This window comes from Kitasatospora sp. NPDC048715, from assembly GCF_043198905.1.
Lineage (GTDB): Bacteria > Actinomycetota > Actinomycetes > Streptomycetales > Streptomycetaceae > Kitasatospora > Kitasatospora lactacystinica.
Genome location: NZ_JBICVH010000011.1, coordinates 227,103 through 284,119, shown reverse-complemented (window position 1 = coordinate 284,119; position 57,017 = coordinate 227,103). Strand labels below are relative to the sequence as shown.

General features: G+C 73.2%; 49 protein-coding genes, 1 tRNA gene and 2 riboswitches (3 of these 52 running past the window's edge). Of the genes, 23 read left to right on the top strand and 27 right to left on the bottom strand.

From position 1 onward, the window contains the following. A protein-coding gene (locus ACGFSC_RS22380) for an ABC transporter ATP-binding protein (RefSeq protein WP_359901573.1) crosses the window boundary here: on the bottom strand, positions 1-1,172 show its 5' portion. Its footprint begins 601 nt before the window's first position; 1,172 of the gene's 1,773 nt are visible here — the first part of the coding sequence; it begins with the start codon at positions 1,170-1,172; its stop codon lies beyond the left edge, outside the window. 43 nt (positions 1,173-1,215) lie between these two features. Further along, positions 1,216-2,991, bottom strand: coding sequence for an ABC transporter ATP-binding protein (locus tag ACGFSC_RS22375; RefSeq protein ID WP_359901576.1), 1,776 nt, complete (start codon positions 2,989-2,991; stop codon positions 1,216-1,218). 557 nt (positions 2,992-3,548) lie between these two features. Here ACGFSC_RS22375 and ACGFSC_RS22370 point away from each other — a divergent pair. Then, the gene (locus ACGFSC_RS22370; RefSeq protein WP_359901578.1) at positions 3,549-4,415 is read left to right on the top strand and encodes an aldo/keto reductase; all 867 of its coding nucleotides are present in this window, start codon (positions 3,549-3,551) and stop codon (positions 4,413-4,415) included. Between the two features lie 181 nt (positions 4,416-4,596). On the opposite strand, the gene ACGFSC_RS22365 is transcribed toward ACGFSC_RS22370, so the two are convergent. Continuing rightward, the gene (locus ACGFSC_RS22365) at positions 4,597-5,397 is read right to left on the bottom strand and encodes a MarR family winged helix-turn-helix transcriptional regulator (protein ID WP_380348804.1); all 801 of its coding nucleotides are present in this window, start codon (positions 5,395-5,397) and stop codon (positions 4,597-4,599) included. Positions 5,398-5,866: 469 nt separating this feature from the next. On the opposite strand from ACGFSC_RS22365, the gene fabG reads away from it, so the two are divergent. Both fabG and ACGFSC_RS22355 read left to right on the top strand, forming a co-directional pair. Then, a complete protein-coding gene (gene fabG / locus ACGFSC_RS22360; RefSeq protein WP_359901584.1) occupies positions 5,867-6,634 on the top strand; it encodes a 3-oxoacyl-ACP reductase FabG in 768 nt (255 codons plus the stop codon). A 378-nt stretch (positions 6,635-7,012) separates the two neighbouring features. Continuing rightward, positions 7,013-7,675, top strand: a complete 663-nt coding sequence (locus ACGFSC_RS22355) for a phosphatase PAP2 family protein (protein ID WP_359901587.1) — start codon at positions 7,013-7,015, stop codon at positions 7,673-7,675. Between the two features lie 144 nt (positions 7,676-7,819). Here ACGFSC_RS22355 and ACGFSC_RS22350 read toward each other — a convergent pair whose 3' ends face one another. Then, positions 7,820-8,071, bottom strand: coding sequence for an I78 family peptidase inhibitor (locus tag ACGFSC_RS22350; RefSeq protein ID WP_359901590.1), 252 nt, complete (start codon positions 8,069-8,071; stop codon positions 7,820-7,822). A 75-nt stretch (positions 8,072-8,146) separates the two neighbouring features. Here ACGFSC_RS22350 and ACGFSC_RS22345 point away from each other — a divergent pair, with 75 nt between their 5' ends. Beyond that, entirely contained in the window at positions 8,147-8,419 is a 273-nt protein-coding gene (locus ACGFSC_RS22345) for a DUF6343 family protein (protein ID WP_359901593.1), read from the top strand. Between the two features lie 127 nt (positions 8,420-8,546). Here ACGFSC_RS22345 and ACGFSC_RS22340 read toward each other — a convergent pair whose 3' ends face one another. The 15 genes from ACGFSC_RS22340 to ACGFSC_RS22270 all read right to left on the bottom strand — a co-directional run bounded on the left by ACGFSC_RS22340 (position 8,547) and on the right by ACGFSC_RS22270 (position 26,331). Next, on the bottom strand, positions 8,547-9,944 hold the full coding sequence (locus ACGFSC_RS22340; RefSeq protein WP_359901596.1) for an aspartate aminotransferase family protein: 1,398 nt from the start codon (positions 9,942-9,944) through the stop codon (positions 8,547-8,549). Further along, complete coding sequence (gene dxs, locus ACGFSC_RS22335) at positions 9,934-11,844, bottom strand: 1-deoxy-D-xylulose-5-phosphate synthase (protein WP_359901599.1); 1,911 nt, start codon at positions 11,842-11,844, stop codon at positions 9,934-9,936. Before dxs ends, ACGFSC_RS22340 begins: the two co-directional genes overlap by 11 nt. Before the next feature lie 193 nt (positions 11,845-12,037). Then, positions 12,038-13,066: an adenosyl-hopene transferase HpnH gene (gene hpnH / locus ACGFSC_RS22330; protein WP_359901601.1), complete on the bottom strand. Its 1,029-nt coding sequence runs from the start codon at positions 13,064-13,066 to the stop codon at positions 12,038-12,040. Between the two features lie 2 nt (positions 13,067-13,068). Next, positions 13,069-13,749, bottom strand: a complete 681-nt coding sequence (locus ACGFSC_RS22325) for a 1-hydroxy-2-methyl-2-butenyl 4-diphosphate reductase (protein ID WP_359901604.1) — start codon at positions 13,747-13,749, stop codon at positions 13,069-13,071. Continuing rightward, on the bottom strand, positions 13,746-15,683 hold the full coding sequence (shc, locus tag ACGFSC_RS22320) for a squalene--hopene cyclase (protein WP_359901739.1): 1,938 nt from the start codon (positions 15,681-15,683) through the stop codon (positions 13,746-13,748). The genes ACGFSC_RS22325 and shc overlap by 4 nt, the downstream gene beginning before the upstream one ends. Positions 15,684-15,834: 151 nt before the next feature. Continuing rightward, on the bottom strand, positions 15,835-16,923 hold the full coding sequence (locus tag ACGFSC_RS22315) for a polyprenyl synthetase family protein (RefSeq protein ID WP_380348844.1): 1,089 nt from the start codon (positions 16,921-16,923) through the stop codon (positions 15,835-15,837). A 257-nt stretch (positions 16,924-17,180) separates the two neighbouring features. Beyond that, positions 17,181-18,614, bottom strand: coding sequence for a hydroxysqualene dehydroxylase HpnE (gene hpnE, locus ACGFSC_RS22310; RefSeq protein ID WP_359901607.1), 1,434 nt, complete (start codon positions 18,612-18,614; stop codon positions 17,181-17,183). A gap of 127 nt (positions 18,615-18,741) precedes the next feature. Further along, entirely contained in the window at positions 18,742-19,599 is an 858-nt protein-coding gene (gene hpnD / locus ACGFSC_RS22305; RefSeq protein WP_359901745.1) for a presqualene diphosphate synthase HpnD, read from the bottom strand. Between the two features lie 41 nt (positions 19,600-19,640). Further along, the gene (gene hpnC / locus ACGFSC_RS22300) at positions 19,641-20,603 is read right to left on the bottom strand and encodes a squalene synthase HpnC (protein ID WP_359901610.1); all 963 of its coding nucleotides are present in this window, start codon (positions 20,601-20,603) and stop codon (positions 19,641-19,643) included. A gap of 305 nt (positions 20,604-20,908) precedes the next feature. Next, the gene (locus ACGFSC_RS22295) at positions 20,909-21,718 is read right to left on the bottom strand and encodes an ABC transporter ATP-binding protein (protein WP_359901613.1); all 810 of its coding nucleotides are present in this window, start codon (positions 21,716-21,718) and stop codon (positions 20,909-20,911) included. Further along, complete coding sequence (locus tag ACGFSC_RS22290; RefSeq protein WP_380348796.1) at positions 21,711-22,652, bottom strand: ABC transporter permease; 942 nt, start codon at positions 22,650-22,652, stop codon at positions 21,711-21,713. Before ACGFSC_RS22290 ends, ACGFSC_RS22295 begins: the two co-directional genes overlap by 8 nt. Before the next feature lie 152 nt (positions 22,653-22,804). Then, the gene (locus ACGFSC_RS22285; protein WP_359901618.1) at positions 22,805-23,701 is read right to left on the bottom strand and encodes a glycosyltransferase; all 897 of its coding nucleotides are present in this window, start codon (positions 23,699-23,701) and stop codon (positions 22,805-22,807) included. Continuing rightward, positions 23,698-24,435, bottom strand: a complete 738-nt coding sequence (locus tag ACGFSC_RS22280) for a CDP-alcohol phosphatidyltransferase family protein (RefSeq protein ID WP_359901747.1) — start codon at positions 24,433-24,435, stop codon at positions 23,698-23,700. The genes ACGFSC_RS22285 and ACGFSC_RS22280 overlap by 4 nt, the downstream gene beginning before the upstream one ends. A gap of 91 nt (positions 24,436-24,526) precedes the next feature. Continuing rightward, the gene (locus tag ACGFSC_RS22275) at positions 24,527-25,588 is read right to left on the bottom strand and encodes an iron-containing alcohol dehydrogenase family protein (RefSeq protein WP_359901620.1); all 1,062 of its coding nucleotides are present in this window, start codon (positions 25,586-25,588) and stop codon (positions 24,527-24,529) included. Further along, positions 25,576-26,331, bottom strand: a complete 756-nt coding sequence (locus ACGFSC_RS22270; RefSeq protein ID WP_359901623.1) for a phosphocholine cytidylyltransferase family protein — start codon at positions 26,329-26,331, stop codon at positions 25,576-25,578. The genes ACGFSC_RS22275 and ACGFSC_RS22270 overlap by 13 nt, the downstream gene beginning before the upstream one ends. Positions 26,332-26,981: 650 nt before the next feature. Between ACGFSC_RS22270 and idi the strand changes: the two genes are divergently transcribed. Then, positions 26,982-27,635, top strand: a complete 654-nt coding sequence (gene idi / locus ACGFSC_RS22265) for an isopentenyl-diphosphate Delta-isomerase (protein ID WP_359901625.1) — start codon at positions 26,982-26,984, stop codon at positions 27,633-27,635. A gap of 87 nt (positions 27,636-27,722) precedes the next feature. Here the strand turns inward: idi and ACGFSC_RS22260 are convergent, their stop codons facing one another. Beyond that, complete coding sequence (locus tag ACGFSC_RS22260) at positions 27,723-28,190, bottom strand: ATP-binding protein (protein ID WP_359901750.1); 468 nt, start codon at positions 28,188-28,190, stop codon at positions 27,723-27,725. Between the two features lie 522 nt (positions 28,191-28,712). Between ACGFSC_RS22260 and ACGFSC_RS22255 the strand changes: the two genes are divergently transcribed. The 4 genes from ACGFSC_RS22255 (at position 28,713) to ACGFSC_RS22240 (ending at position 33,147) form a co-directional block, all read left to right on the top strand. Then, positions 28,713-28,797, top strand: a tRNA-Leu gene (locus ACGFSC_RS22255). 314 nt (positions 28,798-29,111) lie between these two features. Further along, entirely contained in the window at positions 29,112-30,761 is a 1,650-nt protein-coding gene (locus ACGFSC_RS22250; RefSeq protein WP_359901628.1) for an APC family permease, read from the top strand. Between the two features lie 369 nt (positions 30,762-31,130). Then, a complete protein-coding gene (locus ACGFSC_RS22245; protein WP_359901753.1) occupies positions 31,131-31,595 on the top strand; it encodes a DUF6624 domain-containing protein in 465 nt (154 codons plus the stop codon). Positions 31,596-31,710: 115 nt separating this feature from the next. After that, positions 31,711-33,147, top strand: coding sequence for an aldehyde dehydrogenase family protein (locus ACGFSC_RS22240; protein ID WP_359901631.1), 1,437 nt, complete (start codon positions 31,711-31,713; stop codon positions 33,145-33,147). Positions 33,148-33,308: 161 nt separating this feature from the next. Here the strand turns inward: ACGFSC_RS22240 and ACGFSC_RS22235 are convergent, their stop codons facing one another. Beyond that, positions 33,309-34,766 carry a glycine hydroxymethyltransferase gene (locus ACGFSC_RS22235; RefSeq protein ID WP_359901634.1) on the bottom strand — a complete coding sequence of 486 codons (1,458 nt, stop codon included), beginning with the start codon at positions 34,764-34,766 and terminating at the stop codon, positions 33,309-33,311. Positions 34,767-34,785: 19 nt separating this feature from the next. After that, a riboswitch (ZMP/ZTP riboswitch) is annotated at positions 34,786-34,882 on the bottom strand. 305 nt (positions 34,883-35,187) lie between these two features. On the opposite strand from ACGFSC_RS22235, the gene ACGFSC_RS22230 reads away from it, so the two are divergent. The 5 genes from ACGFSC_RS22230 (at position 35,188) to ACGFSC_RS22210 (ending at position 41,645) form a co-directional block, all read left to right on the top strand. Then, positions 35,188-36,168, top strand: a complete 981-nt coding sequence (locus tag ACGFSC_RS22230) for an ABC transporter permease (RefSeq protein ID WP_359901637.1) — start codon at positions 35,188-35,190, stop codon at positions 36,166-36,168. Between the two features lie 73 nt (positions 36,169-36,241). Continuing rightward, on the top strand, positions 36,242-38,002 hold the full coding sequence (locus ACGFSC_RS22225; protein WP_359901639.1) for an ABC transporter substrate-binding protein: 1,761 nt from the start codon (positions 36,242-36,244) through the stop codon (positions 38,000-38,002). Between the two features lie 158 nt (positions 38,003-38,160). Next, positions 38,161-39,153, top strand: coding sequence for an ABC transporter permease (locus ACGFSC_RS22220; RefSeq protein ID WP_359901642.1), 993 nt, complete (start codon positions 38,161-38,163; stop codon positions 39,151-39,153). After that, positions 39,153-40,883, top strand: coding sequence for a dipeptide ABC transporter ATP-binding protein (locus tag ACGFSC_RS22215; RefSeq protein ID WP_392863785.1), 1,731 nt, complete (start codon positions 39,153-39,155; stop codon positions 40,881-40,883). The genes ACGFSC_RS22220 and ACGFSC_RS22215 overlap by 1 nt, the downstream gene beginning before the upstream one ends. A gap of 198 nt (positions 40,884-41,081) precedes the next feature. After that, positions 41,082-41,645, top strand: a complete 564-nt coding sequence (locus tag ACGFSC_RS22210) for an EF-hand domain-containing protein (protein ID WP_359901645.1) — start codon at positions 41,082-41,084, stop codon at positions 41,643-41,645. A gap of 180 nt (positions 41,646-41,825) precedes the next feature. On the opposite strand, the gene ACGFSC_RS22205 is transcribed toward ACGFSC_RS22210, so the two are convergent. Continuing rightward, the gene (locus ACGFSC_RS22205) at positions 41,826-42,893 is read right to left on the bottom strand and encodes an EamA family transporter (RefSeq protein WP_359901648.1); all 1,068 of its coding nucleotides are present in this window, start codon (positions 42,891-42,893) and stop codon (positions 41,826-41,828) included. Positions 42,894-43,082: 189 nt separating this feature from the next. On the opposite strand from ACGFSC_RS22205, the gene ACGFSC_RS22200 reads away from it, so the two are divergent. The 6 genes from ACGFSC_RS22200 (at position 43,083) to ACGFSC_RS22175 (ending at position 47,566) form a co-directional block, all read left to right on the top strand. Beyond that, positions 43,083-43,523, top strand: coding sequence for a gamma-glutamylcyclotransferase family protein (locus ACGFSC_RS22200; RefSeq protein WP_359901651.1), 441 nt, complete (start codon positions 43,083-43,085; stop codon positions 43,521-43,523). An 88-nt stretch (positions 43,524-43,611) separates the two neighbouring features. Further along, complete coding sequence (gene cbiE / locus ACGFSC_RS22195; protein ID WP_359901654.1) at positions 43,612-44,850, top strand: precorrin-6y C5,15-methyltransferase (decarboxylating) subunit CbiE; 1,239 nt, start codon at positions 43,612-43,614, stop codon at positions 44,848-44,850. Further along, the gene (gene cobM, locus ACGFSC_RS22190) at positions 44,847-45,608 is read left to right on the top strand and encodes a precorrin-4 C(11)-methyltransferase (protein ID WP_359901657.1); all 762 of its coding nucleotides are present in this window, start codon (positions 44,847-44,849) and stop codon (positions 45,606-45,608) included. Before cbiE ends, cobM begins: the two co-directional genes overlap by 4 nt. Then, entirely contained in the window at positions 45,608-46,345 is a 738-nt protein-coding gene (locus ACGFSC_RS22185) for a cobalt-precorrin-6A reductase (protein ID WP_359901756.1), read from the top strand. Before cobM ends, ACGFSC_RS22185 begins: the two co-directional genes overlap by 1 nt. A 160-nt stretch (positions 46,346-46,505) precedes the next feature. Next, entirely contained in the window at positions 46,506-47,009 is a 504-nt protein-coding gene (locus tag ACGFSC_RS22180) for a DinB family protein (RefSeq protein ID WP_359901660.1), read from the top strand. A 50-nt stretch (positions 47,010-47,059) separates the two neighbouring features. Then, positions 47,060-47,566 carry a protein phosphatase gene (locus tag ACGFSC_RS22175; protein ID WP_359901663.1) on the top strand — a complete coding sequence of 169 codons (507 nt, stop codon included), beginning with the start codon at positions 47,060-47,062 and terminating at the stop codon, positions 47,564-47,566. A gap of 34 nt (positions 47,567-47,600) precedes the next feature. On the opposite strand, the gene ACGFSC_RS22170 is transcribed toward ACGFSC_RS22175, so the two are convergent. Then, the gene (locus ACGFSC_RS22170; protein WP_359901666.1) at positions 47,601-49,130 is read right to left on the bottom strand and encodes a UDP-N-acetylglucosamine 1-carboxyvinyltransferase; all 1,530 of its coding nucleotides are present in this window, start codon (positions 49,128-49,130) and stop codon (positions 47,601-47,603) included. Between the two features lie 242 nt (positions 49,131-49,372). Next, positions 49,373-50,668 carry a cobalt-precorrin-5B (C(1))-methyltransferase gene (locus ACGFSC_RS22165; protein ID WP_359901669.1) on the bottom strand — a complete coding sequence of 432 codons (1,296 nt, stop codon included), beginning with the start codon at positions 50,666-50,668 and terminating at the stop codon, positions 49,373-49,375. 331 nt (positions 50,669-50,999) lie between these two features. Between ACGFSC_RS22165 and ACGFSC_RS22160 the strand changes: the two genes are divergently transcribed. Then, complete coding sequence (locus ACGFSC_RS22160; protein ID WP_359901672.1) at positions 51,000-52,739, top strand: TIGR03767 family metallophosphoesterase; 1,740 nt, start codon at positions 51,000-51,002, stop codon at positions 52,737-52,739. Positions 52,740-52,860: 121 nt separating this feature from the next. Here the strand turns inward: ACGFSC_RS22160 and ACGFSC_RS22155 are convergent, their stop codons facing one another. The 3 genes from ACGFSC_RS22155 to ACGFSC_RS22145 are packed head-to-tail and all read right to left on the bottom strand — an operon-like array spanning position 52,861 to position 56,383. Continuing rightward, positions 52,861-54,378 (bottom strand): precorrin-2 C(20)-methyltransferase, encoded by a 1,518-nt coding sequence (locus ACGFSC_RS22155; protein ID WP_359901675.1) that lies wholly within the window; start codon positions 54,376-54,378, stop codon positions 52,861-52,863. Beyond that, positions 54,375-55,001: a precorrin-8X methylmutase gene (locus ACGFSC_RS22150; RefSeq protein ID WP_359901678.1), complete on the bottom strand. Its 627-nt coding sequence runs from the start codon at positions 54,999-55,001 to the stop codon at positions 54,375-54,377. The genes ACGFSC_RS22155 and ACGFSC_RS22150 overlap by 4 nt, the downstream gene beginning before the upstream one ends. Next, positions 54,998-56,383: a hypothetical protein gene (locus ACGFSC_RS22145; protein ID WP_392863780.1), complete on the bottom strand. Its 1,386-nt coding sequence runs from the start codon at positions 56,381-56,383 to the stop codon at positions 54,998-55,000. Before ACGFSC_RS22145 ends, ACGFSC_RS22150 begins: the two co-directional genes overlap by 4 nt. A 326-nt stretch (positions 56,384-56,709) precedes the next feature. Beyond that, positions 56,710-56,795: riboswitch (cobalamin riboswitch) on the top strand. A 47-nt stretch (positions 56,796-56,842) separates the two neighbouring features. Between ACGFSC_RS22145 and ACGFSC_RS22140 the strand changes: the two genes are divergently transcribed. Further along, positions 56,843-57,017, top strand: partial view of a hypothetical protein gene (locus ACGFSC_RS22140; RefSeq protein ID WP_359901684.1) — the 5' portion only. Its footprint extends 2 nt past the window's final position; the window shows 175 of its 177 coding nt (coding positions 1-175); it begins with the start codon at positions 56,843-56,845; the stop codon is cut by the window's right edge — 1 of its three bases falls inside, at position 57,017. Next, a protein-coding gene (cobN, locus tag ACGFSC_RS22135) for a cobaltochelatase subunit CobN (protein WP_359901687.1) crosses the window boundary here: on the top strand, positions 57,016-57,017 show a 2-nt sliver of it. It continues 3,622 nt past the right edge of the window; a 2-nt sliver of its 3,624-nt coding sequence is all that appears in the window; only part of the start codon is in view: it crosses the right edge, with 2 bases visible at positions 57,016-57,017; its stop codon lies off the right edge, out of view. The genes ACGFSC_RS22140 and cobN overlap by 4 nt, the downstream gene beginning before the upstream one ends.

The following is a 57,017-nucleotide window of genomic DNA, read 5'->3' as shown; positions in this document are numbered from 1 at the left end:
GACTTGCCCGCGCCGGACGGCCCGACCAGCGCGACCCGGCTGCCCGGGGGGACGTCCAGGCTGATCCCGTGCAGGACGTCGGCGCCCTCGCGGTACCCGAACCGGACGTCCTTCGCCTCGACCCGACGGCCGTCCGGCAGGACGGACTCGTCCCCCTCGTGCTCGGGCACCTCGCGCACGCCGACCAGCCGGGCCAGCGAGGCCTGGCCGATCTGGAGCTCGTCGTACCAGCGCAGGATCATGTCCACCGGGCCGGTCAGCATCTGCGCGTAGAGCACGCCGGTGGTCAACTGGCCCACGGTGATCCAGCCCTGGACGGTGAACAGCCCGCCGAACAGCATGGTGGCGAGCACCGCCAAGGTGTAGACCGCGTCGATGGTCGGGAACCAGACCGAGCGCAGCCACAGGGTGTACCGCTCCCAGGCCAACCACTCGCGCAGCTTGCGGTCGGTCAGCCGGACCCGCTGGTCCCCCAGCCGCAGCGCCTCCACCGTCCGCCCGGCGTCCACCGTCTCGGCCAGCACGTTGCTCACCGCCGCGTACCCGGCCGACTCGCTGCGGTAGGACTGCGGCGCGCGCCGGAAGTACCAGCGGGAGCTGACCAGCAGCAGCGGAAGCCCGATCAGCGAGGTCAGCGCGAGCAGTGGCGAGGTGACCAGCAGCGCGCCGAGCACCAGCAGCAACGACACCACGGCGACGGCGAGTTCGGGCACTGCCTCGCGCACCGACTTGTCCAGCCGGTCGATGTCGGTGGTGCCCCGGGAGACCAGGTCCCCGGTACCGGCCCGCTCCAGCACGCCGGTCGGCAGGGCCACCGAGCGGACCAGGAAGTCCTCGCGCAGGTCGGCCAGCACCCGCTCGCCGAGCACCGCGCCGCGCATCCGCGACCAGCCGGTGAACGCCGCCTGCACCACGAGTGCCAGCAGGTACCAGGCGACCGCCACCGCGATGGTGGACCCGACGGTCCCGGTGGCCAGCGACTCGACCAGGCGCCCGAGCACCCAGGGCCCGACCAGCCCGGCCACGGTGGCCACGGAGTGCAGCGACACCACCGCGGAGAACCCGGCGCGGTGCCGCCGCGCGAGCAGCAGCAGGTACCCGCGCACCGCGGCCGGGGAGCCGACCGGCAGGGTGGCGGCCGGCTCCTGTTCCTCCTGGAACGGAGGCTTCATGACGTGCTCCTCGCTTGCGTAGCAGGGAAGTTGACGATTTTCCTCATACGGCCTCACCCACCGGAGCAACCGCCTCCTCGCCGCGGGTGACCACGGCCCGGTAGGCCGACTCGGTGCGCATCAGCTCGCGGTGCGGCCCGGCCGCGACGACCCGGCCCTCCTGCAGCAGCACCACCCGGTCCGCCCGGTCGAGCAGCAGCGGGCTGGTCGCGAACACCACGGTGGTGCGGCCCGCCCGGGTGTCCCGCAGCCCGGAGGCGATCCTCGATTCGGTGTGGGCGTCCACCGCGCTGGTGGGCTCGTCCAGCACCAGCACCGGCGGGTCCGCCAGCAGGGCGCGGGCCAGGGCGAGCCGTTGGCGCTGCCCGCCGGAGAGCGAGCGTCCGCGCTCGGTGATCCGGGCGCGCATCGGGTCTCCCCCGCACTCCGGCGAACCCTCCGCCAGGGCCGTCAGCACGTCCTCCGACCGGGCCGCCGCCAGGGCCGCGGCGGCCGTGACCCGCCCCGAGGAGGGGATGTCGAAGAGCTCGGCCAGCGTGCCGGAGAGCAGTACCGGCTCCTTGTCGTGGACCAGCACCGCCGCCCTGGCCTCGGCCAGCGGCACCGCGTCCAGCTCCGTGCCGCCGAGCCGCACCGGGGCCTGCGCCCGCTCGCCCTCGGCCGGCGGGACGTGGCCGCCGAGCCGCTCGGCCAGCGCCCCCGCGAAGTCCGGGTCCCCGCAGACCACCGCGGTCAGCTCGCCGGCCCGCGCCGTCAGCCCGCTCGTCGGGTCGTGCAGGTCGGCCTTGTCCGGCCGGACCAGTGAGGCATCGGCCGTGCCGGCCGTCCGGCCGAGCGAGAGCACCCGGACGGTGCGCGCGGCGGAGACCCGGGCCACGCTCCACGCGTGAGCCGCCTCGCCCAGGATGCGCAGCGGGGCGGCCAGGAAGGCCGTGGCGCCGTAGACCGCGATCAGGGTGCCGACGGCGAGCTCGCCGGAGGCCACCAGCCGGGCGCCGTACCAGGTGACGCCGACCACGAACAGGCCTGGCAGCAAGACCTGTTGAGCCTGCATCAGCGACTGGATCCGGGCCGAGCGGACGGCCGCGGCCCGGACCTTCTGGGAGGCGGCCCGGTACCGCTCCAGGAACAGCTCCTCGCCGCCGATGCCGCGCAGCACCCGCAGCCCGGCGACGGTGTCGGCCGCCAGCTCGGTGGCCTTGCCGCCGAGGGTGCGCTGCTGCTCGTAGCGCCGCTCGAACGGCCCGATCAGCGGCCAGACGGAGGCCGCCAGCACCGGGACGCCGAGCAGCACCCCGGCCCCGAGCACCGGATCGACCAGCAGCACCGCCACGCTGACGGCCAGCCAGACGATCACCGCCGACCGGACCCGGGCGACCAGTTCGACGTACCAGCCGATCCGCTCGACGTCCCCGCTGCCGACCGCGACGACCTCTCCGGTGGCGATCCGGCGGGACAGCCCGGCCCCGAGGCGCGAGGCCTGCCGGGACACCAACTGCCTTACGTGGGTGGCCGCGTGGATCCAGTTCCAGACCGCCTGGCGGTGCACCAGCACGGCGCCGAGCGCGGCACCCGCACCGAGCAGCAGCAGGATCCCGCCGGCCCGCCAGATCCCGCCGGCGTCACCGTCCACGGCGGCCTGCACGCCGAACCCGAGCGGTATCGGCAGGGCGGCCCGGCACCCCAGCTCGATCAGCGACCAGAGGGTGGCGAGCACCTGCCCGCGCCGCTGGCGCCGCTGCAGCCAGCGCAGGAAGGCCGGGGGTGAGGAGAGGTCGGGACTGCCGGGATCGGCCAGCGGCAGGGGGGTGAGCAGCATGACACTCCGATACGAGCGGTGCGCGGCCACGAGCGCACAGGGGTTCGGGAGAGCTACAGGAGTTCGAGGAGCGGCGCGCACGGAGCACCGGGGTGACGTGCGCGCAGTGCGGACGGCGGCCCTACGGCGGGCGGCCCGACGAGGAGCGGCCCGAACCGGCAGGCGGATGACGCGCGGCACGGCAGCACGGCTGCGGCGCGACGTCGACGATGCGCCCGGAGCGGAGCCGGACGGGGTGGGATGGGCACGAAGGGCCCGAGAGTCAGGACGTCATGATCGGGAGCCTGCCAACCTCCGCGCGATCTGCGCAACGTGTTTTTCACCACGGCTTTTCGCCCCGGCCCGCGCGCTCCGCACCCCGGCCCCCGCGAGCCGGACCCGCACGCCCCCCGCACGCCCCGCCGGGGCGGTCCCGACCCCGCCCCGGGTCGGCCGGCCCCTCGGCCAAACCCCCGCAAAGCTTCACCCAAGATTCGCCCGTTCGGCGGGAACAATCACACCGGGACGCCAGTTGCCCCCACTGGAACCACAGGACAATCAGGAGGGCACCCCTTCCCGTGAGCACCATCCCCACCGTCACCCTCAACGACGGCGCGCAGATCCCGCAGCTCGGCTTCGGCGTGTGGCAGGTCCCGGACGCCGAGGCCACCCCGGCCGTCCGCACCGCGATCGAGGCGGGCTACCGCTCCATCGACACCGCGGCCATCTACGAGAACGAGGCCGGCACCGGCGCGGCGATCGCCGAGGCCCTGGCGGGCGGCGTCGCCCGCGAGGACCTCTACGTCACCACCAAGCTGTGGAACTCGGGCACCCGCGACTGGTCCGGCGAGCAGGGCCGCGACGCGGTGCTGCGCGAGTTCGACGCCTCGCTGGCCAAGCTCGGCCTCGAATACCTCGACCTCTACCTGATCCACTGGCCGCGCCCGATGCACGGCGACAGCTACCTGAACATCTGGAAGGCCTTCGAGCAGCTGAAGGCGGACGGCCGGGTCAGGTCGATCGGCGTCTCCAACTTCGGCACCGAGCAGCTGAGCCGCCTGCTGGGCGAGGCCTCCGTCGCCCCGGCCCTGAACCAGGTCGAGCTGCACCCGTACTTCCCCCAGGCGGAGCTGCGCGCGTTCCACGCCGAGCACGGCATCGCCACCGAGGCCTGGAGCCCGCTGGGCCAGGGCAAGGACCTGCTCGCCGAGCCCGCCCTGGTGAAGACCGCCGAGAAGCACGGCCGCACGGTCGCCCAGGTGGTGCTGCGCTGGCACCTCCAGAGCGGCGTGATCGCCATCCCGAAGTCGGTCACCCCGTCCCGGATCCGCGAGAACCTGGACGTCGCCGGCTTCGAGCTGGACGCCGAGGACCTCGCGGCGATCGCCGCCGTGGCCACCGGCAAGCGGATCGGCCCGGACCCGCAGGAGTTCGACTGGAACTGACGCCCGGCCCGGGGGTCCGGCCCCCGGACACCCGGATCGCCTGACGGCCGTCATGCCGAAGACCGCCCGCTCCCGTGGGGGGAGCGGGCGGCCTCAGGTGTACCCCGATCCGTCAAAGTCCATGGCCATGGACCCTCAGCGTTTTGGCGAATCGTTTTGGCTACTGCGGCGAAGTCTTGACCTAGAGCCTGCCCGCCTTCGCGATGAGCGCGAGCGCGGCCTCGTGCTCGCTCTCCTCCAGCGGGGCCAGCAGCAGCCGCTGGACCTCGGCCACCCCGGCGGCCGAGCGGTGCAGCAGGTCCTGTCCCGCCGGTGAGAGCGAGAGCAGGTTGCGCCGCCCGTCCGAGGGGTCGCGCCGGCGCTGCACCAGACCGCGGCGCACCAGTCGGCTGACCATCTCGGCCATCGTGGCCTTGTCCAGCGAGGCCAGCTCGCCGACCGTGCGCTGGTCGGCGCCCGGTTCCAGTTCCAGCGCGTCCAGCACCGCGTACTGCGGAGCCGTCAGCTCGGCGCCCACGTGCTCCGACCAGAGCTTGGTGTGCACCTGCTGGCTCACCCTGATCAGGTAGCCGATCGCCCGCTGGGCGTCCAGTATCGGCCGCGCGTCGGTGATGACGGCGACCGCCGCGGGCTCCAGCCTGGCTATCTTGGCCATCACCCGGACGATCTCGACCTGCTCCTCCGCAGAGAGCGGCTCGAACAGGACGCGCTGAACGCGGACCACACCACCGGTGGCCTCGCGCACCGCCTGGGCACCGCTCTGCGAGAGCGCCAACAGTTTGCGCCGGCCGTCGGCCGGGTCGCGCCTGCGCAGCACCAGGCCGCGGCGGACCAGCCGCGCGACCATCTCCGCCATCGTGGCCTTGTCGAGCGAGGCCCGCTCGCCGACCGTCCGCTGGTCCGCACCCGGTTCCAGGGCCAGGACCAGCAGCACGGCGAACTGCGGAGCCGTGAGATCGGCTCCGACGTGTTCGGACCACAAACGGGTGTGGACCTGCTGTGCAACGCGAATGAGGTGTCCGGGCGACTGCTGCAGTCGCGCAGACACGCGGGTTGTCGGGATCTCCCCCAGCACCATGTATCCGTCCCGATGTCACACCCGGTGTGTGTGGGACACCCGGGTGGGGCAGTAACGGCGAGTGGGCGTCCAGCTATGAGGGAGGGCGCTCCAGCCGTGCAGCCGGTGGCTGCTGGCGGACACTATACAAACGGCGGGCCCTTGCTGGCAGGCAGGGGCGGATAGTAGACGCAGGTTCGGCAACATTGGCATATTTACGGACTGCGAACGGCTTGCAGTAACTCGTTCTCAGCAGAAAGCCGACCGGTCGGTCCTTACCCACCGTCACCTGCGTCTCTCCACCCTGGCCGCCCTCCCTACCCGCCGGTAGGGTGTGGCCACCCTCTCCGGGGGCTCTCCCCGGGAGGCAACCCCGAGAGAGACGAGACCGAGCATGACCGAGCAGAGCACCGCCCCCCGGGTCGCCGTCGTCACCGGCGCCGCCCGCGGCCTGGGCGCCGCCACCGCCGTCCGGCTGGCCGCCGACGGCTACGCGGTCGCCGTCCTGGACCTCGACGAGGCGGCCGGCAAGGAGACCGTCGACCGGATCACCGCCGCCGGCGGCAGGGCGCTGGCCGTCGGCGCCGACGTCTCGGACGCCGAGCAGGTCCAGGCCGCCGTCGACCGGGTGGCCGCCGAGCTCGGCACCCCGGTCGTCCTGGTGAACAACGCGGGCGTACTCCGCGACAACCTGCTCTTCAAGATGTCCGAGTCCGACTGGGACACGGTCATCAACGTTCACCTCCGCGGCGCCTTCCTGATGACCCGCGCCGTGCAGAAGCACATGGTCGACGCCGGTTTCGGCCGCATCGTCAACCTGTCCTCCTCCTCGGCCCAGGGCAACCGCGGCCAGGCCAACTACTCGGCCGCCAAGGCGGGGCTCCAGGGCTTCACCAAGACTTTGGCCATTGAGCTGGGCAAGTTCGGCATCACGGCCAACGCGGTCGCCCCCGGCTTTATCGCCACGGACATGACAGCAGCCACCGCCGCCCGGGTCGGCATGGACTTCGAAGACTTCAAGCGGGCCGCGGCCTCGCAGATCCCGGTCCAGCGGGTCGGCGAGCCTGAGGACGTCGCCCACACCATCTCCTTCCTCGCGAGCGAGGGCGCCGGCTTCGTCTCCGGCCAGGTGATCTACGTCGCGGGCGGCCCCCTCGACTGAGCACGGAACCTACACAGGGTTACCACGGAGTGGGAAGCCGGTCGCACCGGCCTCCCACTCCTCCTGCTTTACCGGGGCTTTTGCAGAATCATTCGACGACCACACGGACTTTCGATCCTGGAATAGTGGAAATCACCCCCCGAGCCAGCCCCGATCGACCCAATTGTCGATTTCCCGGGAAAATGACAATTACCACCGGAATAGCCCTGTCCGGCTGGGTAAGGTCACCCCGTGCAATCCAGAAGTACCCCCGCTCCCATTCCGCGCCAGAGGCCGGAGCGCCGCACCGCCGAACCCGACCGCCGGGAACGCCCCACCACCCCGGGACACCCCCTCCCCCCGGCCGGCCCCGGCCCCGGTGAACCCGGCTGGCCCCCGATGAGCCGACGGCAGGCCGCCCTGCTCGCCGTCACCCTCGCCGGCTACCTGCTGGTACTGGCCGGGGTCCTGCTCAACACCGAGCTGGTCGACCTCGACTGGTCGGTCCGACTGCTGCGCCCCTACGAGCGGTGGCCCCGGCTGGAGCCGCTGCTCGACACCTGGGTGGTCGCCGGGCAACGCGGGCCCTCGGCGATCGCCGCCTTCTGCTGGCTCGGCTGGCGGGCCCACCGCCTCGGCCGGCTGCGCCCGCTGCTGGTCATGGGCATCGCGCTGCTGTTGCTCAACGTCACCGTCGGCGCGGTCAAGATCGTCACCGGCCGGCTCGGCCCGCACTACGCCCAGTACGTCGGCTCGCCCGAGCTCTTCTCCGGCGGCACCATCTTCCCCTCCGGCCACACCGCCAACGCGGTGGTCACGTGGGGGGTGCTCGCCTACCTCGCCGTCCGCTGGCGGCGCACCGGCGCGCTGATCGCCGCCGCCACCGCCTGCTCGATCGGCCTGACCACGGTCTACCTGGGCACCCACTGGGTCACCGACGTCCTGGCCGGCTGGGCCGCCGGACTGCTCGTCCTGCTCTCGCTGCCACTGCTGGAGCCCCTGGTCGCCACCGCCGAACAGCGGCTCCGCCGGCGCTTCGCCCGCCGGCACCTGCCCTGCTGAACCCGAGCCACGCCCGACCCGAACCGCACCCGAGCCACGGCGAACCCGACCGGACCGGACCCGCACCAGGTCCGCACCGAAGCCGAAGCCGAACCCCGAATGCCGAAGCCGGACCCGGCCCCGAGCCGACGGAACGGGCCGGACCTACCCCTCCCAGCTGCGCTCGACCACACCGTTGCGCACCGCGAGGTTGAGCCGCCCCTGGCGGTACTCCATGGTCATCAGGTCCCCCGGCTCCAGCACCCGGACCGACGCCCAGCCGTGCCTCCGGGCCAGCTCCCGGGCCCGCTCGATCCGCAGCCCCGCGTATCCCTCGCCGTCCTGGCCCCCCGCCCCCGAACCGGCGCCCGGACCCGCCGCGCCGGACCCCGCCCCCACCGCGCCCGAACCCGACATCGCGCCTCCCCGGCTCGTCTCCTCGGACGTACGCTGGAATCGTAGCCCGACCGGCGTGGTCAAGAGGTGAACGGCATGCGCACCACCACTCCGCGACGGTGGCGCAGCGGCACCGAGCCGGCCACCGCCCGCAGCGATCTCAAGCTCCGCTACCTGCTCTCGCTCACCTTCACTCCGCTGTTCGCACTGGCGACGGTGGGTTTCGCACTCTGGGCGGCCGCCTCCCCCGCCGACGGCGCGCCCAGCCGGGGCACCCTCACCGGCTTCGCCGTGGCCTGCGGCCTGCTCACCCTGTTCGCCGCCGTCGATCTCGTGGTGGTGATCCGGCGTCGCCGGACCGAGCTCTGACGTGGTGTCTCCCATGGAGTGGGAAGTCGGCCCGGCCGACTTCCCACTCCGCGCCACCGACTTCCCACGCCCCGGCTCCCACTCCACACCCCCGGCTTCCCAGTCCGCGCCACGCGCGGCCCCGGGCTCAGCGGCCGCCGACCGCCTGCTTGACCAGCGTCCGCCCGAAGTCCCACATCAGGCCGCTCCCCCGGTGGGCCTCGTCCATGATGTCGCTGAAGGCTTCCACGAACCGGTCCACATCGCGCTCGGTGATGATCAGCGGCGGGATCAGCTTGATCACTTCCAGGTGGTCGCCGGACACCTGGGTCAGGATGCGGTGCCGCTGCAGCAGCGGCACCACCACCATCTGCGCGAACAGCCCCTTGCGCGCCGCCTGGAGCGCGGTCCAACCGGTGCGCAGCTTGAGCGACTTGGGCCGGCCGAACTCGATCCCGATCATCAGCCCGCGCCCGCGCACCTCGGCGAGCAGCTCGTAGGTGTCGACCAGTGCGGCCAGCCGTTCGCGGAGGTGGTCGCCCACCTTGCGGGCGTTCTCCACCACCTGCTCGTCGCGCATCACCTCCAGGGTCGCCAGCCCGGCCGCCATGGCCTGGGCGTTGGACCCGAAGCTGGCCGAATGCACCAGCACCCGGTCCATCGAGGAGTACACCTTCTCGAAGATCCAGCTCTTGCCGAGCGTCGCCCCGATGGGCACGTACCCGCCGGACAGCGCCTTGGCCGCGCAGACGAGGTCGGGCAGGACCCCGTCCTCGTGCTGGTAGGCGAAGAACTCGCCGGTGCGGCCGATGCCGGTCTGCACCTCGTCGCAGATCAGCAGCGCCTTGTGCTCGTGCAGCAGGGCCTGGGCGGCGCGCAGCCAGCCGGGCGGCGGAGCCTGGACGCCCTTGCCCTGGATCGGCTCGACGATCAGCCCCGCGACGTCGCCGCGCTTCAACTCCTTGGCCAGCGCGCCGAGATCGCCGAGCGGGATGGCGGTGTCCGGCAGCAGCGGGTCGAAGCCCTTGCGGAATCCGTTCTCCCCGTTGACCGAGAGCGAGCCGGTGGTCAGTCCGTGGAAGGCGTGGTCGGCGTAGAGGATCCGCCGGCGCCCGGTGGCGTACCGGGCGAACTTGAGCGCGGTCTCCACCGCCTCGGTGCCGCTGTTGCCGAAGAACACCCGGTCCAGCCCGGGCGCGTACGACAGCAGCCGCTCGGCCAGCAGTCCGGGCAGCGGCGGGCAGTCGAAGCGGACCAGGTCCGGCAGGTCGAGGTCCATCACCTGCTGGACCGCCGAGCGCACCACCGGGTGGTGGCGGCCGAGCGCGAAGATCCCGAAGCCGGCCAGCATGTCGAGGTACTCGTTGCCCTCGGCGTCGTAGAAGTACTGGCCCTCGGCGCGCTCGTAGTACTTGTCGAAGCCGATGGTGTGCAGCATGCGCGGCAGCTGCGGATTGAGGTAGCGGCTCTGCAACTCGTAGCGCTCGCCGCCGCGTTCGGCGATCAGGGCGGCGAGGTCGAAGGGGCGGTCTGGGTCAGCCGGCATGGCGCGGGTTCGCTCCTCGGGTCGGTAGCAGGTTCTTGGCGAAGACGGCGGTCTGGGCGGCGACCCCGGTGCCGGTCAGTCCGGCCTCCTCCAGGATCTCCCCGCGCGAGGCGTGGCCGAGGAACTCCTGGGGCAGGCCGAGCACCCGCACCGGCACGTCCACGTCGGCGTCGCGCAGCGCCTGGGCGAGGACCGAACCGACGCCGCCGGTACGGCCGTTGTCCTCGACGGTGACCACCAGCCGGTGGGCGGCGGCCAGTTCGGGCAGCGCCGGGTCGACGGGCTTGACCCAGCGCGGGTCGACCACGGTCGCGGTGAAGCCCTCGGCGAGCAGCAGCCGGGCCGCGTCCAGGCAGGCGGAGGCGGTGGTGCCGACCGCGACCAGCAGGATCTCCGGCACCCGCCCGGTGCGCAGCAGCACGTCCACCCCGCCGGTCCGCTCCACGGCCGGCACCGCGGGCCCGACGTTCCCCTTCGGGAAGCGCACGACGGTCGGGGCGTCCCGGACCTCGACGGCCTCGCGCAGCTGGGCGCGCAGCTGTTCGGCGTCGCGGGGCGCGGCGAGCCGCAGGCCGGGGACCACCTGGAGGATCGACATGTCCCACATGCCGTTGTGCGAGGCGCCGTCCGGCCCGGTCACCCCGGAGCGGTCGAGCACGAAGGTGACGCCCAGCCGGTGCAGGGCGACGTCCATCAGGACCTGGTCGAAGGCCCGGTTGAGGAAGGTCGCGTAGACCGCGACCACCGGGTGCAGCCCGCCGGTGGCCAGCCCCGCCGCACTGGTGACGGCGTGCTGCTCGGCGATCCCGACGTCGAAGGTCCGCTCCGGGTAGGCCTTGGCGAACGGGGCCAGGCCGACCGGCTGGAGCATGGCCGCGGTGATCGCCACCAGGTCCGGCCGCTCGGCGCCGAGGGTGACCAGCTCGTCCCCGAACACCGAGGTCCAGGAGACGCCGCCGCTGGGCGAGATCGGCAGGCAGGTGTAGGGGTCGATCGGGTTGACGGCGTGGAAGCGGTCGGCCTCGTCCTGCTCGGCCGGCCGGTAGCCGCGCCCCTTGACGGTCAGGCAGTGCACGATGACCGGCCCGCCGAAGTTGCGGGCCTGGCGCAGCGCCTGTTCGACCGCGCCCAGGTCGTGGCCGTCGATCGGTCCGAGGTACTTGAGGCCGAGGTCCTCGAACATGCCCTGTGGGGCGAAGGCGTCCTTGAACCCCTTCTTGGCTCCGTGCAGCGCGTCGAAGATCGGCTGGCCGACCAGCGGGGTGCGCTGCAGGGCCTCCTTGCCGAGGGCGAGGAAGCGCTCGTAGCCCTGGGTGGTGCGCAGGGTGGCCAGGTGGTTGGCGAGGCCGCCGATGGTCCTGGCGTAGGAGCGCTCGTTGTCGTTGACGACGATGACCAGCGGCCGGTCGCGCGCCTCGGCGATGTTGTTGAGCGCCTCCCAGGCGAGCCCGCCGGTGAGCGCGCCGTCGCCGATCACCGCGACGGTGTGCCGGTCGTGCTGGCCGAGCAGCCGGGCGGCCTTGGCCAGGCCGTCGGCGTAGGAGAGCGCGGTGGAGGCGTGCGAGTTCTCGACCAGGTCGTGCTCGGACTCGCCGCGCGAGGGGTATCCGGAGAGTCCGCCGCGCATCCGCAGCCGGCTGAAGTCCTGGCGGCCGGTGAGCAGCTTGTGGACGTAGCTCTGGTGGCCGGTGTCGAAGACGATCCGGTCGTACGGCGAGTCGAAGACCCGGTGCAGCGCGATGGTCAGCTCCACCACGCCGAGGTTGGGCCCCAGGTGGCCGCCGGTGCGGGTGACGGCGTCGATCAGGAAGTCGCGGATCTCGTCGGCGAGCAGCGGGAGTTCGGCCGCCGGGAGCTTGCGCAGCTCGGCCGGCGACGTGACGCGGGAGAGCAGTGACATGGGTACACCTCACGACTCGGAGCGGTGCGGTGGCGCCTCCGGCCGGCCCGGGCGGCGCGGGGCCCGGCCCGGTTCGGGAACGGACCCGGTTCGGGAACGGGCCCGGTTCGGGAACGGGCCCGGCCCGGTTGGGCGGAGCCGGCCCGGGCGCGGGGCCCGGGCCGGGGTGCCGACCCGGGGGCCGGCTCCCGTCTCAGCGGCCCTTGTTGCCGCTGACGGTCTCGGTGATGGCGCGCAGCGACTGCTGGAGCGAGCCCATCGTCGCGAGGACGGCGGTCGGCTCGTAGCCGCAGTGGGCCATGCAGTTCTCGCAGCGCGGGTCCTTGCCGCGGCCGTACTTGCTCCAGTCGGTCTTCTCGACCAGTTCGCGGTAGGTCGGCACGTAGCCGTCGGCCATCAGGTAGCAGGGCCGTTGCCAGCCGAACAGCGAGTAGTTGGGGATGCCCCAGGGGGTGCACTCGAAGTCGGCCTTGCCCTCCAGGAAGTCCAGGAAGAGCGGGCTGTGGTTGAGGCGCCAGCGCTTGCGGTTGCCGTCGGCGAAGGCCGTGCGGAAGAGCTCCCTGGTCTGCTCGACGCCGAGGAAGTGCTCCTGGTCGGGGGCCTTCTCGTAGGCGTAGGCGGGCGAGATCATCATCTCGTCCACCTTGAGCTCGTCGTTGAGGTAGTCCAGCACCTCGATGACGGTCTGCGGGGTGTCGGTGTTGAAGAAGGTGCTGTTGGTGGTGACCCGGAAGCCGCGGCGCTTGGCCTCCTTGATCGCGGCCACCGCCTCGTCGAAGGTGCCCTCCTTGGCCACCGACTCGTCGTGCCGCTCGCGCATGCCGTCGATGTGCACCGCGAAGGTGAAGTACGGCGAGGGCGTGAACTTGTCCATCTTCTTGCGCATCAGCAGCGCGTTGGTGCAGAGGAAGACGTACTTGCGGCGCTCGACCAGCTGCCGGACGATCTCGTCGATCTGCGGGTGCATCAGCGGCTCGCCGCCGGCGATCGAGACCATCGGGGCACCCGACTCCAGGACCGCGCCGACCGCCTGGGCCACGGGCATCCGCTGCTTCAGCACGCCCGCCGGGTGCTGGATCTTGCCGCAGCCCTCGCAGGCGAGGTTGCACGCGAAGAGCGGCTCCAGCTCCACGATCAGCGGGAACTTGTCCCGGCGCTTGAACAGCTTCTGCTGCATGAGGTAGGTGCCGACCCGCACGGTCTGGCGCAACGGCATGGCCATGGCTAGCTCGCCTCCTGGGGGAGCGTCGAGGATGTGGGGTGGTTCAGGTCTGCGGAGCCGGGCGCGCGCTCCTGCCGGTACCAGTCGACCAGGGCGGGGACCGTCGCCCGCAGGGTCCGCCAGGCACGCACCCCGGCCGGGAGGGTGCCGAACCGCAGCAGCTCGTGCTCGGGCGTGTCCACCACCACCCGCAGGACGGCCGCCGGCAGCGCGGGCCGCACCTCGCACAGCGCGGCCAGGACGGCGGCGGCCTCCATGTCGACGGCGAGCGCGCCCTGGAGGTGCAGGGCGCGCCGTTCGATGCCGCGCACCACGTGGTCGGCGGTGTGGTGGACGCCGGTGTGCACGGTCAGGCCGCGCTCCTTCAGCGCCCGGGTGAGCCCCGGGCCGGAGTCGACCGGGTACAGGTGGCCCTCGGCGTCGCGCACGCCGTCGGCGGCCACCACGTCGCCGGGCAGGACACCGGGGCCGACCGCGGCCCCGAAGCCGGCCACCACCACGGCGCCGTAGCCGGTGGGGGCGGAGCCGAGCAGCCGTCGGACGGCCGTCCCGGCGCGCCGCCGGCCGACCCCGGTGCGCAGCAGTACCGGGGAGCCGCCGACCGCGCCGCGCCAGTCACCGCCGCGCAGGGCCCAGACCTCGGGGCCCAGGGCGCAGAGCACCAGCAGGGGCGCGGTGGTCACCGGGCCGCCCCGATCGCCGGGGCGCCGTCGGGCCGGCCCGTGCCCGGGGCGCCGTTGAGGTAGCGGCCGAGCGCGGTGACCGGGAAGACCAGCCGGTACAGGTGGTAGTTGATGGAGAAGTCCCACGGGAAGCCGGTGCCGGTGAACTGCGGCTCGTCCCAGGTGCCCTCGGGCAGCTGGGTGCGCACCAGCCAGTCCACGCCGCGCTCCACCGCCGGGTTGGCCCGGCCCTGCGGCCCCTCGCCGGCCGAGAGCAGCGCCATCAGCGCCCACGCGGTCTGCGAGGCGGTGGAGTCGCCGCGCCCGGCCCAGCGCGCCGGGTCGTCGTAGGAGCGCATGTCCTCGCCCCAGCCGCCGTCGGCGTTCTGCCGGTCCTCCAGCCACCGCACCGCCCGGCGGATCGCCGGGTGCTCGTCCGGGACGCCGGCCGCCACCAGGGCGGGCAGCACCGAGCCCGTGCCGTAGATGTAGTTGGTGCCCCAGCGGCCGAACCAGGAGCCGTCCGCCTCCTGGTTGCGCAGCAGCCATTCGACGCCGCGCCTGGTCCGGGGGTCTCGGGAGCGGCCGGTCTCGGCGAGCATCTCCACCACGTGCGCGGTGACGTCGGCGGACGGCGGGTCGACCACCTCGCCGAAGTCGCAGAACGGCAGCTTGTTGGGCAGCGTGCCGGTGTTGTCCACGTCGAAGGCGCCCCAGGCGCCGTTCTTGGACTGCATGCCGAGGTTCCACAGCACGCCCCGGTCCACCGCCGCGTCGACCTTGCCCGGATCGGGGTGGGCGACCCGGCGCAGCGCGAGCACCACCTCGGCGGTGTCGTCGATGTCGGGGTAGGTGTCGTTCTCGAACTCGAAGGCCCAGCCGCCGGGGGCGAGCCCGGGCCGCTTCACGGCCCAGTCGCCGGGCTTGCGGATCTCCTCGCCGAGCATCCAGTCGACGGCGGAGACCAGCGCCGGGTGGTCGGCCGGCACCCCGGCGTCGACCAGGGCGATGGTGGCCAGGCAGGTGTCCCAGACCGGGGACTGGCAGGCCTCCAGCCAGCGCTTGCCGTCCTCGGTGTGCACGGTGAAGCGGTCGAAGGAGGAGAGCCCGGCCTTCACCACCGGGTGCTCCAGCTCGTAGCCCTCCAGGTGCAGGGCGATCAGCGAGTAGACGGCGGGGGGCTGGATGCCGCCCCAGCAGCCGTCGGCCTCCTGCCGTTCGACGATCCAGCGGCAGGCCTGGGAGACGGCCAGTCGGCGCAGCGGGCGGAAGGCCCGGCGGTGGTAGGCGTGCAGCGCCTTGTCGAGGCGTTCGAAGAGGCCGTCCCAGGTGGTGGCGGGGGCGAGCGGCCGGTGGGGGTACGGGTCGTTCGGGTCGGTGTGCAGCTCGGTGAGCGCGAAGGGGGCCGGACGGACCGGGCGGTGGGAGGAGACGACGGTCAGCGGGACGATGGTCTGGCGGGCCCAGCAACCGAAGGCGTAGATGTTCAGCGGCAGCCACTTGGGCAGGAAGATGATCTCGGGCGGCATCTCGGGCAGCCGGTCCCAGGGCCACCAGCCGAACAGGGCGAGCCAGATCCGGGTGAACACCCGGGCGGCCGCGATGCCCCCGGCGGAGCGGACGTAGCGCGCGGCGGCCAGCATGTGGGGGGCGTCCGGGTCGTCGCCGGCCAGCTTGAGCGCGACGTACGCCTCGACGGTGGTGGACAGCTCGGGCGGCCCGCCGTGGAAGGTGGACCAGGTGCCGTCCTCGCGCTGCTGGGAGCGGATCCACTCGGCGGTGGCGTGGGTCAGCTCCTCGGTGCGGATTCCGAGGAACTGGCGGAGCAGTAAGTCCTCGGCATCCATGGTGACGTTGGTCTCCAGGTCGCCCTTCCACCAGCCCTCGGACGACTGCAGGGAGAGCAGGTGGGTGGTGGCGCGGGCCAGGGCCTCCCGCGCGTCGGCCGGCCGCAGGTCCGCCCCACCGGCCGGCCGGAGCTGGTCGGTGTCCTCGGGCTGCCACCGCCCCGTGCCCAGCAGGGCCGGGGGGCGGTCGCCCACCGCGACCGGCTCGGGATCGTACTCAGGGTCGAGCCGGCCGTCCGCGGTTGCTGTCAACGTAACGTCACCTCTCTCGTACCACCACGAATTCGGCGAGTGCGACGAAGTGCTCGCGCACCTCGTCGGTCATGGGCACCTCGTCCAGGGCGGCGAGGGCAGTCGTGTGCTGGCGGCGGGCCTCCTCCTGGGTCCAGGCGCGGCCGCCGGCCTCCTCGATCAGCGCGGCCCGGTCGGCGAGCTCGGGCTCACTCTCCTCCCCGCGTCCCTTCGGGTCGGCCAGTTGCTCGGCGAGCCGGCGCGAGGCCGCTCCGCCCTCGGCCAGTGCGGCGGCCACCGGCAGGGACTTCTTGCGCTGGCGCAGGTCTCCCCAGTGCGGCTTGCCGGTGACCTCGGTGGCACCCCAGATGCCGAGCAGGTCGTCGACCGCCTGGAAGGCCAGGCCGAGGTGGTGGCCGTAGCGCTGGAGCGCGCCGGAGACCTTGTCGTCGGCGCCGGCCAGGACGGCGCCGATCGCCGAGGCGGCGGCCAGCAGGGCCGCCGTCTTGCCGCCCTCCATCTCCAGGCACTCCGCGACGGTGACGCTGTCGCGCTGTTCGAAGGCGACGTCCATGGCCTGGCCGTCGATCAGCCGGCGGGTCGCCGTGGTGAGCAGTCGGACGGCACGCGCGGCATCGGTGGCGCTGGCGCCGCCGGTCACCGCGGCGTCGAGCAGCACCTCGGTGCCGAGCGTCGCCAGGGCGTCGCCGACCAGGATCGCCTGGGCCGGCCCGAAGACCGTCCAGGCGGTGGCCCGGTGCCGTCGGGTCTCGTCACCGTCCATCAGATCATCATGGAGGAGGGAGAAGTTGTGCACCAGTTCAACCGCGACCCCGCCGGGCACCCCCACCTCGGCCGCCGCGCCGGTGGCCCGGGCGGACAGCAGCGCCAGCGCCGGGCGCACGGCCTTGCCGCCGTCCCCCGTCACCGGCGTGCCGTCCCGGTCGATCCAGCCGAAGTGGTAGGCGGCGACGGTGTCCATGGGTGCGGCCAAACGGGCGACGGCGGCCCGTAGCGGCGGGGTGCAGAGCGTACGGCTGCGGGCGAGCAGCTCCGGCACCGAGACCGGTTCGGCGTGCGCCGTGCCTCCGACGGCGAAGCCGGTGCGTGACTCCACGTGCGTTCCCTCTCCCTCGTGGTGCCGGACCGCACGGGGCGGCCGGGTGCCGGCAGTGCGGCAGGTGTCGAATCGAGTGCCGGTGCCGATGGTGCCGGTGTCGGTGTCGGTGGTGCCGGTGTCAGTGGTGCCGGTGTCGGTGGTGCCGGTGTCGGTGGTGCCGGTGCGGCCGGACGGGCCGCGGCCGGTGGTTGCGCCGATGCGCTCGACGGTACGCCCGTCGGCTCTGGCGGGCTCTCCGGCGGCGGGGCCCGCCGTCACCTGGGCCACCTCCCGTCGCCGCGGTCCACCGGCACCCGGGTGCCGGCCGCGGCGAGCGCGGCGTCCGCCGCGGCGTGGCCGCTGCGCACGGCCCCTTCCATGGTCGCGGGCCAGCCGGTGGCCGTCCACGAGCCGGCCAGCAGCAGGCCGGCGACGTCGGTACGGGCCGACGGGCGCAGCGCCCCGTTGCCCGGGGCCGGGTCGAAGGTGGCGGTGCGCTCCCGGGTGACGAAGAAGTCCAGCACCTCCGCCTGGGCCGCGGCCGGCAGCAGCCGGCCCAGCTCCGGCAGGTAGCGGCGGCGCAGCTCGGCGACCGGGAGGTCGATCTCGTCCTGCGCGGCGGACTGCGACAGCGCCAGGTACTGGGCGCCCGGGTGGGCCCGGCCCAGCGGGGCGGCGGCCAGGCCGGAGTGCGCCGTGCGGTCGAAGACCCACTGGACCGGGGAGCCGAGCGCGGCGAAGAACGGCCGGCGCAGCACCTTGCGGTCGTAGATCACGTGCACGTTGAGGATCGGCGCGGTGCCGAAGCCGGCCAGCCGCTCCTGCCCGGGGATCGCGTTCGGCGGCAGCAGCGCGGCCGTGCTGTCCTGGGCGCCGGCCAGCACGACGGTGTCGGCGGTGAGCAGTTCCCCGCTCTCCAGCCGGACGTCGTGCTGCGGCGCGGCCGGCTTCAGTTCGGCCACCCGGGACCGCAGCAGCACCCGGACGCCGGCCCGCTCCAGCTCGGCGAGCGCCCGGTCGTGGTGGATCGTGCCGAGCGGGACGGCGGAGACGCCGATGTCCGAGGCGCCCGGGTCGGAGAGCAGACCGGTCTTGAAGACCATCCCGGCGAGCGCCATCGACACCTGGTCGGCCCGGCCGTTCAGGGTGGCGACGCCGACCAGGTCCCACAGGGCGGCCTGGGTGGCGGCGTTCTGCCCGTTGCGGCGCAGCCACTCGCCGAAGGAGATCGCGTCCAGCGCCGGGTCGGCGAGGTCCAGCCGCTGCAGGGCGAGCGCGCCGCGGACCACCCGGGCGCGGTCGGCCGGGGACAGGTGCGGGTAGCGGGCCAGGCTGGCGGCCAGGTGCAGCGGGACGGGCAGGCCGGCCCGGCGCAGCCGCCCCAGGGTGCGCACCGGGGCGGCCCGCGGCCCGGTGACGGAGAGCACCGGGATGTCGAGGCGCTCCTGGAGGTTGACCAGCCGGGTGGCGCCGAGCCGCTCCAGCAGGCCGCGGTAGGCGGTGCAGCAGCGCAGGTAGACGTGCTGGCCGTTGTCGACGGTCAGCTCACCGCGCTGGAAGGAGAAGGCCAGGCCGCCGAGCCGCGGCCGCCCCTCGGCGAGGGTGACCCGGTGGCCGGCCTCGGCGAGGCGCAGTGCGGTGGTGATCCCGGCCAGACCGCCGCCGACCACGACGGCGGCCGGGCGCGCGGCATCGGCTCGCCCGGTCATCGGCCCTCCCCCTCGCAGTCGGTGGACCGCCCGCAGGCGGTCGCTGAAGCCGGTACTCGCCCGGTCGGCACGGAACTACCCGCACGTGATTCCACGCTGACACAGCGTGACAGAACTGGTGTGAGAATCAAGAACGCCCCCCGGCGAGCCCGGAAAGCGCCACGTACGCCTTCTCCCAGCCCGGCAGGGAGACCCGGCCGCGCAGCACCGACTCCGGGTCGGTGGCGATCCGGCCGAGCAGCCGGTGGTAGATCCCGGCCATCGCGGCGGTGCAGGCGCGGCTGCGGCGGTCGAGCATCGGCAGCAGCCGCAGGCCCTCCTCGAAGGCCGCCTGGGCGCGGGCGGCCTCGAAGGCCACCAGGCCGGTGAAGTCCGCGCCGACCGGCGGCTCCGGCAGGGCGAAGCCCTGCTCGCAGCCGAACCGGACCAGGTCCTCGGCGGGCAGGTAGGTGCGGCCGTTCAGGGCGTCCTCGCGCAGGTCGCGCAGGATGTTGGTGAGCTGCAGCGCCAGGCCCAGGGTGTCCGCGTAGCGCGCCCCGAGCTCCGGGTCGTCGCAGCCGTAGACGCCCAGCGAGAGCCGCCCGATCGCGCCCGCCACGCAGCGGCAGTAGACCTTCAGCTCCTCGAAGGTCTGGTACTCGGCGCCCTTGAGGTCCATCTCGACGCCGTCGATCAGCTCGTCGAAGCCGCCGAGCGGGATCGGGAAGCGCCGGGCCGCGTCGGCCAGGGCGACCTTGATCGGGTCGGTGTCGTCCTCGGCGACGACCCCGGAGCGGACCTCGTCCACCAGTTCCCGGGTGCGCAGCAGTGCCTCGGCCTTGCGGTCGTCCGGGAGGTCGCCGTCCCCGATGTCGTCCACCCGGCGGGCCAGGGCGTACAGGGCCGACATGGCCAGCCGCTTGGGTTCGGGCAGCAACCGGATGCCGTAGCTGAAGTTGCGCGCCTGCAGTCCGGTGACTGCCTCGCAGTACCGGTACGCCGCCATGACCTGGGCCGACGCCAGTGGTGATACCGCCACTCGGGCGTTCACCTTCCCTTCGCGAAGATGGCCGCCGCCTTCGCTGCGAGGCGGCGCTTGTCAGGCTTCGCCTGCTGGGCGAGCACGTCGTACCCGGCGTCCTCGACGGCCGCCAGGGCCGCGTAGCCGCCTGCGGTGAATCCCGCCAGGAGCAGTCGAAGCCTCCCCCGAACCGTACCTACCAATGGTGCGCCGCGGTCGAGCAGGGTGCGGGCCCGCTCGACCTCGAAGGCGATCAGCTCGCGCACCGCGCCGTCGGCGGAGGGGGCGGCCAGGTCCGCCTCGGTGACACCGAAGCGGGCCAGGTCCTCGGCGGGCAGGTAGATCCGGCCGTGGGCGAGGTCCTCGGCCACGTCCTGGACGTGCTCGACCACCTGGAGGCCGCTGCACACGGCGTCCGAGAGCTCGATCCGCTCGGGGGTGGAGACGCCGGCGATGGCCAGCACGAGGCGGCCGACCGGGTCGGCGGAGAGGGTGCAGTAGCCGAGCAGGTCGTCGAAGGTCGCGTAGCGGGCGGTGGTCTGGTCCACCCGGTTGGCCTCGATCAGACGGCGGAACGGCTCGGGGGTCAGGCCGTGCCGGTCGACCAGCGGGACGAGCGCGTCCAGCAGCGGGTGGCGGGGCCGGTCGGCGCCGGCCCCGGAGCCGCCGGCGGTGCTCAGCGCGGTCTCGAAGACCCGGTCGAGGTCCTGCTCCAGCCCGTCGAGCAGGGCGAGCCGGAAGGCGGTCTCCTGCGGGGTCGGCGGGCCGGGCTGGGCCGAAGGGGTGGCGGGGGGCGTCCGCTCGACCCCGAGCAGGCGGGCGGTGGCGGCCGGGTCGGCCAGGTCGCCGTCGCCGGCGTCGTCGACCAGGCGGGCGAAGCCGTACACCGCCATCAGGTCGTCGCGCCAGGCCGCGGGCAGGAAGAAGGGGGCGACGGGGAAGTTCTCCGCACCCGCCTTGTCCAGGGTCTGTCCTGCGGAACCGTTCACCGGCGTATCTCTGGGCTGGGCCGAAGCCGACACTGCTGTCACTCCCCCGTTCTACACCGCGTGGCACGACCGGCCCGACTCGGACACGCGTCCGAGCGCGGGGGCCACGCACGGCACACCGCCCCCGAGACGACCAGGCTGGCACGCCGGGGCCCGGCGGAAAAGAGCGCCCCGCCCCGGGCACCGCGCGCTCACCCCCGCGGCGGCGGGCCGGCCGGGGCCGCGGGGCGTACGGGCCGGGCCGCGGGCACGGTGAAGGGCCGGCTCCGGAAGTTCCGGAACCGGCCCCTGGGGTGTGACGGAGACTACGGTCGGTCGCCGCGCTCGTAGCGGCTGACGACCTCCTCGGTGGGTCCGTCCATGACCAGCTCGCCGGCCTCGATCCATATGGTCCGCTCGCAGACCTCGCGGATCGAGTTGTTGTCGTGGCTGACCAGGAAGACCGTACCGGCGGACTTGCGCAGCTCGTCGATCCGGCGCTTGCTGCGCTGCTGGAAGGCCTGGTCGCCGGTGGCGAGGGCCTCGTCGATCAGCAGCACGTCGTGGGTCTTCGCGGCCGCGATCGAGAAGCGCAGCCGGGCGCCCATGCCGGAGGAGTAGGTGCGCATCGGCAGGGAGATGAAGTCGCCCTTGTCGTTGATGCCGGAGAAGTCGACGATGTCCTGGTAGCGCGCCTTCACCTGGGCCGGGGTCATGCCCATCGCCAGGCAGCCGAGGATGACGTTGCGCTCACCGGTGAGCTCGTTCATCAGCGCGGCGTTGACGCCCAGCAGCGAGGGCTGGCCGTTGGTGTAGATGCCGCCCTTCTCGGTCGGCAGCAGGCCCGCGATGGCGGCCAGCATGGTCGACTTGCCGGAGCCGTTGGAGCCGATCAGGCCGATCGCCTCACCCTTGTACGCGGTGAAGCTGACGCCCTTGACCGCGTGTACCTCGCGCACGCCGGCGGCGCGCTTGCGGCTGATGATGCGGCTCAGCGCCGAGGTGGCGCTGCCCTTGCCGGAGCCGGCGCCGTGCACCTTGTAGACGATGTGCACGTCGTCGACGACGACGGTGGGCTCGCGGGCCACGTCCGTGTCCAGGACGGTGTCGCTCTTGCTCAGGTCGATGTCAGCCACGGCCGTACTCCTCCTCGGCCTTCCAGAAGAAGACGTATCCGACGACGAACATGCCCACGCCCCAGGCGAGGCCGTACGCCCACTGGTGCGGCGGGAGGGCCTGGTGCACCGGCTGGTGCGGGTTGTAGATGACCGGCGCGAAGGCGTGCCGCAGCAGGTCCATGTAGATCGACGCCGGGTTGAGCGACATCAGCGTCTGGATGTAGTGCGGCCAGTGGGTGATCTTGTCCTGGATGCTGAACATCACACCGGACAGGAACATCCAGGCGCGCATCACGAACGGGATCAGCTGGGAGATGTCGCTGGTCCGGGAGCCGATCCGGGCCATCACCAGCGAGATGCCGGTGTTGAAGAGCGTCTGCAGGAGCAGCGCCGGGATGATCAGCAGCCAGGTCCGGCCCGGGGTGATGCCGGCGGCGAGCACCGTGACGACCAGGACGACCATGGAGATCAGCAGCTGCTGGAGCTGGATCACGGTGAAGGCGATCGGGAGGCTGGCCCGGGGGAAGTGCAGCGCCCGGATCAGCCCGAGGTTGTCGGAGATCGCCCGGGTGCCGGCCTGCACCGCGTTCTGGGTGAACTGGAAGACGAAGACGCCGATGCAGAGCCAGGCGATGTAGGTGTTGTCCGGGAAGCCCTGCTTGCTCGCCAGGATCACGCCGAAGACCAGGTAGAACACCGCGCAGTTGAGCAGCGGGGTCACCACCTGCCACAGCTGGCCGAGCTTGGCGTTGGTGTACTGGGCCACCAGGCGGGCGGTGGCGAAGGCCCAGATGAAGTGGCGCCGGGCCCAGAGCTGCTTGGAGTAGGCGAACAGGCCGGGACGGGCACCGCTGACCGCCAGGCCGTACTTGTCCGCAAGCTGCTTGGGGGTCAGGCCCGCGTCCACCCCTCTGGGGGCCGAGAGGCTGACGGGTTCACTCACTGTCGACACATTCGTCCTTCACGCGGGATCGGTCGGGGCGGCCGGTCGGCGAGGTCCGCCGGTGCACCGATGGGGATCCACTGGGATCTCGGGGGAGCCGGCCGGTGTGTGGGCACCGGCCGCAGCGATCGGGCATTCGATGCGGGTGCCATCGGATGCGATCAGATGATCGGTGGTCGGCCCAGCCTGGTCAGTCGCCAGACGGTACGCCACCGCATGGGCCGCCGCGGACCGCAGGGTTCGCGCCAGCCCGCCCGGAACCCGCCCCACCAGGCCTTCAGCGCCTCCGGGGAGGGGCGGCGGGCCAGGGTCAGCAGGAACCAGGTTCCCGGATAGAGAGGCACCAACAGGGCCGGAAGGTTCCGCCTCGCGAGCCAGACCCGGTTTCGGGCCACGTTGTGGAAGTAGGTCGCGTGGCGGGCCGGCGAGGTCGTGGGGTGGTGCAGCACCACGTCCGCCCGGTAGTCGATGGCCCAGCCGGCGTCCAGCGCGCGCCACGCGAGGTCGGTCTCCTCGTGGGCGTAGAAGAACTCGGCGGGCAGCTGCCCGGCCTGCTCGAACACCTTGCAGCGCACCGCGCTCGCGCCGCCGAGGAAGGTCGTCACCCGGGACGAGCGCAGCGGGTCGCTGGCGCGCAGCCGGGGGACGTGGCGGCGCTGGGTGACCCCGGTGTCCGGATCCGCGATCCGGAAGGCGACGATGCCCAGCTCCGGGTCGGCGGTGAAGGCCTCGCGCAGCAGGCGGGCCGAGTCGGTGCGCGGCAGGTTCCCGTCGTCGTCCAGGAAGAGGACCGCGTCGACCTCCGCCCCGTCCCGGCCGAACAGCTCGATGCCGACGTTGCGCCCGCCCGGGATGCCCAGGTTCTCCGGCAGCTCGACGCTGCGCACGCCCTCCGGCAGCGGGGGCAGCTTCACGCCCTGGCCGACCACGGCCAGTTCGACCGCCGGGCCCTCCTGGGCGCGGACGGCCTCGATCAGGGCGTTGAGCTCGGCCGGCCGGTTGCCCATGGTGATGATCACGGCGCCGAGGCGGAAGTTCTCCGCGGTGGTCCCGTTCATCGCAGCCTGCTGGAGAGGACGATGCTCAGCAGGTGCAGCACGGTCTGGAGCATCGCGATCGCCGCCAGGACGACCACCGCGAGCCGGGTGAAGAGGAGTCCGCCGTGCACGGCGTCCGCGACGCCGGCGGCCAGGACGAACAGCGAGGCCTCGACCGCGCCGACCAGGCGGTGGAACTTCAGGAAGGAGGCCGCCCGGCGGGCCCTGGCGACGGAGGAGGACCGCGGGACCGAGGCGCTGTCCTCGACGGCCGTCATGCCGCTGCGCGCCCGGGCCACGTCCACCAGGTCGGTCTCGGACTTGATCAGGATCGCGCCGAGCGCGGCCAGGGTGCCGAGGAAGGCCCACTCCCAGTGCGACCCGGCGCCCTCGCGGTGCAGCAGGTCGGTGGCGCGCAGGCCGAGGCCGGTCAGCAGGGCCGCCTCGGACATGTAGTGGCCGACCCGGTCCAGGTAGACCCCGGTGAGCGAGGTCTGTCGGCGCCAGCGGGCCACCTCGCCGTCCACGCAGTCCAGCAGCAGGTAGACCTGGATCAGCAGGGCGCCCAGGACGGCGCCCGCGATGCCCGGCACGACCAGCGCGGCACCGGCCAGGATGCCGGTGAACATCATCAGGTACGTCAGGCCGTTGGGCGTGATCGCCGTCATGGTGGAGAGCACGCGGGTGATCCGCAGCGAGATCTTCCGCATGTACAGGCGCCCGGCCCAGTGCTCGGCGCTGCGGCGCTGGAGCATGCCCTCCGGGTGGATCACCGCGCGCAGTTCCTCGATCGAGGGCCTGCGGCTCAGGTCCACCGGGGGCCGTTGGGCTCCCGCGGTGGAGGGGTCAGCTGTTGACGGCTTGGACATAGTCGGCGTACGCGTCCCTGATTGCGGAAGGGGAGAGGTCGAGGTGTTCGAGGATGGTGAAGCGCCCCGGTCGGGTGTTCGGAGCGTAGTGCACCGCTTCGGTGAACTCCGCCTCGGTGAAGCCGATCTGAGCGGCGGTCACCGGCAGTCCGTGGCTCGCCAGGCGCTCCACGATCAGACCGGTCAGCTCGCGCTCGCCCCGCAGGAAGCTGGCGAAGGCGGCGCCGAGGCCGACCTGCTCGCCGTGCTGGGCGGACCGCTTGGGATACAGCACGTCCAGGGCATGCGAGATCTCGTGGCAGGCACCCGACGAGGGCCGGGTGCTGCCCGCGATGTTCATCGCGATGCCGGACAGTACCAGGGCCTCGGCGAGCGCCGTCAGGAGGTCCTGGTCCTGGGTGCCGCCCGGGTGCCGCAGCAGGTTCTCGCCCGCCGAGCGGGCCATCGCCACGGCCAGTCCGTCCACCGGCTCACCGGTCACCGCGTGCGACAGCTCCCAGTCCGCGCACGCGGAGATGTTGGAGACGACGTCGCCCACGCCGGCCGCCACGAAGCGCGGCGGGGCCTGCCGGATCACGTCCAGGTCGACCACGATGCCGATCGGGCTGGGCACCCCGTAGGAGCCGCGCCCGGCGTCGTTGTCCAGAGTGGAGACCGGCGAGCAGATGCCGTCGTGGGCCAGGTTGGTGGCGACCGCGACCAGCGGCAGGCCGACCCGGGCCGCGGCGTACTTGGCGGCGTCGATGATCTTGCCGCCGCCGAGGCCCACGATCGCGTCGTAGTGCCCGCCGCGCATCGCCTCGGCCAGCCGCACCGCGCTGTCCAGGCTGCCGTCGTCCACGTTGTACCAGTCGGCTCCGGGCAGGGCCGGCTCCAGGCGACGGCGCATGGCCGAGCCGGAGCCGTTGCTGATCGCGACCGCGATCCGGCCCGAGGCCGACAGCCGCTGGTCCGCGAGGATGCCGCCGAGCGCGTCCAGCGCGCCCGGGCGGATCTCGACGAACAACGGCGACGGAACCAGTCGGGTCAGTACCGGCACGCGATCTCCCGCGCCTTCGCCAGGTCGTCGTGGTTGTCGACCTCGACCCAGGAGACCTCGCCGATCGGCTGCACGTCGATCCGCAGGCCGCGGTTCACCATCTCCTGGTAGCCGTCCTCGTAGTACAGCTGCGGGTCGCGCTCGTAGGTGGCGCGCAGCGCGTCGGTCAGGTCGGCGGCGGCGGACGGGTTGATCACCGTGACGCCGATGTACTCGCCGGTCGCCTCGGCCGGCTCCATCAGCTTGGTGATGCGGCGCATGCCCGTGGCCGGGTCGACGATCACCTTCATCTCCTCGTCGGCGAGCTTCTTCACCGTGTCGAGGGCGAGCAGGATGCCGGGGGCGGTGCCGGACTCGGTCAGTCGCCGGTTGCCCTCCAGCATGGTCCGCTGGACGGAGACCGGGTGGACGGTGTCGCCGTTGGCGAGCAGCAGGCCCTCGGCGAACAGCTCGCGGGCGCACCACAGCGAGTAGGCGTTGTTCCACTCCTCGGCCTTGTCGTTCTCGACCAGGTGGAGCTTGACGCCGTACTTGTTCTCCAGGGCGTCCTTGCGGTCGTACACCGCCTCCTTGCGGTAGCCGACGACGATCGCGGCCTCGCGCAGTCCGACCTCGGCGAAGTTGCCGAGCGTGAGGTCCAGGACGGTCCGTTCCCCGTCGACCGGCACCAGCGCCTTGGGCAGGGTGTCGGTGTACGGGCGCAGCCGGCGGCCGGCGCCGGCTGCCAGAACGAGGCCGATCATGCGGGTCTCCTGATCCGTCGTGCTGTGCGCGGATCTGTGCCGGAGGTCGGCGGCGCCACCGGTTCGCCCGGACCGGCGTTCGACCGGGGCGGGCGGCGGCGCGCCGGTGCCGGCACAGATCCGGGCACCGTGTCGTATGTGATGGTAGGCGACCGGGGCGACCGGCCAGAACGCGCCCGTGGGCCCGGGGCGGCCGACGGGACGGCCGACGGGGCGGCGGGCCCCGGGCGGCGGGCGGGACGAACGGCGGCCGGAACGGCAGGCAGAACGGCGGCCGCGGTGGCGGTGGAGCGGCCCGGGGCGGCGGCGGAGCGGTCCGCGGCGGCGGTGGAGCGGCCCGCGGCGGCGGTGGAGCGGTCCGGGGTCCGCACCGGCTCCGCCGGGCCGGTCGAACGGGCTCCGAACGCGCGGCGAACGGTTCTGCGAATTCCGTGCCCCTTTCGGGGGCTTCCCGGATCCTTCTCTGGCCGGTTTCCGATTCCTCCGGGTCATGATCCGTCCGGTTGTGCGTGGGACCCCTGGCGAGTGCCACCCATACGGCAGACTGGAGCCCGACGCCGGCGCCGGTGCCCCTGCTGTGTCCGCCGCACTCCACCCGGTGCGTCGGAGACACCCGATGCTCCCGTTGCTCCGCTCCCGAAAGAGGCCCCATGCCCCAGAGTCTGCCGACCGACCCGACGCACTTCGCCGCCGAGATCGACACCGGTCTCGACGTGGAGACCGATGTCACGGTCGACCCCCGGGCCACCGGATCCGCCCCGGCCGGAGCCGAGATCCTGCTGGAACTGGTCGACGACGAGGGCGTCACGATCGGCACCGGCGAGAAGCTCTGGGCCCACCAGCAGCCTGGCCGCCTGCACCGGGCCTTCTCCGTCTTCCTGTTCGACCGCCAGGGCCGGCTGCTGCTCCAGCGCCGGGCGCTCGGCAAGTACCACTCCCCCGGCGTCTGGTCGAACACCTGCTGCGGCCACCCGTACCCGGACGAGCCGCCGTTCGTCGCCGCCGCCCGGCGCACCGCCGAGGAGCTGGGCGTCGCTCCGGCACTGCTGTGCGAGGCGGGCACCGTCCGCTACGACCTGCCGGACGAGGCCTCCGGGCTGATCGAGCGGGAGTGGAACCACCTGTTCGTGGGACTGGTCACCGCCCCGGTCGAGCCGGACCCGGAGGAGGTGGACGACTTCGCCTTCGTGACCGCGCAGGAGCTGCGCGAGCTGCGGGCGGAGCGGCCGTTCTCGGTCTGGTTCGAGACGGTCTTCGAGGCCGCGCTGCCGGGCATCCGGGAGATCGCCGGGCGGGACTGGTAGTCCTGGTCCGGCCGCTCCGGCCGCTCCGGCCGCTCCGGCCGCTCCGGTCGTCGGCCCGGTCATCGGCCCGGTCGTCGGCCCGGCCGGTCAGTGGCCGGGCTCCGGGGGGACGGGCAGCGAGGCCCAGATGACCTTGCCGCCCTCCCCCGTGTGTTCGACGTCGCACACCCCGCCGGCCTGCAGGGTGACGCTCTTCACCAGCAGCAGGCCGCGCCCGCCGGTGCTCGCGGTGTCGTTCTCCAGCGCCTTCGGCCGGTACGGATCGCCGTCCTCGACCGACACCCGCACCGAGGCCCGGTGCACCGACAGCTCGGTGACCACCTCGGGGGACAGCTCGGCGGCGTGCGTCACCGCGTTGCTCACCAGCTCCGAGACGATCAGCAGCAGGTCGTCCACCAGCTCCTGGTAGCGCACCCCCGTCATGCCCTGGGCCAGCAGACGGTCCCGCACCGCGTGCCGGGTGAGCGGCACCGAGGCCTCGGTGGCGGGCACCGGGAAGCGCCACACGCCCTCGGCGGGGCCTCCGGAGACCGTGGCCCCGCCCCGGCCCTCCATCCGCCTGTCGCGTCTCGGTTCGGCCTTCGCCGCTCCGCTGATCTGCTCCACGTCCAGCCGCCCTTCGTCCGCGACCCGGGAATCAGGCGATCCGCTTCATGGCGCCCTCGGTCCACAGACGCTACGAGAGCCGTCGCGGCGGCCGTGGCACCGTCGACAAGTTGCCCGTGTCGGACCGGTTCCGGCCGCAACCGACCGCGGCCGGTGCGGGAGTCGACCGGTTCCTTCGCGGACGCCACCGGTTCGGGCCGGATTCGAGCGCGTTCCCAGGCCGTACCAACCTGTGCGGGCCGCGTTCCGGGCCGCGTGCGGGCGGTACCGGCCGCGTTCCGGGCAGGGCCCTGGCTCGCCGCGGGCGCGGTACGGCCCGGGCGCCGCGGCCCGCGGGGCCGGACGGGCCTCGGACCAGGATGTCCGGTGGCCCCGCCCCGAGGAAGCGCAGGTGAGAAGCACTCCAGAACCCTGGTAATGTTCTCTCTGTCGCCGAGGGGGCGAGGAAAAAACCCCCGAAGCACACACCCGGTCCGGGTGGCGGAATGGCAGACGCGCTAGCTTGAGGTGCTAGTGCCCTTTATCGGGCGTGGGGGTTCAAGTCCCCCCTCGGACACAGCCGAATTCCCCGTGGGAGCCGAAAGGCACCCACGGGGAATTTCGTTTTTCGGGCCGCCCCTTTCCCGGGCCATCCCCGGTCGCCATCCCCGGCCACCACCCCTTCCGGGCACTGTGGCCTCGGTCTCCTCGTCGGTCCGCACCGGCCCGGACGCCGGACACGAGATGGCAACAATCGGACGGTTTGAGCTTCCTCTGAGGTATTCGCCCGTTTTCGGAACATAGGCTGCTCTCCGTTTGTCCGAAATACCGGCTCAAAATCGCAAAAACACCGACACCACCCGATGAACCACGAGCGAGAGGACCGATACGTTGAGTGAGCCCGAATCGTCGACGGCATCACACCAGAACTACCGCCGATCGCTCGGCACGATCAGCCTGACCGCGGTCGGGCTGGGGTCGATCATCGGCTCCGGGTGGTTGTTCGGTGCCGAGCGGGCCGCCAAGCTCGCCGGACCCGCCTCGATCCTCGCCTGGGTGATCGGTGCCGCGGTGGCGCTGACCATCGCGCTCACCTACAGCGAGCTGGGCTCGATGTTCCCCAAGGCCGGCGGCATGGTCCGGTACGGCCAGTACTCGCACGGGTCGCTGGCCGGCTACCTCGCCGCCTGGGCCAACTGGATCGCCATCGTCTCGGTCATCCCGGGTGAGGCCACCGCCTCCGTGCAGTACATGAGCTCCTGGCACTTCGGCTGGGCACAGGGGTTGTTCGACGGCAAGGAGCTGACCCTCAGCGGAGTGGCGCTGGCCAGCGTGCTGCTGCTCGTCTACTTCGCCCTCAACTGGTTCGCGATCACGCTGTTCGCCAAGACCAACACCGCGATCACCGTCTTCAAGGTCGTCGTCCCGACGGTGACCGCCGGTGCGCTGCTCTTCGCGCACTTCGACACCGCCCACTTCACCGACCACGGCGGCTTCGCGCCGAACGGCTGGAGCTCGGTGTTCACCGCCGTCGCGGTCTCCGGCATCGTCTGGGCCTTCAACGGCTTCCAGTCCCCGCTCAACCTGGCCGGCGAGGCCCGCAACCCCGGCAAGTCGCTGCCGAAGGCCGTCATCGGCTCGATCCTGATCGCCCTGGTGATCTACGTCGCGCTGCAGATCGCCTTCCTCGGCGCCATCCCCGGCGGCGACCTGGCGAACGGCTGGAGCAACCTCTCCTACACCTCGCCGCTGGCCGACCTGGCCATCGCCTGGGGCCTGAACTGGCTGGCGATCACGCTGTACGCGGACGCCTTCATCTCGCCCTCCGGCACCGGCATGATCTACGCCGCCACCACCTCGCGCATGATCCACGGCGTGCAGGAGAACGGCCACCTGCCCAAGATCTTCGGCAAGGTCGACGCCAAGACCGGCATCCCGCGCCCGGCGCTGGTGCTCAACCTGGTGGTCGCCTTCCTGTTCCTCGCGGTCTTCCGCGGCTGGGGCTCGCTGGCCGAGATCGTCTCGGTGGCCACCGTGATCTCGTACATCACCGGCCCGGTCGCCGTGATGGCGCTGCGCCGCCTGGCACCGGACCTGCCCCGGCCGGTCCGGCTGCGCGCCATGCCGGTGATCGCCCCGGTCGCGATGGTGTTCGGCTCGCTGGTGCTCTACTGGGCCCGCTGGCCGCTCACCGGCAAGGTCATCCTGCTGATGGCCGCCGGTCTGCCGATCTGGGCCTGGTACGAGCTGCGCAAGCCGTTCGCCGAGCTGAAGCCGCACCTGAAGGCGGGCGCCTGGATGGTCGCGTACCTGTTCGTGATGGCCGGCGTCTCCTGGGCGGGCAGCGCCGACTTCGGCGGGCACGACTACCTGCCCGAGGGCTGGGACCTGCTGATCGTCGCCGCGATCGGGCTGGCGTTCTACCGCTGGGGCGTCGCCAGCGCCTGGGCCAACCCCTCGCTGGCCGCGGTCCGCCAGGAGATGGCCGAGGAGGCCCGGAGCTCCGCGCCGGACGACGCCGCGGAGCCCTCGCGGGTCTGAGGCGCCTGAGCGCGTGAACTCACGGTGAAGGGCCGGTCGGAATCCTCCGACCGGCCCTTCGGCGTTCGCGGGGACCGTGCGCGGTGTGCTCCGTTTCCGGTGTGCTCCGTTCCCGGTGTGCTCCGTTTCCGGTGCACTCCGTTCCCGATGAGCTCCGTTCCCGATGCGCTCCGTTCCCGGTGTACGTCCATTCTGCCGTGGCGGGCACCCCCGGGTCACCGTCTTCGGGGATGATCTTCGTCGCGGTTTCCGCGCCTAGCGTGGTCGCGGGCGGCCCTCGACGGGAGGGCCCGGGCAGGGAGCGTCGTCGACGTGACGGAAGCACAGCAGTACGGTCAGGATCCGGCCCTCGCGCGGGAGCTGACCGGGATGATGGCCGAGGACGGCGCGGCCGCCCGCCTGGCGAACAGCCCCGACCTGGCCGAACAGGCGGCCTGGCGCCGGCTCACCGCCCGGCACGGGGACCGGCTCGCGGAGATCATGGCGGCGCACGGCTGGCCGACCGAGCGCACCGTCGGCCCCGAGGCCGCCCGGGCGGCCTGGCTGGTGGCGCAGCACGCGGACCGGCAGCTCGACGTCCAGCGGCAGGCCGCGGCGCTGATGGGCGGGGCCGTCGCCAGGGGCGAGGCGAGCGCCCGCGACCTGGCCTTCCTCCAGGACCGGCTGGCCGTCAACGAGGGCCGGGAGCAGCGCTACGGGACGCAGATCGGCGCGGTGACGGACGGCCGCCCGGTGCCGTGGCCGTGCGAGGAGCCCGAGCGGCTGGACGAGCGGCGCGCCGAGGCGGGCATCGAGCCGTTCGACGAGTACACCGCGCGGTTCGCCCCGAAGTAACCGTCACGTCCGCCGGTCGGGATTGACTCTTGCGCGCGGCCGTCCGCGCCGCATTGACTGACCTCCGACCAGCGCTGCTGGTCAAGGGTCGGCTGAGTGGACGAGAGGACGATCGGTGCGGCAGTACGCGCAGTACCCGGAGCACGGCGACCAGTACATCGACGGCGAGTGGCGGCCCTCCGGTGACACCGGGTCGATCACCGTGCTGAACCCGGCGACCGAGCAAGTACTGGCCACGGTGCCGGCCGGCGGTCCGGCCGACGTCGACGCGGCGGTGACGGCGGCCCGCCGGGCGGCCCGGAGCTGGGGCTCCACCACCCGCGAGGAGCGGCTGGCCCTGCTGACCCGGCTGCGGGACGGGATCGCCGCCGCGCAGAACGAGATCACCGAGACCGTCGTCGCCGAGCTGGGCTCGCCGGTCGGCTTCGCCGGGGCCGTGCACGCCGGGCTGCCGCTCGCCGTGGCGACCTCCTACCTGACCCTGCTCGCCGAGCACCCCTTCGAGGAGCGGATCGGCAACTCGGTGGTGCACGCCGAGCCGGCCGGGGTGGTCGCGGCGATCACGCCCTGGAACTACCCGCTGCACCAGATCGTGGCCAAGGCCGTCCCGGCGCTGGCGGCCGGCTGCCCGGTGGTCCTCAAGCCGGCCGAGGACACCCCGCTGGTGGCCCGGCTGTTCGCCCGGCTGGTGCACGAGGCCGACTTCCCGGCCGGCACCTTCCACCTGGTGACCGGCACCGGCGCGGTGGCGGGCGCGGCACTCGTCGGGCACCGGGAAGTGGACCTGGTCTCCTTCACCGGCTCCACCGCCGTCGGCCGGCAGATCGCCGAGACGGCCGGCCGGGGGCTGAAGCGGGTCTCCCTGGAACTGGGCGGCAAGTCCGCCAACGTGGTGCTGCCGGGCGCCGACCTGGCCCGCGCAGTCAAGGCCAACGTCGCCAACGTCTTCGCCAACTCGGGCCAGACCTGCAGCGCGCTGACCCGGCTGCTGGTGCACGAGGACCAGTACGACGAGGCGGTCGCCCGGGCCGAGGAGCTCGCCGCCCAGTACCGGCCGGGCGACCCGACCGACCCGCGGACCCGGATCGGCCCGCTGGTCAACGCCAAGCAGCTGGACCGGGTGCGCGGCTACATCGACGGCGCGCTGGCCGAGGGCGCCCGGCTCGTCGTCGGCGGCTCGGAGCCCGTCGCCGAACTGCCCACCGGCTACTACGTCCGCCCGACCGTGCTCGCCGACGTGACCCCGGAGATGACGGTGGCCCAGGAGGAGGTCTTCGGCCCGGTGCTGGCGATCCTCCGCTACCGCGACGAGGACCACGCCGCCGAACTCGCCAACGGCACCCCGTACGGCCTGAGCGGCGGCGTCTGGGCCCGCGACACCGACACCGCCGCCGCCTTCGCCCGCCGCCTCGACACCGGCCAGGTGGACCTCAACGGCGGCCGCTTCAACCCGCTCGCGCCCTTCGGCGGCTACAAGAACTCGGGCCTCGGCCGGGAGCTGGGCCGCCACGGGCTGGAGGAGTTCCTCCAGTACAAGTCCCTGCAGTACTAGCCGCACCGGGCCGCCGCCCGCGTCCGGGAGGTGGAGACCGGGCGGGGCGGAGCCCGGCGAACGGCCGACAGCGGACAGCGGACAGCTTTCAGAGTTCAGCGAACAGATGACAGATGACAGATTTCGAAATCTGTCATCTGTTCGCCGTCTGCCGTCCGCCGTCAGACCAGGTCGACGCCCGGGTAGAGCGGGTACGGGGCGAGCAGGTCGGCGGCGCGCTTGGCGGTGGCGTCGCGGAGGGCGGCGTCCAGGCTGTAGGCGGCCTTGGACGGGGAGCCCTTGGCGGTGGTGGTGGGGGTGGTGGCGCTCAGGACGGTGTGGATCAGGTCGGCGATCTCGTCCATCTCCGCGGTGCCGAGGCCGCGGGTGGTGAGGGCCGGGGTGCCGAGGCGGACGCCCGAGGTGTACCAGGCGCCGTTCGGGTCCAGCGGGACGGAGTTGCGGTTGGTGACGATGCCCGAGTCGAGCAGGGCCGCCTCGGCCTGGCGGCCGGTCAGGCCGTAGCCGGAGACGTCGGCGAGGACCAGGTGGTTGTCGGTGCCGCCGGTGACCAGCTTGCCGCCGCGGCGCAGCAGGCCCTCGGCGAGCGCCTGGGCGTTGGCGACGACGGCGCGGGCGTAGGCCTGGAACTCGGGGCGGCGGGCCTCGGCGAGGGCGACCGCCTTGGCGGCCATGACGTGCGAGAGCGGGCCGCCGAGCACCAGCGGGCAGCCGCGGTCGACGTGCTCGGCCAGTTCGGACTGGCACAGCACCATGCCGCCGCGCGGGCCGCGCAGGGACTTGTGGGTGGTGGTGGTGACGATGTGGGCGTGCGGGACCGGGTCGTGGTCGCCGGTCAGCACCTTGCCCGCGACCAGGCCGGCGAAGTGCGCCATGTCGACCATGAGGGTCGCGCCGACCTCGTCCGCGATCTCGCGCATCCTGCGGAAGTTCACCAGGCGCGGGTAGGCGGAGTAGCCGGCGACGATGATCAGCGGGCGGAACTCGCGGGCGGTTTCGCGCAGCGCGTCGTAGTCGATCAGGCCGGTGGCCGGGTCGGTGCCGTAGCTGCGCTGCTCGAACATCTTGCCCGAGATGTTGGGCCGGAAGCCGTGGGTGAGGTGGCCGCCGGTGTCCAGGGACATGCCGAGCATCCGCTGGTTGCCGAGCTCCTGGCGCAGCCGCGCCCAGTCCTCCTCGGTGAGGTCGTTGACGTTGCGCACCGCGGCGCGCTCCAGGGCTGGGCTCTCGACCCGCTGGGAGAGGACGGCCCAGAAGGCGGTGAGGTTGGCGTCGATGCCGGAGTGCGGCTGGACGTAGGCGTGGTCGGCGCCGAACAGTTCGCGGGCGTGCTCGGCGGCGATGCTCTCGACGGTGTCGACGTTGCGGCAGCCCGCGTAGAAGCGGCGGCCGACGGTGCCCTCGGCGTACTTGTCGCTGAGCCAGTTGCCCATGGTGAGCAGGACCGCCGGGGAGGCGTAGTTCTCGCTGGCGATCAGCTTGAGCGAGGCGCGCTGGTCCGCCAGTTCCTGGCCGATGGCGGCGGCGATCCGGGGTTCGACGCCGGCGACCACGTCGAGGGCGCTGCGGAAGGCGGTGTCGGCCGCGGCGGAGGCGGCGGTGTGGGGCTGCTGGGCCATGGCGGTCTCCTGGTGGGGATGCGGGGGCCCAGGCGCTCGGCAAGTTCACGTGAGGATTCACGGGGCCGCTTCCCGATGGTTGATTCCATCCCTACGCGCCAGTTGCGGCCCACCGGGATCGTACCAACACCGGAGGGACTGTGGCGGAGGTCTCAGAATGCGGAACGGGCAGTCCGCTATGTGCTGCTATGTCCGTTCTTTTGCAACGCCGGTGTTTCGGCGAAATGAAGCCGCCACATATCCCGAAACAGTTCCGCAGGAATGAGCCGAACGACCGTCGAAGGTGATTTGCGGAACCTCGGACGCATCCGATCCAATGGCGCTCGAACGGCCGCCGGGAAAACCCCGCGACGCCGTACCGGAAATGCACACCAGCGCACCCTCACCCATGGGGCGGCGGAGAATTCGGGGGTTACGCCTCATGGCAGCGGTCGACACCGTCCCAGGCACCACGGCCGGGCCCGCGCCCGCCGCCGACCCCGGCCTGCTCCGCCGGATCCTGCGGGACCGGGTCGGCGGCGCCGCCCTGGCGGTGGTGGTGCTGTTCCTGCTGCTCGCCCTCGGCGCCCCGCTGGTCGCCGCGCTGTACGGGAAGAACCCGGTCGACCACTACGGCCAGAACGTCCCGGGCCTGCTCAGCGACAGCGGACTGCCGATGCTGCCGAACGGCGGGATCTCCGGCGACTTCTGGTTCGGCCTGGAGCCCGGCCTCGGCCGGGACGTCTTCACCCAGCTGCTGTACGGCATCCGCACCTCGCTGCTGATCGCCTTCGCGGCCGCCGCGGTGACCACCACCCTGGGCGTGCTGGCCGGCGTCGCGGTCGGCTACCTGGGCGGGATCACGGACCGGCTGTTCGGATTCCTCGCGAATGTGCTGCTGGCCTTTCCCACGCTGCTCCTGCTGCTCGCGCTCAGCCCGGTGATCCAGTCCCGTTTGGTCGACCCGGGCACCGCGGAACCGGAGTGGATGCAGTTCCTGGTGCTGATCCTGGTTTTCTCGGCGTTCGGCTGGATTCCGCTCGCGCTTTCCCTGCGGGCCACCGTCCGCTCACTCCGGGAAAGGGATTTCGTGCAGTCCGCACGGGCCCAGGGCGCCGGCCGGTTCCATGTCGTCGTCCACGAACTTCTTCCGAATGTGCGCTCGCAGCTGCTGGTGCACGCCACCATGGCGGTGCCGACCTTCGTGGCCTCCGAGGCCGCGCTGTCCTTCCTCGGCGTCGGCATCACCGAGCCGGTCCCGGACTGGGGACGGATGATCGCGCGCGGCTCCGAGGTCTTCCAGGCCGACCCCACCTACATGGTGTTCCCCGGCGTGGCGCTGCTGCTGTTCGTCATCGCCTTCAACCTGCTCGGCGACGCCGTCCGGGACGCGCTGGACCCGCGCGCCCGCACTGCCCGCTGACCCCCTCGCCTCCTCCCATCCATCAACCCGAGCCCGCCCCGGCACGATCCGCCGGGGCAAGGAGAGATTCGCCATGCGCTGGACCAGACCGTCCCTCGCCGTCATCGCCACCGCCCTGCTGGCGACCTCCTGCTCGGCCGGCGCGGGCAGCACCACCGGCTCCGGCGGCGCCGCCGGGGCCTCCGCCAAGGAGACCTCCCCGCTGACCGCCGTGCTCGGCAGCGAGCAGGAGAGCGCCGGCCCGGCCCCGGCCGTCCCGGGCGCCCGCGCGGGCGGCACGGTGAACGTGTACAACAGCGTGGAGTTCCGCCACCTCGACCCGCAGAAGGTCTACGCGGGCGCCGCCTACAACGCCTCGCTGCTCTGGGGTCGCCAGCTGACCCAGTACCAGGTCGTGGACGGCAAGGCCAAGCTGGTCGGCGACCTGGCCACCGACACCGGCACCCCGGCCGACGGCGGCCGCACCTGGACGTACCGCCTCAAGCCGGGCGTCGCCTGGGAGGACGGGCAGCCGATCACCGCCCAGGACGTCAAGTACGGCATCGAGCGCACCTTCGGCAAGGGCTACGAGGTCGGCCCGCCGTACTGGCCGCAGTGGCTCACCGGCGAGGCCGGCTACGAGGCGGCGCGCACCAAGTACGCGGGCCCGCAGGCCGGCGACCTGGACGCGATCGAGACGCCGGACGAGCGCACGATCGTCTTCCACTTCCCGCAGCCGCAGGCCGACGTCCCGTACATGGCCGCGCAGTCCTCCTCCTCCCCGGTGCGCCGGGACAAGGACACCGGGACGGACTACGACCGACTGCCGTTCGCGACCGGGCCGTACCGGATCGTCGAGCACGTCCAGAACACCCGCATGGTGCTGGAGCGCAACCCGGCCTGGAAGCCCGAGACGGACCCGATCCGCAGCCAGTACCCGGAGAAGTTCGTCTTCACGTACGGCAAGGAGGCGCTCAACCTCAACCAGGAGATCCTCTCCGGACGGGACGGCGGCGCCAACGCCACCACCGCCTCCGACACCCTCTCCGCCGAGCTGTACCAGACCACCGACACCGACCCGAAGGCCAAGGAACTGGTGGTCTCCGGACGGCAGGGCGCCTTCGTCACCCAGCTGATGATCAACAACGAGCGGGTGCCCGACGTCGAGGTCCGCAAGGCGCTGCACCTGGCCTACCCGCGCCAGCAGGCCCGCCAGGTCCAGGGCGGCGCCCGGACCGGCGAGCTGGCCACCACGCTGAGCTCCCCCGCGCTGATCGACTACCAGAAGTACGACCTCTACCCGGCCAGGCCCGAGGGCGACCCGGAGGCTGCCAGGGCCGCGCTCGCCAAGGCCAAGCAGGCGCCCGGGAGCCTGACCTACGCGTACCGGAACACCCCGACCGGGCAGCGCGTCGCGCAGGTGCTGGTCGATGGCTTCGGCAAGGCCGGGATCACCGTCGTGCCCAAGCCGGTCGACCCCAAGGCCTTCCTGGACGAGGTGCACCGCACCGACTCCCCGTACGACCTGTTCGAGGAGACCAGCTCGGTCGACTGGCCGACCCCGTCCACCCTCGTCCCGTTCTCCTTCGACGGCCGGGCCGGCAGCGACATCAACTCCGCGCGCTACCGCAACCCGGAGGTCGACAAGGAGATCGACCGGATCAACCAGATCGGCGAACCCCGCGCCAAGGCCAAGGAGCTGTACGCGCTGGAGCAGACCGTGATGAAGGACCTGCCGGTGCTGCCGTTCGCCTACCCGACGGTCAACCAGCTGCGCGGCAGCAACGTCGGCGGGGCGTTCGTCCACCCGATCTACGGGACCGTCTCGCTGGCCTGGCTGTACCTGAAGTCCTGAGTGCCGGGGCCCGCTCCCGTTCCCCGGGTTCCCCGGTTCCACGGCGGAACGGGGGCGGGCCCCTTCCCCCTCCCTCTCGCCCGCTCCCTCTCGCCCGCTTCCCGCTCAGCTGCTCGCCCTTCGCGCGCCTCCCCCGTCACGTCGACCCCGGATCGGCCATGCTCTCCTTCGTCCTGCGGCGGACCGCCCAGGCCCTCGCGGTCCTGGTCGCGGTCTCCGCCGCCGCCTTCGCCCTCTTCTACGCCGCGCCCGCCGACCCGGCCCGCGCCGCCTGCGGCCCGCGCTGCGACAGCGGGCAGGTCGCGGCGGTGCGCCAGAGCATGGGCCTGGACCAGCCGCTGCTCACCCAGTACACCGACTACCTGGTCGGAGTGGTCGCCGGGCGGGACATCGGCGACGTGGACGGCTCGACCATCCACTGCGACGCCCCCTGCCTCGGCTACTCCTACCGGCTGCACCAGCCCGTCACCGAGGCACTGGCCGACCACCTGCCCGTCACCCTCTCGCTGACCGCCGGGGCGCTCGCCGTCCTGCTGGTGTTCGGCCTCGGCACCGGGTTCGTCTCCGCGCTGCGGCACGGGCGGCGGACCGACCGGCTGCTCTCCGGCTTCACCCTGGTCGGCGCGAGCGTGCAGATCTACTTCCTCGGGTACGTCGCGCAGTGGCTGCTGGTGTACTCCACCGGGCTGCTGCCGCTGCCCTCCTACACCCCGCCGGCCGAGGACCCGGCCGCCTGGGCGGGCGGGATGCTGCTCCCCTGGTTCGTCCTCGGCTTCGTCAACTCGGCCGTGTTCGCCCGGCTTTCGCGCTCGCAGCTGCTGGAGACGATGAACGAGGAGTACGTCCGCACGGCCCGCGGCAAGGGTCTGGGACGGCTGCGCGCCCACCTGAAGTACACCTCTCGCGGCGCCGCCGGCCCGCTGGTGCAGCTGATCGGGCTGGAGGCCGGGGTGCTGCTCGGCGGAGCCGTGATCACCGAGACGGTGTTCGGGCTGAACGGGGTCGGACGGTTCGCCGCGGAGGCCGTCGCCGGGCAGGACCTGCCCGCCGTGGTCGGCGCGGTGCTGCTGGCCGCCTGCTTCATGGTGCTGTTCGTCGCGCTGGCCGACCTCGCGGTCGCCTGGCTCGATCCGCGTGTGCGGCTGAGCTGATGGGGAGTCCTTCGATGAAATCCACTGTTCCCGGGGACGGCGTGCGGCGCGAAGGGGCGAAGGGCACCGCGGCGGGGAGCGACGAGCCGGTGCTGAGCGTCCGCGACCTGACCGTCGCCTTCGCCGACCCGCGCGGCGGCGCACCCGTGACCGCCGTCCGGAACCTCTCCTTCGACCTCGCGCCGGGTGAAGTCCTGGGCCTGGTCGGCGAGTCGGGCTCCGGCAAGTCGACCGTCGGGCTCGCCGTCCTCGGTCTGCACGACCCTCGCACCACCACCGTCACCGGCTCGATCCGGCTGGGCGGACAGGAGGTCGTCGGTGCCGAGGAGTCCGCGCTGCGCGGGGTGCGGGGCGGACGGGCCGCGCTGGTCTTCCAGGACGCGCTCACCTCGCTCAGCCCCTTCCACGGCGTGGGCGCCCAGCTCGCCGAGATGTACCGGCTGCACCACCCGGGCACGGGCCGCGCCGAGGCGGGCCGGCGGGCCGCCGAGATGCTCGACCGGGTCGGCATCCCGGCGGCCCGGAGCCGCGACTACCCGCATCAGTTCTCCGGCGGCATGCGCCAGCGGGTGATGATCGCGATGGCGCTGATGAACGACCCCCGGCTGATCATCGCGGACGAGCCGACCACCGCCCTGGACGCCCGCGTGCAGCGGCAGGTCCTCGACCTGCTCGGCGAGTTGCAGCGCGAGCACGGGACGGCGGTGCTGCTGGTCAGCCACGACCTGGGCGTGGTCGCCGGGACCACGGACCGCACGCTGGTCATGCGCGGCGGGGCCGGGATCGAGTCCGCGCCGACCGCCGAACTGCTGGCCGCGCCGCGCGAGCCGTACACCCGGGCCCTGGTGGGCGCGGCGCTCCGGCTGGACTCGGTGCCGGGCACCGCCCTTCCGACGGTCGACGAGCCGACACCCTCGCGGACGTTCCGGCCGCGAACCGTCGGGCGTCCCGAGCGCTGGCTGGTCGAGGTGGACGACCTGTCCGTGCACTTCCCGGGGCGCCGGCGCTTCCCTCGCCTGCGGGCCGAACCGGTCCGGGCGGTCGAGGGCGTCGGCCTGCGGATCGCCCCCGGCGAGACACTCGGGCTGGTCGGCGAGTCCGGCTCCGGGAAGTCCACCACCTCGCGGGTCCTGGCCGGGCTGCAACGACCCACCGGCGGAAGGGTGCTGTACGACGGCCAGGACGTCACCCGGCCCGACCGGAAGCTCCGGAAGCGGCTCAGCCGCGAGATCCAGCTGGTCTTCCAGGACCCGTACGCCTCGCTCAACCCGCGCCGGACGATCGGCCGGACCCTGGACACCCCGCTGCGCCTGCACACCTCGCTGGGCCCGGCCGAACGTCGGGAGCGCTCCGTCGAACTGCTGGAGCAGGTCGGGCTGGAGGCCGGGCACCTGGACCGCTACCCGCACGAGTTCTCCGGCGGGCAGCGCCAGCGGATCGGCATCGCCCGGGCGCTGGCCCCGCAGCCGCGGCTGATCATCGCCGACGAGCCGGTCTCCGCGCTCGACGTGTCGGTGCAGGCCCAGGTGCTCAACCTGCTGATGGAGCTGCGCGAACGGCTCGGCGTGGCGTTCCTGTTCGTCTCCCACGACCTCGCGGTGGTGCGGCACTTCTGCGACCGGGTGGCGGTGATGCACGGGGGCCGGCTGGTCGAGTCCACCGACCGGGACCAGCTCTTCGAGGCGCCGCACACCGAGTACACGAGGGAGTTGCTGGCGGCGGTGCACTGAGACGCTCCGGGCCGTCCGGCGAGTGGCCCGGCGGACGGCCCGGCGGACGGCTCTGCGGACGGCTCGGCGAGTGGTGTGGGAGTGAACGGGCAGGTCGTTCGCCGTTCGTTCGGCTGCGCCGGTCCGGCTCAAGACGCTAGCGTGCAGGCGATGTGACGTAGGAGACCGAGCAAGGAATCACCAACCGAGGAGGCACATTTGTCGGACGACCTGCTCATCGCAAAGATCAACCACGGCTTCGATCACCTCGACGCCGACGGCGACGGCCTGCTCACCGAGCGGGACCACGTCCTGATGGGCCTCTCGGTGGCCCGCTCGCTCGGCCACCAGGAGGGTTCCGAGGCCGAGGCCGTGATAGTCCGCGCCTACCTGACGACCTGGCACGACCTGCACCTCGCCCGGCTGCCCGCCGGCACCGAGGCGATCACCCGTCAGCAGTTCGTCACCTCGACCGGCTCGCTCGCCGACGACCCCGAGGCCGCGCGCGAGATCCTCGGCGCGCTCGCCGAGGCCTTCCTCGCCGTCGCCGACGCCGACCGCAGCGGGACGGTGGACGCCGGTGAGTTCTTCGTCTTCCAGCGCGGCCACTTCGCCGGCCTCTCCCGCGACGACGCCGACGAGGCCTTCCGCCACCTCGACACCGACGGCGACGGCGTGCTCTCCGCCGCCGAGTTCACCACCGCGATCATCGAGTTCTGGACCAGCCGCGACCCGGACGCGCCCGGCAACTGGTGGACGGGCAAGCCGCCGTACGCCTTCTGAGCCGTACGGCGGACGGCCCTCCCCCGTGAGCCGGAAGCGCGGGGGCGGGCCGCCGTTGACGTCGTGGCCGCCGTGGCCGTCCTGACTACTGTGGATGCCGTGGCCGCCGTGGCCGTCCTGACTGCTGTGGATGCCGTGACCGCCGTGGCCGTCGTCCGGGGCGGTGGTGGCGGGCCGGGCTCACCTCCGAGCGGACGGCTCCTTCGCCGGACGGGCCGGCCTCCCGGCGCGCGACGAGCCGCCCGAACGCCGGCTGACGCTCACCACCAGGCAGACGCCCGCCACCACGATCGCGCCGCCCGCGAGGGTCGGGCCGGTCAGCGGTTCGGCGAGGATCAGCCAGCCCAGCAGCACCGCGACCACCGGGTTCACGTAGGCGTAGGTGGCGACCAGGGTCAGCGGGGCCGACCGCAGCAGCCAGGCGTACGCGGTGAAGGCGAGCAGCGAGCCGAACATCACCAGGTAGGCGAGGGCCAGCCAGGACCGCCCGGAGATCGTTGCGAGGTCCAGCCCGTGCTGCTCTCCCCGGCCCAGTCCGATCACCAGGTCGCCGACTCCGCCGACCAGCATCTGGTAGGCGCTCGCGGCCAGCACGTTGTCGGGCATCGGGATCTTCTTGGTCGCGAAGGAGCCGGTCGCCCAGAGCAGGGTGGCAGCGATGATCATGATCACGCCGGTCGGCTCGATCGACCCGCCGATCGCGGGCGCCGACAGGACGCCGAGGCCGACCAGTCCGAGCAGCACCCCGGCCAGCTCGGCGGGCCTCGGGCGCTCGCCGCCGACCGCCGTGAGCACCACCATCCACAGCGGGACCGCGGCCACCAGCAGGGCGGCCAGCCCGGAGGGGACGGAGGTCTCGCCCAGGACCACCAGTCCGTTGCCGCCGGTCAGCAGCAGCAGGCCGACCAGGGCGGAGGAGGCCAGCTGCCGCTTGGTCACCTTCAGACCGGCCGGGCCCTGGCGCACCAGGAGGTAGCCGGTCAGCAGCAGGCCGGCGACGAGGAAGCGGGCGGCGGCGGAGAGGAAGGAGGGCATCGTCTCCACGGCGACCCGGATCGCGAGGTACGTCGACCCCCAGACGATGTAGACCACGAGGAGGGCCAGCCAGACCGCGCCGCCGAGGCGGGGGCCGCGGGCGGGGGCCGCCTCGGCCCTGACGGCGGCGTCGGCGGGGACGGGGCTGTCGGCGCGGACGGGGGCGTCGGGGCGGACGGGGGCGTCGGCGGGCGCGGGAACGTCGGGAGCCACGCCCGGGGTCGGGCCGGGATCCGCGGCCGGTTGGGAGGGTGAAGCGGGCGATGTCATGGGTGTCCCCCTTGGACGGTGCTGGCCGAACATCCGACATGACAGCGCATGGACGGCCCGGTGCGCCAGTCCGTATCGGAACCCGGACCGCGGGACGTACGGTGGGCGCTCCCCGACGAGGAGGTCGAACCCGTGCCCGCACCCGAGGAGGCCCTGCCGTTCTTCGTGTACGGCACCCTGCGCAGCGGCGGCCGCAATCACGCCGCCCACCTGGCCGGACGCTGCGCCGAGATCCGGCCGGCGGTCCTGGAGGGCGCCGCGCTGCACGAGGGCCCCGGCTTCCCGTACGCGGTGCCGGATCCGGCGCCCGGGCGCCGGATCCTGGGTGAGCTCGTCACCGTACGCCCGGGCGCGTACGCCGGAGCCCTGGACGCCCTGGACCGGCTGGAGGACTGCCGGGCGGACGGGACCGGGCTGTACGTGCGGCGGCGGATGGCGGTGCGGACGGCGGCGGGCGAGCTGCGGGAGGCCTGGGTCTACCTCGCCGGGCCGAGGGCCGAGGCACGGCTGCGGGAGCGGCCGGCGCTGATCGAATCGGGGGACTGGGGAGCGGCCGGGGGAGGAGTGGGATGACGGGTGGCGGATGACAACCGCCAGGTAGGCTGCCCCGGCCAATGAGATTTCCCGCTCATCGGCCCATCGAACGACGAGGAGCCACCCGGTGCCCGAGCTGCCACCCCCGATCACCGTCGTCGGGATCGGGGCCGACGGCTGGCCCGGCCTCGCCGCCGGCTCCCGGGCCGCGCTGCGGGAGGCCGAGACCGTCGTCGGCGGCCCCCGCCAGCTGGACCTGCTCCCCCACGACGAGGTCACCGCCGAGCGCGTCCCCTGGCCGTCCCCGCTGCGCCCCGCCGTCCCCGGACTGCTCGCCGCCCACGCCGGCCGCCGCATCGCCGTCCTGGCCAGCGGCGATCCGATGTTCTACGGCATCGGCCGCACCCTCGCCGAGACCGTCGGCGCCGAGCGCCTGCGCGTCCTGCCGCACCCCTCCTCAGTCTCCTACGCCTGCGCCCGGCTCGGCTGGCCGCTGGAGGCCACCGAGGTGGTCAGCCTGGTCGGCCGGCCGCTGGACGCCCTCTCCCTCGCCCTCCACCCCGGTCGCCGCCTGCTGGTGCTCAGCGCCGACGCCGCCACCCCGGCTGCCGTGGCCGAGCTGCTCACCGCCCGCGGCTTCGGCGGCGCCCGCCTGCGGGTGCTCGAACAGCTCGGCGCCCCCGCCGAACGCCACCTCGACGGCCCCGCCGACGGCTGGCCGCACCCGCCCGGCGACCCGCTGAACGTCATCGCCGTCGACCTCGGCGACGGCCCCCGCGCCTCCCTCGTCCCCGGCCTGCCCGACGCCGCGTACGAGAGCGACGGCCAGCTCACCAAGCGCCACGTCCGCGCCGCGACCCTCGCCACGCTGGCCCCCTCCCCCGGCGAGCTGCTCTGGGACGTCGGCGGCGGCTCCGGCTCGATCGCCGTCGAGTGGCTGCGCGCCCACCGCGACTGCCGGGCCGTCAGCATCGAGCGCGACCCGGCGCGGGCCGAGCGGATCGTCCGCAACGCCGCCGCACTCGGGGTGCCCCGGCTCCGCGTGGCGACCGGCCCCGCCCCCGCCGCTCTCGCCGAACTCCCCACCCCTGACGCCGTGTTCATCGGCGGCGGCCTCACCGCGCCCGGCCTGCTGGACGCCTGCTGGGCCGCGCTGCGCCCGGGCGGCCGGATCGTCGCCAACACCGTGACACTGGAGTCCGAGGCGCTGCTCACCGAGTGGTACCGGCGCCACGGCGGGGAGCTCGTCAAACTCGCCGTCGCCCACGCCGTCCCGGTGGGCGGCTTCACCGGGTGGCGCCAGGCCATGCCGGTCACCCAGTGGTCCGCAGTCAAGCCCGAAACCCCTCAGGAGAACGCCTCGTGACCGTCCACTTCATCGGAGCCGGCCCGGGCGCCGCCGATCTGATCACCCTGCGCGGCCAGCGCATCCTGGCCCGCGCCGAGGTCTGCCTGTACGCGGGCAGCCTCGTCCCGCGCGAGCTGCTGGACGAGTGCCCGCCCGGCGCCCGCCTGATCGACACCGCCCAGCTCAACCTGGACCAGATCACCGCCGAGCTGGTCGCCGCCCACCGGGCCGGCCAGGACGTGGCCCGGCTGCACTCCGGCGACCCGTCCGTCTTCTCCGCCGTCGCCGAGCAGATGCGCCGCCTGGACGCGGCCGGCGTGCCGTACGAGGTGGTCCCCGGCGTGCCCGCCTTCGCCGCCGCCGCGGCCGCGCTGAAGCGGGAGCTGACCGTCCCGACCGTCGGCCAGACCGTCATCCTCACCCGGATCGCCAAGCGCGCCACCCCGATGCCCGAGGGCGAGGACCTCGCCACCCTCGGCCGCAGCGGCGCCCTGCTGGTGCTGCACCTGGCCGCCGGCTACGTGGACGACGTGGTCGAGCAGCTGCTCCCCCACTACGGCGCGGACTGCCCGGCCGCCGTGGTCGCGATGGCCAGCCGCCCCGACGAGCTGGTGCTGCGCGGCACCGTCGGCGACATCGCCGAGCAGGTCAAGGCGGCGGGTGTGGTCCGCACCGCCGTCATCCTCGTCGGCCGCACGCTGGCCGCCGAGCAGTTCCGCGACAGCCACCTCTACTCGGCGGACCGCGAGCGCCCGCACGAGCCCTGCGGGGCGTGATGCGGCACGTCCTGATCCTCGGCGGCACCACCGAAGGGCGGGCACTGGCCGCCGAGCTGGCCCCGACCGCGCACCGGGTCACCAGCTCGCTGGCCGGCCGGGTCGCCCAGCCGCGGCTGCCCGCCGGGGAGGTGCGGATCGGCGGCTTCGGCGGACCGGAGGGTCTGGCCGACTGGCTGCGCACCGAGCAGGTGGACGCGGTGGTGGACGCCACCCACCCGTTCGCCGCCGGCATCTCCCGGAACGCCGCCCTCGCGGCCGCCGCCACCGCGGTCCCGCTGCTGGTGCTGCGCCGCCCCGGCTTCACCCGCGTCGACGGCGACCGCTGGCTCCCCGTCCCCTCCCTCGCCGCGGCGGCCGACCTGCTGCCCCGGCGCGGGGAACGGGTCTTCCTCACCGTCGGCCGACAGGGCGTCGGCGCCTTCGCCCACCTGGACGGGGTCCACTTCCTCGCCCGCTCGGTGGACCCGCCCGAGCCCCCGGTACCGCCCTCGTTCGAAGTCCTGCTGGACCGGGGGCCGTTCACGATCCACGGCGAAGAGGCACTGCTGCGCGGACACGACATCGACGTCCTGGTCACCAAGGACAGCGGCGGCGCCGCGACCGCCCCCAAGCTGGCCGCCGCGCGCGGACTCGGCCTGCCCGTCATCATCGTGGAACGCCCGCCGGTCACGGAAGGCGTCCCGGTCGCACCGGACGTCCCCGGCGCACTGCGCTGGCTGGAGCACCTGGGCTAGCCGGCCCGGGCGCTGGACGGCCCGGGCACCAGCCGGCCCGGGCGCTGCGGCTGCTCACCGTCGCGCTGGTACCCGCTCGCCGTCGCGCTGGTGCCCGCTCGCCCGGTCGTCCCGCGGAAATTGCGGGGCGGCCCCGGCGGACGTCGGGAAGGATGGCCCGATGACCGATGATCAGCGCACGCAGACTCCCCGCACCGCCGACGAACGCGCCACTCTGGCGGGCTTCCTGGACTACCAGCGCGACACCCTCGCGATGAAGTGCGCGGGCCTCACCGCGGAGCAGCTCCGCGCCCGGGTGCTGGAACCGTCCGGGCTCTCCCTGCTCGGGCTGGTCCGCCACCTCGCCGAGGTGGAGCGCGGCTGGTTCCGCAACGTCCTCAACGACGAGGGCCTGCCGGGATTCTGGAAGCACCCGGACGGGTCCTTCGCCGAGTTCGACGCCGACACCGCCGACCCCGACGAGGCCTTCGCGATCTGGCGCCGGGAGTGCGACCGCGCCCGGGAACTCGTTTCCGCCGCCGAGTCGTTGGACGTCCTGGGCCACTACGGCGACGAGGTCTTCTCGCTCCGCTGGATCCTCACCCACATGATCGAGGAGTACGCCCGCCACAACGGCCACGCCGATCTGCTCCGCGAGCACCTCGACGGCACCACCGGCGAGTAGCACCGGACGCGGCGCCGGACGCGGCCGGACGACGAGGGAGCGAGCAGAGCGTGCGGACCCGTCAGAAGGAACGCGACACCCCCGGGCCGTCCGAGCCCTGGAACGAGATCGTCCCCGGGCTCTGGATGGGCGGGCACTACTTCACCCGGCCCGGCGGCGAACTGGAACTCGCGATCGTACGGGCCGAGTTCGACCTGGTGGTCAGCCTGTTCACCCGTTCCGGGCACGGTCCGGCACCGGGAGTGGAGCACGTCGTCCGGGAGGTGCCCGACGCCCCGCTCTCCCCCGGTCAGCTGCTCGCCGTCCAGGAGGCGGCCGGGCTCACCGAGTCGGCCGTCCGCCGGGGCCGGCGGACGCTGGTGCGCTGCCACTCGGGGTACAACCGCTCGGGCCTGGTGGTGGCGCAGGCGCTCATCGGCCTCGGCCACGAGAGCGGCGAGGCGGTCCGGCTGGTCCGGGAACGGCGCTCGCCCTGGGCACTGAACAACCCGGTGTTCGTGGACTACCTGGACACCGGACTGGAGGTCGCCGTGCTGCTGACCGGCCTCAACGGGTGAGGCCGGTCAGCGGCATGACGTTCCGTCAGATTTCTCAGATGTCGCGGAACGTCTCGATCTGGGCGCCGATGGAGTTGAGGCGCTCGGCGAGGTCCTCGTAGCCGCGGTTGATGACGTAGACGTTGCGCAGCACCGAGGTGCCCTTGGCGGCGAGCATGGCGAGCAGGATGACCACGGCGGGGCGCAGGGCCGGCGGGCACATCATCTCGGCGGCGCGCCACCGGGTCGGCCCCTGGACCAGCACCCGGTGCGGGTCGAGGAGCTTGACGTCGGCGCCGAGGCGGGTCAGCTCGGTCAGGTAGATCGCGCGGTTGTCGTACACCCAGTCGTGGATCATCGTGGCGCCGTGCGCGGCCGCGGCGATGGCGGCGAAGAACGGCACGTTGTCGATGTTGATGCCGGGGAACGGCATCGGGTGGATGGTGTCGATCGGCGCGGTCAGCTTGGACGGGCGCACGGTGAGGTCGACCAGCCGGGTGTGACCGTTGTGGGCCCGGTACTCGGGGGTGCGGTCGTAGTCGAGACCCATGCCCTCCAGCACGGCGAGCTCGATCTCCAGGAACTCGATCGGCACCCGGCGGACGGTCAGCTCGGAGGAGGTGACGACGGCGGCGGCCAGCAGGCTCATCGCCTCCACCGGGTCCTCGGCCGGGGTGTAGTCGACGTCGCAGGTGATCTGCGGGACGCCGTGCACGGTGAGGGTGGTGGTGCCGATGCCCTCGATCCTCACGCCCAGCTTCTCCAGGAAGAAGCAGAGGTCCTGGACCATGTAGTTGGGCGAGGCGTTGCGGATGACGCTGACGCCGTCGTGCCGGGCGGCGGCCAGCAGGGCGTTCTCGGTGACCGTGTCCCCGCGCTCGGTCAGCACGATCGGGCGGTCCATCGGGGCACCCGGCTCGACCGAGGCGTGGTAGGCGCCGCCGGTGGTGGCGACCTCCAGGCCGAAGCGGCGCAGCGCGGTCAGGTGCGGCTGCACGGTGCGGGTGCCGAGGTCGCAGCCACCCGCGTACGGGATGGCGAAGTGCTGGGCGCGGTGCATCAGCGGGCCGAGGAACATCAGCACGCTGCGGGTGCGGCGGGCCGCCTCGACGTCCATCGCCGCGAGGTCCAGCTCGGCGGGCGGGGTGAGTTCGAGGTCGCGGCCCTCGTTGATCCAGCGGCTCTTGACGCCGATGCTGGTGAGCACCTCGAGGATGCGGTAGACCTCCTCGATCCGCGCGACGCTGCGGATCGTGGTGCGGCCGGTGGTCAGCAGCGAGGCGCAGAGGATCGCCACGCAGGCGTTCTTGCTGCTGCGGACGTCGATCGCACCGGAGAGCCGGGTGCCGCCGGCGACGCGCAGGTGCATCGGGCCGGAGTAGCCGAGGGAGACGATCTCGCTGTCGAGGGCTTCGCCGATGCGGGCGATCATCTCAAGGCTGACGTTCTGCTTGCCCTGTTCGATGCGGTTGACCGCGCTCTGGCTGGTTCCGAGGGCCTCTCCGAGCTGCGCCTGGGACCAGCCGCGGTGCTGGCGCGCGGTACGGATGAGGGTGCCGATACGGGTGAGGTAGTCGCCTGTCACTCGCCAGACGATATCTCATGGTTGAGATGGCGACAGAACTGGGGCCCGGCGTGGTACTCCATTTGTCCGTTTCTCGCCCCGTATGGACGTCAGTTCTTCACATCACCAGGTGAGGTTGTCACGCCGTCGTGACACTCGTGACAGTGTCACGGCCCCACGAGGCCACGGCCCGACGAGGCCACGGCCCCACGAGGCCACGACCCGACGACCTCACGGGCAGGCCGCGCGACGGGCGGGCAGGGTCACGGCCCGAGCGGCTCCGCCCGGCCGACGACGGTGCCCGCGCGGTCGATGCAGATGACGTCCACCGCGACCGGCGAGCCCAGCAGCACGCCGAGCGCCGTCGCCCGGGCCGCCTCGGCGACCAGATCCCCGAGCGGCACCCCGGCCGCCCGGCACAACTGCACCGCTTCCAGTGCGGTGTTGGCGCCCGCGACCGCCCCGGCCAGCACCTCGTCGGCCCCGCCCCGACGGGCCAGTTCGGCCAAGTACCCCTTGTCCACCTGGGAGCGCGCCGAGTGGAGGTCGAGGTGGCCGGCCGCGAGCTTGGACAGCTTGGCGAAGCCGCCCGCGATGGTCAGCCGGGGCACCGGGTGGCGCTTGAGGTACTTGAGCACGGCGCCGGCGAAATCGCCCATGTCCAGCAGCGCGTCCTCCGGCAGCCCGTGCTCCGCCACCGCGACCTTCTCCGAGGTCGACCCGGTGCAGCCGGCCACGTGGGTGCGCCCCGCCGCCCGGGCCACGTCCACCCCGCGGCGGATCGAGTCGATCCAGGCCGAACACGAGTAGGGGACGACCACCCCGGTCGTGCCGAGGATGGACAGACCGCCGAGGATGCCGAGCCGGGGGTTCCAGGTGGAACGGGCGATCTCCTCGCCGTGGTCGACCGAGATCTCCACCACCACGTCCCCGCTGCCCCCGCGGGCGGCGGCCACCTCGGCTACCGCGTCCCGGATCATCTGCCGGGGCACCGGGTTGATGGCGGGCTCGCCGACCGGCAGCGGCAGGCCGGCCTTGGTGACCGTCCCCACCCCGGGACCGGCCCGGAACACCACCCCGGTGCCGGGCGCGCCGGGCCGTACGGTCGAGCGGATCAGTGCGCCATGGGTGACGTCGGGGTCGTCGCCCGCGTCCTTGACCACCCCGGCCATGGCGGCGATGCGCCGGTCGGGGCCGGGCGCACCGGGCCTGTCGGGCTTGTCGGGCGCACCGGCCGGCTCTCCGGCGACGGGGTTCGCGGCGGCAGCCGACTCCTCGGCCGTGGCCGGCTCTCCGGCGGCGGCCGACTCCTCGGCGACGGTCAGTTCCTCGGCAGCGGTCAGTTCCTCGGCGGCGAGGGCGAAGGCGGGCTGCTGACCCTTGGGCAGGGTGATGACCACCGGGTCCGGGAACTCGCCGGTGAGCAGCGCGGTGTACGCCGCCTTGGTGGCCGCGGTGGCGCAGGCCCCCGTCGTCCAGCCGGGCCGCAGGCCGCTGCTCTTCAGCTGGCCGGCCCGGCCTCCTGCTCCGGCTCCCGCCTCGGCTCCCGCTGCGGCCACCTGCGCCCCGTTTCCGACGGCGCCCGCGCCGTCCTGCTCCGCTCCGGCGGCCACACCGGCCGCCGCCGCCGATTTTCCCCCACCGGGCCGGGTGGGACCCGACCGGGGTGGCGGCACCCGCGTCCCGCGCGGTGCGGAGGAATCCCGAGCACGAGCCGCACGGGGCCGCTGCCCCGCGTTCCCGAAGAGTTCTCCGCACGGGCCTCGCCCACCGTGCCTACCAGTGAGTAATCTGGCGGTCCGCCAGAAGCGGGTTCATGACAGACGTGGGCCCGGCCGGGGTCGAAGCGCCCCGCCGGGCCATCAGCATGTGGGGGTTTTTGTGGCAGGGATGAGTCGGCGTACGTTCCTCACCGGTACGTCGGTGGCCGCCGCCTGGTCGGCCTTGTCGCTGGGCGGCGCGCAGTTCGCCTCGGCCGCGGCGCGCGACCGGGCGCTCGCGACGACGGCCGAGCGGGCGATCAGGATCACCGGGACCACGCTGGAGCAGGTGGCCACCCCGGTCGGCACCGGTGGCTACAAGCGGCTGACGGCCGGACCGGGCTGGCCGCTGATGGTGCGCGGCGACCTGGCGTCGGCGACCACCGGACGGGACGACCGCCGGACCGGCCTCGCCAGCTTCGTCCAGTTCAGCGACCTGCACCTGGTGGACACCGAGTCCCCGGTGCGCTTCGAGTACCTGGCCAAGCTCAACGGCAGCGCCTACCGGCCGCAGGAGGCCCTGAACGCCCGCGGTGTCTCGGCCCTCGTCGAGCGGGTCAACTCGCTCGCCGGCGGCCCCTACACCGGGATGCCGTTCAGCATGGTGATGGCCACCGGCGACAACACCGACAACCACGAGCTCGCCGAACTCGACTGGTACCTCAAGGTCATGGGCGGCGGCCGGCTGGCCCAGAACACCGGTGACCCGAACCGCTACGAAGGAGTGCAGAACTCCGGCAACGCCGCCTACTGGAACCCCGAACTCTCCTACAGCGACGGCTACAAGGCGAAGGGCTTCCCGCAGATACCCGGCTTCCTGTCCGCCGCCGGCCGCCCCTTCGACGCGCCCGGCCTGCGCACGCCCTGGTACACCACGGTCGGCAACCACGACGACAGCATCGAGGGCTCGCTGCCGGACCTCGGGCTGCTGAACGACCTGTACGCCGGCCAGTACAAGCTGGAGGGCTGCGACGACGCCACGGCCGCCCAGCTGATGGACTCGCTGCGCCGCGACCCGGCGGGCGCCGTGCTGCTGCTCGCGAAGCTGATCGCCAGCGGTGACCTGGTGCGCAGGATCACCCCGGACGATCGCCGCCGGCCGTTCACGCTCAAGGAGTTCGCCAAGGCCCACCTGAACCCGGCGGTCACCGGCGCGGGCCCGTACGGGCACGGCTTCACCTCGGACATGGCCAACAGCGGCAAGCTCTACTACACCTTCCGCATCTCGGAGAAGGTGGTCGGCATCAGCCTGGACACCACCAACCAGGCCGGGTTCGCCGACGGTTCGCTGGGCACCGCGCAACTGCGCTGGCTGGAGCAGCAGTTGAAGGCGCACAGCGGACACTGGTACGACGCCGACGGGCGCAAGGTGACCGGTGGGAGCACGGACGAGCTGGTCCTCGTCTTCAGCCACCACACCAGCGGCACGATGGGCAACCTGCTGCCGGACCCGCGCAACATCTTCGAGGGGCGGCACGACGGCAACGAGCTGGTGGCGCTGCTCCAGCGCTACCCGAACGTGGTCGCGTGGGTGAACGGGCACACCCACATGAACAAGATCACGCCGCACGGCCACGCGGTGCCGGAGCGGGCGTTCTGGGAGATCAACACCGCCTCGCACATCGACTACCCGCAGCACGGGCGGATCATCGAGATCGCGGACAACGGGGACGGCACGCTCTCGCTGTTCACCACGCTGATCGAGTCCTCCGCACCGTACGGGACGGACTTCGGCAGCACCTCGGACGCCAACCTCGCGGCGCTCTACCGCGAGCTGTCGTACAACGACCCGAACGGCCGGCCGACGGCACTGCTGGGCACGGACGGGGACCACAACACGGAGCTGCTGCTCACCAAGCCGACCCGGTAGCGGCCGGGGTCCGGCGAACGGCCGCCAACGGGTGACGGCCGACAGTCGACGGATGGCGGATGACAGCTGACGGATGACAGCGAACAGATGATGAAATCTGTTCGCTGTCATCCGTCGCCCGTCACTCCTCCGGGTACCGCCGCGGCGTCCAGACGACCTCCACGCCGCCGCCCCGCTCGACCGCCCGGGTCTGCGAGGAGCCGATCAGCAGGACGGTCCGCATGTCGACCAGCGCCGGGTCCAGCTCGCCCAGCCGGACGATCCGCACCCGCTCGGTCGGGCCGCCGACGTCGCGGGCCATCACCACCGGGGTCTCCGGCGCCCGGTACTCCAGCAGCAGGTCCCGGGCGAGACCGACCTGGGTGGTCCGGGACTTCGAGCCCGGGTTGTACAGCGCGAGCACCAGGTCCGCCCCGGCGGCGGCGCGCAGCCGCTTCGCCACCACGTCCCAGGGCTTGAGCCGGTCCGAGAGCGAGATCGTCGCGTAGTCGTGCCCGAGCGGGGCGCCGACCCGGGAGGCGGCCGCATGGGCGGCGGTCATCCCCGGGAGCACCCGCACCGGGACGTCCCGGTACGCCTCCTCGCAGGCGACCTCCAGCACCGCGGTGGCCATCGCGAACACCCCCGGGTCGCCCGAGGAGACCACCGCGACGCGGTGGCCGCGCCGGGCGAGGTCCAGGGCGTACTCGGCGCGCTCCGACTCCACCTTGTTGTCCGAGCCGTGCCGCCGCTGCCCCGGCCGTTCCGGCACCCGGTCCAGGTAGGTGGTGTAGCCGACCAGGTCGGTGGCCTCGGACAGCGCGCCGCGCGCCTCGGCGGTCAGCCAGAGCGGTCCGGCCGGCCCGGTGCCGACCACGGTCACACTGCCGACGCCGTCCGACAGCCGGATCTCCGGCTCCAGCGGAGCGACCTTGCTCGGCAGCACCGCGACCGAGAAGTACGGCACCGTCCCGTCCTCGACCTCGGCGAGCGGCGCGACCCGCTCCCCCGCCATGAAGGCCCGCTCCACGTACTGCGCGTCCGCCAGCCGCCCGGCCCGCTCCAGGGCCCGGCGGACGGTCGGGAAGGTGCGCCCCAGCTTCATGATCACGGCAGAGTCGGCGGCCGCGATCCGCGCCGTCAGCTCCTCCTCGGGCAGCGTGCCGGGGATGACGGTGAGCGTCTCCTCGGCCTCGGTCAGCGGCTGTCCGAGCCGGGCGGCGGCCGCGCTGAGCGAGGTCACGCCCGGCACCACCTCGGTCGGGTAGCGGTGCGCGAGCCGCTTGTGCATGTGCTGGTAGGAGCCGTAGAAGAGCGGGTCGCCCTCGGCGAGGACCACCACGTCGCGCCCGGCGTCCAGGTGGGCGGCCAGCCGGGCGGCGGCCTCCTCGTAGAAGTCGTCCAGCGCGCCGCGGTAGCCGCCCGGGTGGTCGGTGGTCTCGACGGTGAGCGGGTAGACCAGCTTCTCCTCGATCTGACCGCCCGTCAGGTACCGTTCGGCGATCGAGCGCGCGATGGACCGCCCGTGCCGGGCGCTGTGGTAGGCCACCACGTCGGCCTTGCCGATGAGCTCGGCGGCCCGGACGGTCACCAGCGACGGGTCGCCCGGGCCGAGCCCGACGCCGTACAGCCGGCCCGTGGGGTTCTGATGCTCCGTCACTCTTCTTCGCTCGCAATCGCGTTGACGGCGGCGGCGGCCATCGCGCTGCCGCCGCGCCGGCCGCGCACCACCAGGTGCTCCAGGCCGGACGGGTGCTCGGCCAGGGCCTGCTTGGACTCGGCGGCGCCGATGAAGCCGACCGGAACGCCGATCACCGCGGCCGGTCGCGGTGCGCCCGCCTCGATCATCTCCAGCAGCCGGAACAGCGAGGTCGGCGCGTTGCCGACGGCGACCACCGCGCCCTCCAGCCGGGGCAGCCACAGCTCCATGGCCGCGGCGCTGCGGGTGTTGCCCATCTTCCGGGCGAGTTCGGGCACCGACGGGTCGGTGAGGGTGCAGATCACCTCGTTGTCGGCGGGCAGCCGCTTGCGGGTGACGCCGCTCGCGACCATGTTGACGTCGCAGAGGATGGGCGCACCGGCGTGCAGCGCGGCGCGCGCGGAGGCGACCACACCGGGCGAGTACACCAGGTCCTCGACCAGGTCGACCATCCCGCAGGCGTGGATCATCCGCACCGCGACCTGGGAGACGTCCGCCGGAAGGGCGGCCAGATCGGCCTCCGCGCGGATGGTGGCAAAGGACTGGCGGTAGATGGACGCGCCGTCCTTCTCGTACTCGATCACTTCGTGGTCCTCCTGGCCTCGGCGACCGCCTCGGCCATCTCCTCGTTCGTCACGTCGACGCCCGTCGCGTCCTTGACGTCCACCGCACCGGCAGCCGTCGCACCGGCTCCCGCGGCGTTCACCGTCACCCGGTAGCCGCGCCCTGTGGCGAGCACGTCCACCCAGCGCCCGGCCGGGTGGCCGCAGCGCCGTTCACAGCCCGACCAGTGGACGGGCAGCACACCTGCGGGCCCGGCACCGGCCCCCACCGCGAGACCCGCTCCCGCAGCGGCGCCGGCGGCCAACGCGGCACCGGAGTCCAACGCGGCACCGACTGCCGCAGCGGCGCCGGAGTCCAATGCCCGGGCCGCGTCCGAGCGGACGTCGGCCAGCGACTTGGCGCAGCCCGGCAGCCCGGTGCAGGCGGTGGCCCGCTCCCAGGCCGAGCCGGGCTCGGTGCGGAAGCCGGCCGCGGCGAGCGCCGGCAGCCGGTCGGCCGGAGCCCCGGGCAGCACCGCTCCGCGCCAGGGGGTCAGTCGCAGTTCGCCGGCCGAGGCGGCGACCAGCGCCCGCCACTGTCCGGCGCCCGCCCGGCCGAAGCGCAGTCCCACCGAGAGCCCGCCGGGCAGCGCGCCGACGGCGGGCGCGGCACCGGCGAAGGCGGGCAGCGGCACCGGGCCGGCCGGCAGCAGGTCGGGGACCTCGCGCAGGTGCCAGGCCTTGCGCCCGTTGGTCCGCAGCACCGCCAGGAAGGAGCGGGCCGCTTCCAGCACGGCCGTCACCTCCTGCCCGGCCTCGACCGGGTGTCCGCGGTCGGCGCGCCCGAGGCGCAGCAGCCGGGTGCCGTCCGGGCCTGCGATCAATGTCACATCGGCGTCGAGCGCGGCGACGTCGCCCCGCCCGTCGTCCAGCGCGAACAGGAACTTGCCGGAGAGCCCGGCCGCCCAGTCGCTCGCGCACAGTCGTGCGTCCAACTCCCGCACCCAGGCCTGTACATCGGCTCTGCCGGGGCCGCCCGCGGCGTCCAGTCCGGCCGCCGGCGAGGCGACGATGTTGCGGACCCGCTCGTGGGTGTCCGAGGGCAGCAGTCCGACGGCGCGCAGGCGGTCGGCGAGCTCGGCCGCGCAGTGCGGGGCCAGGCCGCGCAGCTGGACGTTGCCGCGCGAGGTGGTCTCCAGCTCACCGTCGCCGAGGGCCTCGGCCGCCTCGGCCAGCGCGAGGGCCTGACGGTCCGTCAGCAGCCCGCCGGGCAGGCGGATCCGGGCGAGGGCGCCGTCGTCGGCCGTATGCAGACGAAGCGCTCCGGGGCAGGCGTCCGCACGCCCCCGGTCGGGCACCTCCCGGTCGGGTCCTGCGGCGCCCGGCGCGGTGGCGTCGGGTGTCGGTGGCATGGCGGCGAGCATACAGATGATCCGATCGCTTGCCTCCGTCCGCTGCATCACACCCGGGCCGCACCCCGGCCGCACGCCGACCACCTCATCGGCTTCACCACCGGCCTCGCCTCCCGCTTCGGCCCCGCTACGCCCCCCCGCCTCGGCCCCGCCTCGTCGCGCTTCGGCCCCGCTTCGGCCCCGCTTCGGCCCCGCTTCGGCCCCGCTTCACCCCCGCCTCGTCGTCGCCTCGCATGCCCGAACGTCCGAAAGCTCACTCTCCCCCAGGTCAGCCGTACCCCGTACGATGCTGACGGGCGGTCCCAGCGGGCCGCCCACACGCCAGCGACGGCGCAGGGGAGGAAACCGGTGCGAACCCGGTGCGGTCCCGCCACTGTGACCGCGGTTCACCGGTAGACCGGTCGGCCGCGGGAGCCAGGAACTCCTGCCGTCCTCCACCGGCCCGGGGCGCGGACCCCGAGGAAGGCAGACATGTTCCAGCGCTGTCGCATGCCCGCGCCCGCGTCCCCGGCCGCCATCACGGCCGTTCCGGCCGCCGCCACGACCACCCCGGTCGACCGCGCGGCCGCTCCGGCCACCGCTGCGGCCGACCCGGCCCAGATCCCGGCCGCCCTGGCCACCGACGAGGCCGGGAGGGCCTTCATAT

Excerpts from the sequence above, each read along its gene's own strand:
- fabG (WP_359901584.1), top strand. The coding sequence starts at position 5,867 with ATGACCGAGCAGAGCACCGCCCCCCGGGTCGCCGTCGTCACCGGCGCC.
- idi (WP_359901625.1), top strand. The coding sequence starts at position 26,982 with ATGCCCCAGAGTCTGCCGACCGACCCGACGCACTTCGCCGCCGAGATC.
- ACGFSC_RS22285 (WP_359901618.1), bottom strand. The coding sequence starts at position 23,701 with ATGAACGGGACCACCGCGGAGAACTTCCGCCTCGGCGCCGTGATCATC.
- ACGFSC_RS22230 (WP_359901637.1), top strand. The coding sequence starts at position 35,188 with ATGGCAGCGGTCGACACCGTCCCAGGCACCACGGCCGGGCCCGCGCCC.
- hpnH (WP_359901601.1), bottom strand. The coding sequence starts at position 13,066 with ATGGCCATGCCGTTGCGCCAGACCGTGCGGGTCGGCACCTACCTCATG.
- ACGFSC_RS22340 (WP_359901596.1), bottom strand. The coding sequence starts at position 9,944 with ATGCCGGCTGACCCAGACCGCCCCTTCGACCTCGCCGCCCTGATCGCC.
- ACGFSC_RS22245 (WP_359901753.1), top strand. The coding sequence starts at position 31,131 with ATGATGGCCGAGGACGGCGCGGCCGCCCGCCTGGCGAACAGCCCCGAC.
- ACGFSC_RS22215 (WP_392863785.1), top strand. The coding sequence starts at position 39,153 with ATGGGGAGTCCTTCGATGAAATCCACTGTTCCCGGGGACGGCGTGCGG.
- hpnE (WP_359901607.1), bottom strand. The coding sequence starts at position 18,614 with ATGACCGGGCGAGCCGATGCCGCGCGCCCGGCCGCCGTCGTGGTCGGC.
- ACGFSC_RS22160 (WP_359901672.1), top strand. The coding sequence starts at position 51,000 with ATGAGTCGGCGTACGTTCCTCACCGGTACGTCGGTGGCCGCCGCCTGG.
- ACGFSC_RS22280 (WP_359901747.1), bottom strand. The coding sequence starts at position 24,435 with ATGCTCCAGCGCCGCAGCGCCGAGCACTGGGCCGGGCGCCTGTACATG.
- ACGFSC_RS22185 (WP_359901756.1), top strand. The coding sequence starts at position 45,608 with ATGCGGCACGTCCTGATCCTCGGCGGCACCACCGAAGGGCGGGCACTG.
- hpnD (WP_359901745.1), bottom strand. The coding sequence starts at position 19,599 with ATGGCGGCGTACCGGTACTGCGAGGCAGTCACCGGACTGCAGGCGCGC.
- ACGFSC_RS22225 (WP_359901639.1), top strand. The coding sequence starts at position 36,242 with ATGCGCTGGACCAGACCGTCCCTCGCCGTCATCGCCACCGCCCTGCTG.
- ACGFSC_RS22270 (WP_359901623.1), bottom strand. The coding sequence starts at position 26,331 with ATGATCGGCCTCGTTCTGGCAGCCGGCGCCGGCCGCCGGCTGCGCCCG.
- ACGFSC_RS22235 (WP_359901634.1), bottom strand. The coding sequence starts at position 34,766 with ATGGCCCAGCAGCCCCACACCGCCGCCTCCGCCGCGGCCGACACCGCC.
- ACGFSC_RS22180 (WP_359901660.1), top strand. The coding sequence starts at position 46,506 with ATGACCGATGATCAGCGCACGCAGACTCCCCGCACCGCCGACGAACGC.
- ACGFSC_RS22375 (WP_359901576.1), bottom strand. The coding sequence starts at position 2,991 with ATGCTGCTCACCCCCCTGCCGCTGGCCGATCCCGGCAGTCCCGACCTC.
- ACGFSC_RS22145 (WP_392863780.1), bottom strand. The coding sequence starts at position 56,383 with ATGCTCGCCGCCATGCCACCGACACCCGACGCCACCGCGCCGGGCGCC.
- ACGFSC_RS22350 (WP_359901590.1), bottom strand. The coding sequence starts at position 8,071 with ATGTCGGGTTCGGGCGCGGTGGGGGCGGGGTCCGGCGCGGCGGGTCCG.
- dxs (WP_359901599.1), bottom strand. The coding sequence starts at position 11,844 with ATGTCACTGCTCTCCCGCGTCACGTCGCCGGCCGAGCTGCGCAAGCTC.
- ACGFSC_RS22345 (WP_359901593.1), top strand. The coding sequence starts at position 8,147 with ATGCGCACCACCACTCCGCGACGGTGGCGCAGCGGCACCGAGCCGGCC.
- ACGFSC_RS22220 (WP_359901642.1), top strand. The coding sequence starts at position 38,161 with ATGCTCTCCTTCGTCCTGCGGCGGACCGCCCAGGCCCTCGCGGTCCTG.
- ACGFSC_RS22260 (WP_359901750.1), bottom strand. The coding sequence starts at position 28,190 with ATGGAGGGCCGGGGCGGGGCCACGGTCTCCGGAGGCCCCGCCGAGGGC.
- ACGFSC_RS22355 (WP_359901587.1), top strand. The coding sequence starts at position 7,013 with ATGAGCCGACGGCAGGCCGCCCTGCTCGCCGTCACCCTCGCCGGCTAC.